This is a genomic window from Collinsella aerofaciens (genome assembly GCF_039062315.1).
GTDB classification, from domain to species: domain Bacteria; phylum Actinomycetota; class Coriobacteriia; order Coriobacteriales; family Coriobacteriaceae; genus Collinsella; species Collinsella aerofaciens_BG.
In genome coordinates, this window is record NZ_JBCJBG010000002.1 from 115344 (window position 1) to 173014 (window position 57671).

The following is a 57671-nucleotide window of genomic DNA, read 5'->3' on the forward strand; positions in this document are numbered from 1 at the left end:
GTTGCATCCGTGTCGGATCAGACAAAGCAACAAGAAACTCGCAGTCTGCCTGCGACGTTTGCTAAGAACGAATTTGAGAAGGACGCGTTTATCCTTCGTCAGCTGGTTACCAAGGATTTTAAGATCAAGTATCGCCGTAGCGTTCTGGGCGTCGCATGGTCGGTGCTCAACCCGCTGCTGATGATGATCGTCATGGCCATCGTGTTCTCGACGATTTTTGGCCAGGGCCGCAATGGCTCAATGACGCCCGAGATGTACCCGCTGTACTTGATCGTGGGTAACATTACCTTTGCCGTCATGTCTGAGTCTACTAACCAGGCCCTGACGTCGATCGTGGGCGCTGCCCCTCTGCTCAAGAAGGTTAAGGTGCACCGCTGGGTTTTCCCGGTGCAGAAGGTGCTCTTCTCGCTGGTCAACTTTGCCTTCTCGCTGGTCGCCGTCGCCATCGTCATGCTGTGGTTCCGCGTTATGCCTTCTTGGCACCTTATTCTGCTGCCGGTTTGCCTGCTGCTGCTTATGTGCTTCTGCATGGGCCTGGGCATGATGCTCTCTGCTCTTACGGTCTTTTTCCGCGACGTTATGCATCTATGGAGCGTCGTCATTACGGCGTGGACTTACATTACGCCCATCTTCTGGACGACTGACTACATTGCGCAAATGCCGCATCTCGTGCGTATCTTGATGTATGCGAACCCCATGTTCAACTACCTGCAGTTTATGCGCGATATCTTTCTGTTCCAGACTACGCCCTCGCTTATGACGTTTGGTATGTGCGTTGCCTGGGCGGTTCTTGCGCTTATTATTGGCTATACCGTGTTCCATAAGTCCGAGCGCAAATTTATCCTCTACATTTAAGGAGTGCTGTGATGACTGAATCTGTTGTTGATTACAGCGAGCAGCCTCTGGCTGTCGAGGTCGACGACGTCACCATGATCTTTAACATGGCGTCCGAGTCGCTGACCAATCTCAAGGAGTACTTCATCAAGCTCGCCAAGCACGAGCTGTTCTTTGAGGAGTTTAGGGCGCTTAAGCACATCTCGTTCGAGATTCATCGCGGCGAGGTCGTGGGTCTGGTCGGCACCAATGGTTCCGGTAAGTCTACGATGCTCAAGATTATCGCTGGCGTGCTTGAGCCTAGCGAGGGCAGCGTTAAGGTGCACGGTAACATCGCGCCGTTGATTGAGCTTGGTGCCGGCTTTGACCCCGAGCTGACTGCCCGCGAGAACATCTATCTGAACGGCGCCCTGCTCGGCTATACCAAGGAGTTCATCGACGCCAACTTTGACGGCATTATTGAGTTTGCCGAGCTGCAGAACTTTGTCGATATGCCGCTTAAGAACTTCTCCTCGGGCATGGTGGCGCGTATCGCCTTTGCAATTGCAACGATTACCGAGCCCGATATTCTGATCGTTGACGAGACGCTGTCCGTCGGTGACGTGTTCTTCCAGCAGAAGTGTGAGGACCGTATCCAGCACTTTATCCAGAGCGGCGACGTGACGGTTCTGTTCGTTTCGCACTCCATGGAGCAGGTTGAGCGCATCTGCCAGCGTGCCGTTTGGATTGAGAAGGGTGACCTTCGCATGGATGGCCCGGTCGATGAGGTTTGTAAGGCGTATCGCGAGCAGTTCAACTAGGTTATAATTACTTGCGCCTGACAGGCTTGCGCTTGCTTGGGCGTGCGGTTATTTGCTCCATTAGCTCAGTTGGATAGAGCAGGGGACTTCTAATCCCAAGGTCGACGGTTCGAATCCGCCATGGAGCACCATCGTTTATTAAGCCCGGACCCCTTGGTGGTCTGGGCTTTTTTCATATGCCGGTGTTTGTTATTCTTGCCGGGTATACGTTCAGGCCAAAGCCGTGGCGTGAGCTGCTGAGCCAGTCTGGCGATCTTTGCGATCCATGCGGTCGATTGGTTTATTATTTGTCAGACCATGCCTCTGCTTATGACACTGCCGGCATCGTGGCTCTTCGCATCGATTGCGCGCTGTGCCTGCGATATTGGATTGGCGTACGTGATTAAGAAGGCGTAACGACAGCGGGGAGGACCAACTTGGTCCTCCCCGCTGTTATTTATTCAGTAGTGTTGCGGTCTTACTTTTCGAGTCGTTCCCTCAGCAGCTCCAGCGCATGCGCATAGCCCTGCAGGCCCTCGCCAGTGATGGTGGCAAAGCACGCTAGGCGTGCGTAGCTTACCTGGCGGAAGTCCTCGCGGGTCTCGACGGCGCTGATGTGGACCTCGACGGCGGGGATGGCGACGGCTTTGAGGGCGTCGAGGATCGCCACGCTGGTGTGCGTGTAGGCAGCCGGGTTGATGACGATGCCGTCGACCTTGCCGTAGGCCTCCTGGATCTTGTCGACGATGCTGCCCTCGTGGTTGGACTGGAAGACCTCGACCTCGTCAAAACCCTGTGCGGCACCCGCCTCCTGGCAGATCTGGACCAGGCGGTCGTAGTTGTCGCTGCCGTAGATGCCCGGCTCGCGAATGCCGAGCATGTTGAGGTTGGGTCCGTTGATGACGAGTGCTTTCATGGTTGCTTCCTTTGTGGTTGGGCGGGCGGTGAGGCGGAATGAAAAACCACCACAAAGGTGCCTGTCCCCTTTGTGGTGGTTTTTGTTAGAGAGCGGGTGGGAGGGTGTCGAGGACGGCGCGGGCGGTGTTGGCGGCGCAGTCGCGCGAGTCGATGATGTGGTCGGCCCAGGCGCGGTAGCGCGGCATGCGCTGTTCGGCGAGCTTATCGATGCCATCGCGGGCGGTGATGGGGCGTCCCTTATGAGCGAGTTCGTCGAGCTTGCGGTTGAGCATCACGATCTGGCTGTTCTGGTGCAGCAGCGGATAGTTCTCATCGCGCGTGACCACGCCGCCGCCGGTGGAGAGCACCAGGCCACTGCGCTTGGAGATGTCGGCTAGCGCCGCCGTCTCCTGCTCGCGGAAGGCCGCCTCGCCGTGCTCGACGATAAAGTTGGCGCAGGGCATGCCCAGGCGCTCCTCGAGGGCGCGATCGAGGTCGATGTGCTCGCGGTCCGTGAGCTGGGCGATCTGCTCGCCCACGCGGGTCTTGCCCGAACCTGGCATGCCAATCAGGGCGATGTTCTGCTCGCGGTGAGACAGGCGCTCCGTTACGTCCAGGATGCGCTCGCGCGGGGTGACCTGGCCGGTATAGCGCTCGACGGCCTGTGCCGCCTGGGCTACAAGCATGAGTAGGCCGCCGATGCAGGGGATGCCGCGGCGCTCGGCCTCGAGCATCAGACCCGTGCGGGCGGGGTTGTAGACAATGTCGATGACGCCCTCGAGCGCATCGAGGCCTTCGAACGTGCAGGGAGCGTCGGGGCAGTGGGGGAACATGCCGGCAGGCGTGCAGTTGACGAGCAGCGCGGCATCGGATTGCTGCGCGATGTTGTCGTAATTGACCTCGCTTGTGCGACCCACGGGTACGACGATGGCGCCCAAGTCGTCGAGCACCATGCTGGCCGTAGTGCCGGCACCGCCGGTGGCGCCGAGCACGAGGGCCTTCTTACCGGCAACCTCTACGCCCAACTCCTCGACCAGACACTGAAAACCAAAGTAGTCGGTGTTGTCGCCGCGCAGGCGGCCATCGGGCAGGCGTGTGATGGTGTTGACGTTGCCCATGCGCTCGGCCAGGGGACTCAACTCGTCCAGGTATTCCATGACGGCGCGCTTGTAGGGGATGGTTACGTTGGTACCTTCCCACTCGTCGCCCGTCATAAAAGCCTCGAGATCCTCGGGCTCGCGCTCAAATCGCACGTACTCGAGCCCCGCGAGCTCCTTGTAGATGGTCGGGGTGTAGCTGTGGCCCAGCACGCGGCCCAGCACGCCGTAGAGGCGGGTTGCGGCGGTGTTGGTCATCTAGAGTACCTCCGTGTAGCTGCCAAAGTAGGTGAAGCTCTCGCACACGTCGTCGATCGAGTCGAGCAGGTCGTCGAGGGCCTTGCTGCCAAAGGGGCAGTCCAGGTCAAAGTAGAACATAAACTCGAAGTCGCGCCCGGGGATGGGGCGGCTCTCGAGCTTGATGAGGTTGATGTTGAGCGCGTAGAAGCGCTCGAGCACGCGGTAGAGCGCGCCCGGCTCGTTGGCCGTGGTGATCATGAGCGAGGTGCGGTTGGCACCGGGATAGACGCGCGGTTCGCGGCTGATGACGACGAAGCGCGTGTAGTTGTTGTCCGAGTCCTGGATGTTGGGCTTCAGTACCTCGAGGCCATACAGCGCGGCACAGCTGCGCGAGGCGATGGCGGCGACGTCGGTGCGCTCGGAGTTGGCGACCATCTCGGCCGACATGGCGGTATTGGGGTACTTGGTGGCATGCAGGCCGTGGCCCTCGATAAAGCCGGCGCACTGGGCAATGGCTTGGCCATGGCTGTAGACCTCGCGCACGTCGGCGAGCTTGGTGCCGGGTTTGACGAGCAGGTTGTGATCGATCTTGAGGCGCAGCGAGCGCACGATATGAAAGTCGAACTGTGCGAGCAGGTCGTAGACGGCGTTGACTGAACCGGCGGTTGAGTTTTCGATGGGCAGCACGCCAAACTCGCAAAAGCCGTCGCGTACGGCGCGCATGACGCCCTCAAAGGTCTCAAAGAACGCGATATCGGGCACGTTGAAGAGTTTGCACGCGGCGATCTGGCTGTAGGCGCCTTCGACGCCCTGGCAGGCGACGGTGGCCGTCTGAGGGAAGGGCGTGTCAAAGGCTGCGGCCGTGGCATGGGCCTTTTGCGACACCGTGATGCCCCTGAGCTCGTTGATGTAGCGCTGCTGCTCGGCCTTGCTCATGCTCATGAGGAGGCGGAACAGAGTGATGGTCTGGGCCTCATAGCGCTCGGGTGCGCGGCTGGCGAGATTGTTGAGCTTGGAGCGTTCGCGGGCGGGGTCAAAGACGGCCTTGCCCATCTCGATCTTGGATTTGGCGACTTCGGTGGCAATGTCCATACGCTCGACAAAGCTGTTGAGGAGCGTGGTGTCGATGCCATCGATGGCCTGGCGAATATCGGCAAGGTCCATGGAGGCCCCTTTCATGTGTCGGTGATTTTTCTGGGACGGCGATTAAAAAATCATTAGGTACACAATGATTTTTTAATCCCCGTCCCAGAAAAATCACTGGGTGGGCGTGGGGCCGGAGTTGGCCCCCGGAGATTTTTAGCGCTGGCCTGCGTCCTCGAGGAGGGCGTCCCAAATCGCGAGGGCGGCGGCCGCCTCGGCTACGGGGACGGCGCGCGGGACGATGCATGGATCGTGGCGGCCGTGGACCGAGAGCTCGGCGTTTTCCATGGCGTCCATGTCCACGGTCTGCTGCTCGCGACCGATGGAGGGCGTAGGCTTCACGGCCATACGCCACATGACTGGTGCACCGGTGGAGATGCCGCCCAGGATGCCGCCGGCGTTGTTGGATTCGACCGCAATCTCGCCGGTCTCGGCATCAACGCGGTACGGATCGTTATTCTCGCTGCCGCGCATGGCGGCTACGGCAAAGCCCATGCCAAACTCCACGCCCTTCACGGCGGGAATGCCAAACGCAATTTGCGCGATGCGGTTCTCGATGCCGTCGAACATGGGGTCGCCGATACCCGCGGGAAGCCCGTAGATGCCGCACTCCACGATGCCGCCGATGCTGTCGAGCTCGTCGCGCGCGGCCAGAATTTCCTCGCGCATGCGACCGGCAGCGGCGGCGTCGATGCAGGGCAGGTCGTTCGTAAGGATCGCCTTGCGGTCGGCCTCGCGATAGACCATATCGTCCATCGGCAGGTCGGAGATGCCGCCGATCTGCGCAACGTGCGCCATGACCTTGATGCCACGGGCCTCGAGCGCCTGCAGCGCGATGCCGCCGGCGATGCATAGGGGGGCCGTCAGGCGTCCGGAGAAATGCCCACCGCCGGCGACGTCGTGCATGTTGTGGTACTTCACGCGCGCCGGAAAGTCTGCGTGCCCGGGGCGGGGCTTGCGGCGCAGCTCGGAATAGTCCTTGGAGCGCGTGTTGGTGTTCTCGATAATTGCTGCGATGGGTGCGCCAGTGGTGTGTCCATCGACTACACCGGCAATGATATGCGCGGCGTCGGCCTCGCGGCGCTTGGTCGCGGTCTCGTCGCGGCCGGGGGCTCGACGGTCCAAAAAGGCCTGCAGCGTCTCCTGGTCCACAGCGATGCCCGCGGGGACACCGTCGAGCGAGCAGCCGATAGCAGGGGAGTGCGACTGGCCGAAAATGCTCAGATGCAAAACGTTGCCAAAGGTCGAGGACATGCTATTCCTCCTCGAGCGTGACCTTGCCGCCCAGCAGGCGGTAGTGGTCGAAGAAATCGGGATAGGACTTGTTGACGGCCTCGGCGCCGTGGATCACGACCTCGCCGGTGGCACGGCTCGCGGCGATGGCGGCCATCATGGCGATGCGGTGGTCGTTGTGCGAATCGACCTCGCCGCCGGTAAAGGCATCGACACCCTTGATGATGAGGTCGTCGCCGGCAATGCGCACCTGCGCGCCCAGTGCGGTGAGCTCATGGGTGGTGGTGGCCAGGCGGTCGGATTCCTTGATGCGCAGGCGGGCGCAATCGCGGATGAACGTGCGGCCCTGAGCCAGCGATGCCACGGCCGAGATAACAGGCACCAAGTCCGGAATGTCGTGGGCGCTCATCTCAAAGCCGGCGAGCTTGTCGGACTGGACGGTGGCGGCGTTCGTGGAGCGCACGATGCGGGCGCCAAAGCGCGAAAGCGCGGCAAGCACGTTGCGGTCGCCCTGTGCAGAGCTCAGCGACACGCCCTCGACGGTGATGGGGTCGGAGCCGATGGCGCCGGCACACAGCCAAAAGGCCGCATTGGACCAATCGCCTTCGACGGCCACGCTGCCGGGCGTGCGGTACGAGCCGCTGCTCACACGGAAGTTAGTGATCTCGGGCTGGCCGTCCTTGGCGGGGATGCGCTCGACGTTGACCTCGATACCGAAGGCCTTCATGGCCTGGATGGTCAGGTTGATATAGGGGCGGCTCTCGATAAGACCGGTCACCTGCACGCAGGAGGGCTGGGCCAGCAGCGGGGCCGCCAGCAGCAAGCCGGAAATGTACTGCGAGCTCACGTTGCCCGGCAGGATAAAGGTGCCCGGGCGCATGCGGCCGCTTGTCTTGAGCGGAAAGCCGCCCAGACCCTGCAGGTCGCAGCCAGCGGCAATGATCTCGTCGGAGAGCGGGGAGAGGGGGCGTGCGCCCAGACGGCCCTGGCCCACAAAGGTTGCCTCTGCCCCCAGCGCGCAGGCGACGGGCAGCATAAAGCGGAGCGTGGAGCCGCTCTCGCCGCAGTCGAGCGTGCCGCCGGCAAGTGCCTTGAGCAGGCCAAACTCAATACTCTTCATAGTGGGATGGACCTGGAAGCCATCCTCGACGGTCTCGATGCGGGCGCCCAGCGCCGTGAGGCAGCGCACCGTGGCCTCGATATCGGCACAGGTCGTGTTGCAGGTCACGTGCGTCTCGCCGTTGGCAAGTGCGGCGCAGATGATGAGGCGGTGCGCCATCGACTTGGACGCGATGGCGGGAACGGTGCCCTTGAGCGGGGAGGGGGTGATGCGGGCTAGCATGCTGATGCGTCTCCCTTCTGGCCGAGGCCCTCGGCAATTAATTCATGGAAGGTTGAAAGCGGCGTGCGGTCGATGCTGCAGCGGCCAATGCCGTGCGGAATCACCAGATCGATGGTGTCGCCGGCGCGTTTTTTGTCGTGCAGTGCCTCGGCAAAGATGGCGTCGGCCGAAAGCTCACAGCGAGTCTTGAGGCCATGACGGGCGCAGAGCTCTTCGATGCGGCCGGGAAGTTCGGCGTTACAAATGCCGTGCAGGGCCGCGGCGCGCGTGATGATGCCCATGCCGATCGACACGCAGTTGCCGTGTCCCAGCTCAAAGTGCTCGCAGGCCTCGACGGCGTGTCCGGCGCTGTGTCCAAAGTTGAGCAGCTTTCGCTGGTTGGTCTCGCGCTCGTCAGCTACGACCACGGCGCGCTTGATGTCGATATTGCGGGCGATGATGAGCGCCACGCGGGCCACGTCGCGGTTCAGCAGCTCAAGCGTGAGCGGGGTCTTCTCCAGCTCGGCGAAGAGCTCGGGGTCGGCGATCACGGCGTGCTTGACGACCTCGCCGCAGCCGTCGGCGAACTGCTCGGGCGTGAGGGTGGCAAGGCATCCTACGTCGGCGATAACCACGTTCGGCTGCCAAAAGGCGCCGGCCAGGTTCTTGCCGGCTGCCAGGTCGATGGCCGTCTTGCCGCCGACCGACGAATCCACCATGGCGAGCAGGCTTGTGGGAATCTGCACAAACTTGCAGCCGCGCATGTAAGTGGCGGCCACAAAGCCGGCCACGTCGCCCACGACGCCGCCGCCGAGCGCTACGATCACGTCGGAGCGCGAAAGCTCGTGCTCGGCCACAAACTCAAGAATGGCAACGTAGGTCTCGGCGCGCTTGTGTACCTCGCCGGCCTCGAAGGTGCAAATGCTTACCTCATAGCCTGACGCCTCCAGGCTCTGCTTAACGGGCATCTGGTAGAGCGGGCCCACGTTGGTGTCCGTCACGATGACGGCGCGGGTGCCTCCGGCGGTGGCGCGAACGAGTGGCCCTGCCTGCTCCAGCAAAAACGTGCCCACGTGTACCTGGTAGGGGCGTGCGGTGTCGATATCGATGGTAATCGCCATAAGCTATGGTCCTTTCGACCTGGCGTGATGGGTGGTCTAGTGGGCGCTCTCGTCGTCGAGTGCGCGCTTGATGCGATCACCCTCGGCTAGGAGATTCTCAAGATAACGCTGATCGCGGTTCTTGAGCGCATGGCTGTAGGCGCCGAGCGAATCGATCAGATGGTCGATCTCGAAGGCGAGAGCGTCGGCGTCGTCAATCATGAGCTCGGACCACATCTGCGGGTTGAGGTGTGCCACGCGCGTGAGGTCGCGGTAGCTGCCGGCCGAAAAGCCGTGGTGGACCTGGGCGGTGGGGCTCTTTACGTAGGCGTTGGACACCACGTGCGCGAGCTGGCTCGTAAAGGCGATCACGCGGTCGTGCTCGGCAGCGGTGGTCACGCTGAACTTGCCAAACCCCAAGGGGCGCACCATCTCGCGCACCTGGCCCAAGAGCTCCAGTTTGAGGGCATCGTCTACCGCGGGCGGAACGAGCACGAGTGGTGCGCCCTGGAACAGGTCGGCGCGGGAGTGCGCGTAGCCCGAGAACTGCGTGCCCGCCATGGGGTGTGCGCCCACAAAGTAAAAGCCGTGCTCTCGTGCGAGCTCAAAGGCACGCTCGCACACAATGCCCTTGACGCCCACGGTGTCGATTACCACGGGGCCCATGATGGCTTCGGTGTCGGTGGCGTCGGCGAGCGCCTGGGCGTGGGCCTCGAGCCACTCGATGCATGCCTCGGGATAGCAGGCAAGGACGATGATGTCGCACTCACCGAGCGTCTCGTCGTTGAGCTCGCCGGCGACGGTGCCCATGCTGGCGGCCGTCATCACGTCATCGTCGGGGTCCCAGGCAAGCACGCGAACGCCCGCCTGCGCATAGCCGCGGGCAAAGCTGCCGCCGATGAGGCCCAGGCCCACGATGCCGGCGCACTTGGGTCCACCCTGGTTGACGCGTGCGTTTCTCACCGTACCCATGGGTTACTCCTGAACGGTCTCTTGGCAGATGACCTCGCGGATGGCGCGGATGCGGCGCATGGTGTCGTCGAACTGGTCGGGCGTGAGGGCCTGAGCGCCGTCGGACCAAGCGTGGCTCGGGTCGTCGTGGACCTCGATCTCCAGACCGTTGGCGCCGCAGGCAGTCGCGGCGAGCGCCATGGGCTCGACATAGCGGGTGTAACCGGTGGCGTGGCTGGGGTCGGCGACGACGGGCAGGTGCGACAGGTGGTGCAGCACCGGCACGGCGTTGAGGTCGAAGGTGTTGCGAGTGCGGGTCTCGAAGGTGCGGATGCCGCGCTCGCACAGGATGACGTTGTCGTTGCCCTCGCTCATGATGTACTCGGCTGCCATAAGCAGCTCGTCGACGGTGCCGGACATGCCGCGCTTGAGCAGGATCGGGGTCTGCGTCTTGCCGACCTCCTTGAGCAGGGGGAAGTTCTGGGCGTTGCGAGCGCCAATCTGCATGACGTCGATCTTCTTGTCGAGGAAGATCTGCACGTCGCGCGGGTCCATGATCTCGGTGACGATCGGCATGTCGAGCTCGGCGGATGCCTCGCACAGCAGGTCCAGGCCGGCGGGGCCCATGCCCTGGTAGGCGTACGGGGAGGTGCGGGGCTTGTAGGCGCCGCCGCGCAGCATCGTGGCGCCGGCGGCCTTTACGCGGCGTGCGATGCGAATGAGGTTCTCGCCCTCGACGGAGCAGGGGCCGGCGATGACCTGGAACTGGTCGCCGCCGATTTTGACGCCGTGCCCGCAGTCGATGACGGAGTCCTCGGGGTGGAACTTGCGGTTGGCACGCTTAAAGGGCTCGGAGACGCGCTGCACGCGCTCGACGACATCCATGGACTCGAGCAGGAACGGGTCGATCTTGGTCGTATCGCCCACCAGGCCGATGATGGTCTCGTTCTCGCCGCGCGAGACGTCGGTCTTGAGACCCTTCTTCTCAATCCAGCTGACGATATGGCCGACGGCCTCGTCGCTGGCGCTCTGCTTTAAAATCGCAATCATGGTGTGCCTCTCACCTCGATGGATAGCTCTTGCAAAAACGGCCCGCATCGCGAGCCGTTATATATGTGCATGAGAGTTTATACTAATTGTTTCACTTTTGCGTTCTAAAGTGAGCCTCTGCGCCGTGTCTCCCACGTAATTGCAAAGCTTTTTCTATTCTTTTGTTAGCCCGTGGCACACTTGGGTATAATGCCAACCGTTCGCCCTATTAGCTCAGGGGATTAGAGCGTCTGCCTCCGGAGCAGAAGGCCGTTGGTTCGAATCCAACATGGGGCACCATCGAACGTAAGACCGTCCGAACCTCGCATGGTCCGGGCGGTTTTCTTATACCGACGCGACGTGATGGGACGTGGTATGGCAGCAACGGATATCGAGCGCGGGCTTTCGACCGCCGAGGTCGAGGAGCGCATCGCCGCCGGTAAGATCAACCGCAACATGGAGCTTAAGACCAAATCGGTCAAAGAGCTCATCATCGAGAACCTCTGCACGCTGTTTAACTTGATCAACGCTGTCTTGGCGATTTTGGTGTTGCTGACCGGATCGTTCAAGAACCTCACGTTCCTGTTCGTGGTGTTTTTGAATACCGCCATCGGCGTCATTCAGTCCATGCGTTCCAAGAAGATGGTCGATAAGCTTACGCTGCTGACCTCTAAGAAGGCCATCGCGGTGCGCGACGGTGCCGAGGTGGAGCTCGATCTGGACCAGATCGTGCTCGACGACATCATCCGCTTGGGGCGCGGTGACCAGATTCCGGCCGACGCCGTGGTGGTTTCGGGTGAGGCACTCGTGAACGAGAGCCTGCTGACGGGCGAGAGCGATCTCATCAAAAAGCAGCCCGGCTCCGAGCTCATGAGCGGCAGCTTTATCGACTCGGGCCTGCTGCGCGCCCGCGTGATCCATGTTGGCGCCGACAACTACGTGGCCAAGATCAACAACGAGGCCAAGTACGTCAAAAAGGTCAATTCCGAGATCATGAATGCGCTCAACGCCATCGTGCGCTTTGCGAGCCTCATTATGATTCCGCTCGGCCTGGCGCTCTTTGCCTCGAGCGTGAGCGAGCTGTGGGATGCCGCCGGTACGCCGGGCGATAGCGCGCTTTCGTGGTGTTTTTCCGAGCTGCTTGCCGGTCGCGTGCCTTCGTCGGCGCTGCTGTCTACGGTGGGCGCTCTTTTGGGCATGATTCCGCAGGGCCTGGTGCTGCTGACTTCGTCGGTGCTTGCCATCGCCACGGTGCGTCTGGCGCGCCGCAAGGTACTCGCGCAGCAGCTCTACTGTATCGAGACGCTCGCGCGCGTCGACGTGCTGTGCCTGGACAAGACGGGCACCATTACCTCGGGCCGTATGGAGGTCGAGGGTACCTACCCGCTGCCTGTTGAGGGCGTTGGCTTTGGCGCGGACTCGGACGAGGCAGCTGTCCCCGTCGAGACCACGGTCCTCGATTTTGCGCTCGCCAACGTGGCGCGTGCCACATCGGCAGACGCCAACGAGACCTGTCAGGCGCTGCTCAACTATTACGCTGACCGCCCGGTCGAGGTTTCCGAGCCGCTGGCGGTCATTCCGTTCTCTTCGTCCAAAAAGTGGAGCGGCGCCTCGTTTGCGCAGGGCTCCTATGTGATGGGCGCAGCGCAATTTGTGCTTTCGGAGCGCGTCTTTGCGCAGGTCGAGAATCGTGTGGCCGAGCTTGCCGACACCTGCCGCGTGCTTGTTGTGGCCCGTGTGGACGGCTTTACGCCCGACGGCGATATGGCGGGCGAGGCCGAGCCCGTGGGCTTTGTGACCATTCGCGACGAGATCCGTACCTCGGCTGCCGAGACCATCGGCTACTTTAACGAGCAGGGTGTGACCCTCAACGTGATCAGCGGCGACGACCCGCGCACGGTGTCATCGATTGCGCGCGTGGTGGGCGTTCCGGGGGCCGATGCCTACGTCGACGCCACGACGCTCGATACGCCGTCCAAGATTGATGCGGCGGTGGACCGCTATCACGTCTTTGGTCGCGTGACGCCGCAGCAAAAGCGCGAACTCGTGCAGGCGCTCAAGCGTCGCGACCATACCGTTGCCATGACGGGCGACGGCGTCAACGACGTGTTGGCGCTCAAGGAGGCAGACTGTTCCGTGGCCATGGCCGCCGGTTCCGACGCCGCGCGCAACGTGGCCGAAATTGTGCTGGCCGACAACGATTTTGCCTCGATGCCCGCTGTTGTGGCCGAGGGCCGTCGCTCCATCAACAACTTGCAGCGCTCTGCGGCGCTGTTTCTGACCAAGACGCTGTTCTCGATGGGCTTGGCGGCGCTGTGCATCGCGTTTCCGCCGTATCCCTTCGAGCCCATTCAGATGACGCTCATCAACTTCTTCTGCATTGGCGCGCCGGGCTTTGTGCTGGGCCTGGAGCCCAACAACGCCCGCGTGAAGGGGTCGTTCTTGACCAACGTGCTTAAGCGTGCGCTGCCGGCGTCGATTGCGGTCATTTTGGCTGCGGCGCTCGATATCTTTGTGGCACGCGTATTTGGCTTTAGCCAGCTTACGCTTTCGACCATGTGCCTGCTCACGTCGTGCGCGGCGAGTGTCAGCCTGATCTGGCGCATCTCGCAGCCGCTCACGCCCTTGCGCGTGGTGCTTTTCGTGTTTGTCGTCGCCGGTATTTTGACGGGCGTTATCGGGTTCCCGGGGCTGCTGTCCATCGCCAACCTGTCGATGGGTCAGATGGTCATCTTGGCGGTTATCGTCGTCATTACCTGCGCGGTGTTCTTTAAGCTTGCCACGATGATGGACTCGCTTAAGCCCCGTCGCCGTCATGCGGCTACCGGCTTTGGCCGTGGCGTGCGCGTGCGTCTGGGGCGCGGCGGCGGCAAGGTGAGCTCAACGGGGTCGACCGCCGAGCGTTTTGCCAAGCGCGTTGCCGCCGATATGGCGCAGCGCCGTGAGGCGCGGACTGTCCGCGAGGCCGAGGCCCGCGCACTCGAGGGCGTGGCCCAGACCCAGCCCAAGAAAAAGAAGAGCGCCGTTGCCAAGCGCTCCCGCGTGACCAAATCGGCCCAGGGCATCAAAGTCTCGATGCCGAGCAAGAAGAAAAAGTAGTTCGCGCCCTTCAGGGATGTCCTGCGATGTTGAATTGGTGCCTTGCGCCTGTGGGGCCGTGTCGATGTTATGCTCTAACCTCAATTGTTTGAATTGCTTCGGAAAGAGGATGCCGTGATCTGCCCGCATTGCCTAAAGACCATCGAGGACGGCGCCTCGTTCTGCCCCTATTGCAACGCATACGTTGGTCCGGGCGATGGCCCCGAGCATACCGAGTTCGTGTTCTGCGACGGCTGCGGCGCCCGTCTGTCCCCGCATGACCGTACCTGTCCCAAGTGTGGACGCCCCGCGCCGGGCATCCTTTCCGAGGACGCGGCCGCATCCGATCTGGCCGCAGGCCGCACGGCTGGCTTTCCGCGTCTGACGCAGGAGCAGATCGATACCGAGGTGCCCCACGCGCCGGCATCTGCCGCGGCGGTGCTCTCCGACGCAGCCGACCCCAACGAGACCTGCGTGCTGCCTGCCTTCGATAAGGACTTTGGCATCCCCAAGGTCGATATTCCCACGCCGGTGTCCCTGCGCGATGATGCCCAGCCCAAAAAGCAAAAGCCCAAGCGCAAGGTCCACCCCGACGAGGATGCCTATCACAAGCACAAGCGCCATATCCCCAAACCGCTCATCGTCATCGCGGTGCTCGCCGCCGTGTGCGGTGGTGCCTATTGGTTTGTGACTGCCGATCCCATGGGCGTCATGCCCGGCTTCTACGACCAGTTTGGCCAGGCCGCCAAGACCACCTTCCCGTCGCGCCAAAAGGGCGAGGCCACCGAGAAAGAGTCCAAGCAAGAGGATGCGTCCGAGGTCGTTCAGGAGGAGACCGTCTTAACCGACGAGCAGCTCTACACCAGGCTCGACGGCCTGTACCAGACCATCGTGTCGTACAGCGACGATGACCAGATCGGCGAGGTCATCGATTCGTTTAATAACGGCTATCTGCGTACGCCGCTCTCCACCCGCCAGGAGCTGTCGCAGGGCGCCTATGCCCTGCGCGATCAGATTAAAAAGACCCAGGATGAGCTCAACAACCTCAAGGTTCAGGACGACACGGTCTATGCGGAGGACATCGATCATCTAAAGCAGCTTGCCCAGTGGATGTACGAGCGTGTCGACGTGATCTGCCAGAGTTGGGATATCTCGCTGTCCATTCCCGACGGTCAGTCGCTGAGCGCCCGTCAGAGCGAGATCCTGGCGCCCATCGCACAAGGCGGCAACAGCGCGCTTAACCAGTACGACGCCAACGTGAGCGCCTGGAGGCCGCAGCAGCGTTCGTAATTTGTTGCCCTCCGGCGGCATAACCTGCGTGCGCAATTGATGGAAGCCCGTGCTTATTGCTACAATTCGTACAAATATGCTTTAAACGCACGAGGAAGGAACCACATGTTTGGTTTTAAGAAAGAGCTCTATACGCCCGAGTACCAGCTCGTCGGTGACGAGTGCGCGGTGATCGAGACGTCGAAGGGCACCATCAAGGTCAAGTTTGACGGTGAGGGCGCCCCCATCCATGTGGCGAACTTCTGCGAGCTTTCCACGATGGGCTTTTATGACGGCCTTAAGTTCCATCGCTATGTGCCCGGCTTTGTGATCCAGGGCGGCGACCCCAATACCCGCGATATGTCCGGCGCCGACGTCGCCGCCGGTCTTGAGGGCCCCGACGGCATGCCCGGTACCGGCGGCCCCGGCTACTGCATCAAGGGCGAGTTTGCCACCAATCCGCGCAACAGCCATGTTGACGGCGCGCTTGCCATGGCCCGCTCCATGGATCCCGATTCCGCGGGCTCGCAGTTCTACTTCTGCCTGGGTGCCCAGCACAACCTTGACTCCGGCTACACCGTCTTTGGCACCACGGTCGAGGGCCTCGACGTCATCTCGCAGCTGCGCGCCGGCGACGAGATCGTTCATGTCGAGATCGTTCACGAGTAAAGGGGACTTCCTTGAATAGCCAGCTGATCCAACAGGGCCGCGCCGCTTATCGCGCGGGTGATTTTTCCGCTGCCGCCCAGATGCTTGGCGCGGCAAAGACTCCCAACGAGATCATGGGTGAGGCCGACCACCTGCGCGGCAACGCCCTGATGCATCTGGGCATGTACGCCGAGGCCGCCGAGGCCTACGCCGCCGCCCTCAACGACGGCGCCTATGGCAAGCGCGGCGCCCTGCTCACCAACCGCGGCAAGGCACTCGCCGCGGTGGGCGACTACACCACAGCTGCCCAGGCGTTCTCTGCAGCTACCCAGGACGCTTCCTACGCCACGCCGTTTAAGGCCTACCTGGGTCTGGGCAACGCGCTGTTCCAGTCGGGCGACTATGCCAACGCCGGTACCGCCTTTCGTCAGGCTGCCATCGACGGCGCCAACCCGGCTCCTGCCGCCGCCCTCGGCGATCTGGGCCGCTGCTTCATCAAGCTCGGCCGCCCCGCGGACGCCGTTGAGACCTACCGCACGGCTATCGACTTTGCCGGCCCGCGCGACGATACGCGTGCCCTCAACGCCGGCATGGGCCAAGCGCTTTCCGCCGTCGGCCGTCCCTCCGATGCGCTCGATGCCTTTAACACCGCTACCGCCGATGGCATCTACCAGCTCACGCCCGAGCAGGCCGACGAGCTTGCCCGCGTGCACGACTCGCTCGCCGCGCTTTCGGCCCAGACGGCCATGTCCACGGCTCCGGCTCCCGCGATGGACGCTCCCGCTGTCGACCCGCTCGATCCCACGGGCGCGACCGGTCAGTTTATGCCCGACCCCTCTGACACCGGCTTCTTTACGCTGTCCGAGTCCGAGATGGTCCAGCAGGACCGCAAGCAGGCCAAGGTTCGTCGTCGCCACCGCCACACGGGTCTCAAGATCTTCCTGGTACTGCTTCTGCTCATCGTGATCGCTGCCGGCGGTCTTGGCTATGCTTATACGCGCGGCATGGGCTACCCCTCGCAGGAGTCCGTCATCACCGACCTGTTCCAGGCTGCCGGCGACGGCGATACCGCCAAGGCCGAGTCCTGCCTGGCCTCGAGCCTGTCCGAGGACGCCAAGGCGATGATCATCTCCTCAATCCCGCAGGGCGCCACCGTCTCCATCGAGGGTATGGATCAGTCCATGACCGAGACCACCGCCAAGGTGAAGGCTTCGCTGTCCAAGGGCGGCGAGCAGGAGTACACCGTTAAATTCGTGCGCTCCGACAACCATATCGGTTGGGCCGTTTCCTCCTTCGACATCGATTTTTCGGCCGCTGACAACCAGTAGTGACCTTATGAGATTTGGCTCTGCCCGGCGCTTCACCGCAAGTGAGGTGCCGGGCTTGCGCTAGTATGATGGGCTAGTAGTTTTCCAGCAATCATCCAACACATCAGGAGTTGCGTTGTTTTCTTTGATGGATATGTTCTTCGGTAGCTATGCGGGCGATCTCGCCATCGACCTCGGCACCGCCAATACGCTCGTCTCCGTGCGCGGCAAGGGCATCGTCATCCGCGAGCCCTCCGTTGTCGCTATCGATAAGAACGACGAGCGCATCCTGGCAGTCGGCATCGAGGCCAAGCGAATGCTCGGCCGTACGCCCGGCAACATCGTGGCCGTTCGTCCCCTTAAGGACGGCGTTATCGCCGACTTCGATGTCACCGAGGCCATGCTTCGCTACTTTATCGACAAGGCTTCCGAGAAGCGCTATCCGTGGACTCCGCGTCCGCGCGTCGTCGTCTGCGTTCCCTCCGGCGTCACGTCGGTCGAGAAGCGCGCCGTCTTTGAGGCCACGATCCAGGCGGGCGCTCGCCAGGCCTATCTGATCGAGGAGCCCATGGCGGCTGCCATTGGCGCCGACCTGCCCGTCGAGGAGCCCACGGGCTCCATGGTCATCGATATCGGCGGCGGCACCACCGAGGTCGCCGTTATCGCTATGGGCGGTATTGTCGTGTCGCAGTCCATCCGCATTGCCGGCGACGAGTTCGACCAGGCTATCCTCACCCATGTTCGCGATGCCTACAACCTGGCTATCGGCGAGCGCACGGCCGAGGACATCAAGATTAAGGTCGGCTCCGCCGTGCCGCTCAAGGATGAGCTCGACGTCGAGGTCAACGGACGCGACGTGATCACGGGCCTGCCCAAAACCGTGCGTATCGAGAGCGAGGAGATTCGTCGCGCGCTCAACAAGCCGCTCGACGAGATGGCCAAGGCCGTTAAGGACGCTCTGGACGCCACGCCGCCCGATCTTGCCTCGGACCTTATGTACTACGGCATTCTGCTGACCGGCGGCGGTGCGCTGCTGCGCGGCCTCGACGTGCGCCTGCGCGACGAGACCGGCGTTTCGGTCAACGTCAGCCCCACGGCGCTCGATAACGTCGTAAACGGCTGCGCCCGCGTGCTCGAGGCCAACGCCTTTGACGGTGGCTTCGTCCAAACCAATGCTTAATTTCCAAAAGGTGGATTCCATTTGGCACGATCTTCGGGTTTCTCTCCAAATCTGAATACCAAGCGACAATCAACGGGTATGCGCCCGTTGATTGTTTTCAGCCTGATTTCGGTGTTGTTGCTCACGTTTTATATCCGTGAGGGCGAGGCCGGGCCGATTCATGCCGTGCGCTCGGGTGTGACGACGATTACCTCGCCGGTGCGCTTTTTGGGCTCGGCCGTGGCGGCTCCCTTCAACGCGATCGGCAACGTGTTCTCCAACCTCACGGCTTCGCAGGAGTCGCTCGACGACCTCAAGAAGCAAAACGAGGTGCTGACCTCTAAGGTCGCCGAGCTTTCCGAGGCTCAAAAGACTGCCGAGCGCCTGGAAGGCCTGGTCGGGCTGCAATCGACCTACAACCTTAAGTCGACCGCTGCTCGTATCGTCGGTGCGTCGGGCGATGCCTGGACCTCGACCGTTACCATCGACAAGGGCTCTGCCGACGGCCTTACCATCAACATGCCCGTGACGAGTTCTGCCGGTGTTATCGGCCAGATTATCGAGGTATCGGCCAAGACCTCTACCGTGCGCCTGATTGGTGACGAGAACTCGGGCGTGTCGGCTATGGTGCAGGACACGCGCGCCCAGGGTATGCTGCAGGGCCAGCCCGATGGCACCCTGCGCCTTGAGTACGTGAGCGTCGACTCCGACGTCAAAGTGGGCGACATCATCGTGACCTCTGGCATTGGCGGCGTATTCCCCAAGGGCCTGCCGCTCGGCACCGTTTCCTCGGTGGAGAAGTCGGCCAACGACGTGTACTACACCATTGTGGTGCGCGCTCAGACCACGGCCGAGAACAACGAGGAAGTGCTGGTCATTACCTCGCTGACCGACGAGCAGTCGGCCTCGGACGAGGACGTGAGCACGGCCAACAGCACGCCGCAGGGAACGTCGCGCGATGCTGCGACCAAGACGAAGGACGAGAGCTCGGATGACAGTTCCGACACGTCCGAGACGACCGATTCCGGCTCGAGCGAATAGGGGGCATGTCCATGGATCTACACGAGCAGGGGGCGAGCTCCCGCACGTTTGCAATCGCCGCCATTGCGTGCGTGCTGCTGCAGGCGGGCCTGGCGCCGCAGATCTCCATTGCGGGCGGTCGCGTCAACTTTATGATTATCCTGGTATGCCTGAGCGTGTTCTCGGGCGATCCCACGCGGGCTGTCGTCTGCGGTTTTTGCAGCGGCCTGTTCTATGATCTTTCCGCCGCCGTTCCGGTGGGCGTTATGTCGCTGCTGTTGACGGTGGGCAGTTTTGCCCTGGTGCACAGCGCTGCCGGTCAGACGAGCGGCTCCCCGAGCGCGCGCGGTATTACCGTGGGCGCCTTCGCGCTTGCCATCAACGTGGTCTACAGCATCATCTTGCTGTTTATGGGTCTGGAGACGAGCTTTGTGGTGGCTGTTTTTGGACACGCCCTGCCGTCTTCGATCCTGACGGGTCTGGTTGCCATTCCGTTTTTGATGTCCGGTGTCGTGCCGCAGTCCGGTTACGGATTCTCCGCACGCGGTGGTCATCAGGCGGGCATGCGCTTCAAGCCCAAGACTCGTAAACTCAAATAGGGGAGGCCCGTAGATGTCTTCCCAGATGACGGTTATCATCGCCGGTATCGTGCTGGTCGTGGCCATTGTGGTCGCGCTGGTCATCATGCGCCGCGGCGATTCCCGTTTTACCTACGACACGCAGCATGGAACGGCCCCGCGCGCCACCGAGGGCGAGGGCAATACCGCCGCAACCGCCTTCAAGGGTCGCTTCTCCATCCTCACCGCCGGCGTGGGCGCGATGTTTGCCGCGCTCGCCGTTAAGCTGTGGGGTATGCAGATGGTCTCGTCGGACTACTACGACAAGCAGGCCAAGAGCAATCAGACCCGTACTGTTACCACGCCGGCTGTGCGCGGGCGAATCCTTGATCGCAATGGCGTGGCACTTGTGCAAAACCGTCCTTCACTTGCCGTCGTTGCCTATCGCGACTTGGCCGATGACACCGTGCTGGTGCATCACCTCGCGAATGTGCTCGGAATGCCCTACGTCGCGGTTCTGCGCAACATTCAGGACAATTCCGAGGGCGCCCAGAGCCTGCATACCATCGCGACGGACGTACGCCGCTCCACGGTTGCCTATATCAAGGAGCATGCCGGCGATTTCCCGGGTGTGAAGATTGCCGAGCGCACCGAGCGCCAGTACCCGTACGGCGAGACGGCCTGTCACATTTTGGGCTATACCGGCACCATTACCTCCGAGCAGCTCGAGGCGCAGAACAAGAAGGCTTCGGGCGATAACGATAGCGCAGCCGGTCAGATTACGTACCAGTCGGGCGATATCGTGGGCCAGGCGGGCGTCGAGAGCTACTACGAGAACTTGCTGCAGGGTATTCGCGGCGAGCAGACGGTGAAGGTCGATGCCTCGGGCAACGTGACCGGTCAGGCCGGCGCCGTGCCCGCCAAGGCCGGCTCCGACATCAAGCTCACGCTTGACCTCAAGATTCAGCAAGCCTGCGAGACGGCGCTTGCAAGTGCCATTGAGCTCGCTAAGACCACAGGCCACAGCGACGCCGGCAACGGTGCCGTGGTGTGCCTCGACCCCAATAACGGCGAGATTCTGGGCATGGCCAGCGAGCCCAAGTTCGATCCTTCGGTGTTTATCGGCGGCGTCTCCAACGATGTTTGGACCGAGCTCAACGATGACGAGGGTTCGCATCCGCTGCTCAACCGCGCCATTAGCGGCCAGTACATGTCGGCTTCGACCATTAAGCCGCTCTCGGCGCTGGCTGGTCTTGAGTTTGGAACGTACACGTCGAGTCAGACAACCAACTGCACCGGCTATTGGACCGGCTTGGGCAAATCTTGGGGAAAATACTGCTGGCTGCACTCCGGCCACGGCACGATGACGCTGCAGTCCGGTATCGCTAACTCCTGCGACCCCGTGTTCTACGATATGGGCAAGGCGTTTTTCTACAACGACCAGCATCCCGAGGGCCTGCAAGAGATCTTTCGTCGCTGGGGCCTGGGCAAGACCTGCGGTATCGATCTGCCGAGTGAGGGCACGGGCCGTATTCCCGACGCCGAGTGGAAAGAGTCGTACTTTACCGACGCATCTGCCGAGGACCGCAAGTGGAATGCCGGCGATATGACGAACATCGCCATCGGCCAGGGCGACATTCTGGTGACACCGCTGCAGATGGCCTGCGCCTATATGGGCATTGCCAACGGCGGCAAACAGTATGTGCCGCATGTGTTTTTGTCGGCGGTATCGCGCGATGGCGACGGTGACGCCTACAAGTACAACGGCAAGGGCAAGAAGAAGCGCCTGGAGGCCAAGATCAACAGCGATTCGGATTTGGCTCTTGTTCGCAACGGCATGCACGATGTGATTTACTCCGCGTCGACTTCGACCGCCGCGCACTTTAACTCCCTGACCCCTACGGTCTACGGCAAGTCCGGTACGGGCGAGAAGAGCGGCGAGGACGATTACGCGTGGTTTTGCGCCTACGCGCCGGCCGATGATCCCAAGTACGTGATTGCCACCATCTTGGAACAGGGCGGTGGCGGCTCCGATACCGCGTTGCACGTCGTGCGCGATGTCCTCGGTGCGATTTATGACGAGCCCGACACGTCGACGGCCACGGGCGATTCCTCGGTTCGATAGGAGGTTGCGATGGACTTTTCGCCGGCGGACCTGTTCCGCTCAACCAAAACCGGCTCCCGCAGCAGCCTGGACCGCGTTAACAAGCAGCTCTCGGCCTCGCGCGGCACGTTCCGCCAGAAGGTACACATCGGTGTGCTGCTGGCTACCGTCGCGCTCGTTGCCTATGGCGTCATCATCATTTGGTCGGCGTCGCAGTTTAAGGCCGATGCCTCGTTCTCGCGCCACCTGCTGGGCATTGGCATTGGCGCGGTGCTGGCGGTGCTCGTCTGGCGCACCGACCTGCGTGGCATTTCCAATTTCTCGACGGCGCTGCTCGTCGTCGATCTCATCGTGATCTTCTCGCCTAAGATTCCGGGCCTGTCCTACACGGGCGGCTTGGGAATGACGGGTTGGATCAAGATTCCCGGTATCGGTTTGACCTTCCAGCCCGTTGAGCTCGCCAAGCTCATCACCATCTTCTTTATGGCCACGCTTGGCTCGCAGTACAACGGGCGTATCGATACCGTTCGCGACTACATTAAGCTCTGCGGCATGCTGTCCATTCCGTTTTTGGCCGTCGTCGCCATGGGCGACCTGGGCTCGGGCCTGGTCGTGCTGGTCTCGGGCGCCATCGTCATCTGCATGAGCGGTGCACGCCGCGAATGGGTGCTGTCGACCTTGGCCCTGCTGGTTGGTTTGATTGCGCTCATCTTGGCGCTCGACTCGGTCTTTGATTCGCTCCTTGGCCACGACGTGCTTATCAAGCAGTATCAGATGAACCGTCTGACAGTCTTCATCGACCCCGACAAAGCCGATTCGGATGATGCCTACAACCTGCAGCAGTCGCTCATTGCCGTCGGCTCGGGTGGCTTCTTTGGTAAGGGCCTGGGCCACGCGACGCAGTCGGCCGGTGGCTTTCTACCCGAGTTCCACACCGACTTCGTCTTCGCCTTCCTGTCCGAGACGTTCGGCTTCTGCGGTTCCTTTTTGCTTCTGTGCCTCTACGTGCTGCTGATCTTTTCGACAATCCGCGTTGCCTTTAAGTGCGAGTCATTGTTCTTGCGCCTATCGTGCGTGGGTATCGTCGGCATGTGGGCGTTCCAGACCTTCGAGAACATCGGCATGTGCATTGGCATGATGCCGATTACCGGTATTCCGCTGCCGTTTATTAGTTTTGGTTCGTCGTCGATGATGATTCAGTTGCTGACGGTGGGTATCGTACAATCCATATGGCGGCATCGTTCGGGCGCCGCGTAACCGCTGGAGGGGTTTGCCATGAAGATTCCCGTAGATAAGTTGACCAGCGCTTTTAAGATGGGCGCGTCTGTTAAGAAGGATTCCGATACACCGGTGCGTGTCTCGGTTTACCTTGATTCGACTGCGTCTCGCTTTTTGGTTGAGACGGTGCGCGATGCTTTTGTGCCGCAGACGACTTCGGGTATTGTGCGTGTTGATCGCCTGGGGGAGGACCGTATCGTTCCCAAGGCCGATACCGACGTGGTGCTGGTCCTCTCGTGTGGATCCGACCGCCTGGAGAGTGCTGTGCAGGAGCTCGTGATTGCCGGCGCGCCCGTGTGCGTGCTTGCCGAGTCCGCCGTCGAGGTGCCGTTCGTTGAGGAATCTACGCCCATGCTCGGCGTGGTGGCGGCGACCGATAAGACCTATCTGCTCGAGACGCTTGCCCGCTGGATCCTCGATCGTACGGATAAGGAGACGGCTTTTGCCGCAAACTTTGCCTTTATGCGCATCGCGGCGGCAAATCGCATCATTACCTCGTGCGCGCTCACCAACATGGCGACGGGCGCCCTGGTGTTTTTGCCGGGTGCCGACTATCCCGTGATGGCGCTGGCTCAGGTGGGCATGCTCTTTGAGCTCGCGGCTATCTTTGGGCGCGGCATTAAGCCCGAGCGTGGCTACGAGGTTGCGGGCGTGCTTGCCGGCGGTCTGGTGATTCGCGCCGTCACCCGCGCATTGGTGAAGCAGACGCCGCACATCGGCTTTGCCGTTAAGGCGCTTACCGCCGCCGCTGGTACCTATGGCATGGGCCGCGCGCTCGTGTCGCTCTACGAGCGCGATGTGGACTACAGCCGTGCCAATGAGGTTGTCAACGCCACGTTCTCGCGCGTTCGCGACCTGGTGACCACGGTCGCCGGTGCCGCCCGTCCCATGAGTCCTTTCGAGGATGCATCCGATCTCGCTGCTTAGGGGTTTCTTTTGCGCGTTCCATACCAAGACTGTTTTCATCTGATCGAGCCGTTGCTCGCCAAGGTCGAAAAGCCTAGCCGCTATATCGACCACGAGTGGGGTACGCTCTCAAAGGCCGATGCCGACTATCGCTGCTGCATGATCTATCCGGACGTGTATGAGGTTGGTCTGCCCAACCAGGGCATCGCCATTCTCTACAACATCCTTAATCAGGCCGAGGGCATTTCCTGCGAGCGCGGCTACGTGCCGTGGCCCGATATGGGCGATGCCATGCGCGAGGCGGGGATTCCGCTGCTGTCGCTCGAGGGTGCAGCGCCCGTGGCCTCGTTCGACATCGTCGGCATGCACGTGCCGCACGAGATGGCCGTGACGAACTTCCTCGAAGCGCTCGATCTCGCCGGCATTCCGCTGTTGGCTGCCGACCGTACCGAGGACGACCCCATCATCGTCGCCGGTGGTCCCTCGGTGTATAACCCCGAGCCGTACGCGGCATTCTTCGATGCCATCCTCATTGGCGAGGGCGAGGAGTCGCTGCTCGAGATCTGCCAGCTGCATCGCCGCTTGCGCGACGAGGGCGTTTCGCGCGCTCAGATTGTCGAGCAGCTCGCGACGGTCGCCGGTACCTATGTGCCGTCCCTGTATGAGGTGCGTCATGACGAGCCCTGCTCGCCGCATGGCTATACCGTGCCGCGCGAGGGCAAGGACGTCCCGCCGGTAGTCTACAAGCGCGTCGTCGAGGACTTTGGTGCCACCAATCCGCTTTCTCAGTCGTGCGTGCCGTATGCGCAGCTCGTCCATGATCGCCTGTCTATCGAGATCCTCCGTGGCTGCGCCCGCGGCTGCCGTTTTTGCCAGGCAGGCATGACGTATCGTCCGGTACGCGAGCGCTCGGCCGACCAGATCGTGTCATCGGTGATCCAGGGCTTGGAAAAGACTGGCTATGACGAGGTGTCGCTTACCTCGCTTTCGACGACCGACCACTCCTGTATCCGCGACGTGCTCGGCAGGCTCAATCGTCGTCTGGAGGACACGGGCATTCGCGTGTCCATTCCGTCGCAGCGCTTGGATTCGTTTGGCGTTGACATGGCCGAGTCGGTTGCCGGCGAAAAGAAGGGCGGCCTGACGTTCGCGCCCGAGGCGGGCAGCCAGCGTATGCGCGACATCATCAACAAGAATGTGACCGAGGAGGACTTGGATCGCGCGGCCAAGGCGGCCTTCGAGGCCGGCTGGAACCGCATGAAGCTCTACTTCATGATGGGCCTTCCCGGCGAGCGCGACGAGGACATCGTGGCTATCGCCAACCTGGCCGATCACGTGCTGGAGCTCGGCCGCTCCGTGGTGCCCAAGGCGCGCCGCGGGTCTATCTCGGTTTCTATCTCTGTTTCGGTGTTCATCCCCAAGGCGGCAACGCCCTTCCAGTGGTGCCCGCAGCTCGATTACGACGACGTCAAGCGCCGCCAGAAGTTGCTCATCACGAGCGTGCGCAATCGCGCCGTTCGCGTACACTACCACGATGCGGAGACCTCGCTTATCGAGGCTGCGCTCTCCCGTGCCGGTCGCGATATGACGCCGGTCATCATCGATGCCTGGCGTGCGGGCTCGCGCTTCGACGCCTGGGTGGAGCACTTCTCGCTCGACAACTGGAAGGAGGCCGCTGCCAAAAACGGCATCGACCTCAACGAGCTGGTACACCTGCCCTACGAGCTGGACTGGCGCCTGCCCTGGGAGCACGTGAGCCCCGGATGCTCGCGCGGCTTCCTCGAGCGCGAATACCGCCGTTCGCTCGAGGGCGTCACGACGCCCGATTGCACCCGCACGTCGTGCACCGGCTGCGGAATCTGTCCCACGCTCCACGCCAAGAACGTATTGATGGGTGATCGCGCATGAGTGAGCGCTTGACCGACAATCCCACGCTCTTTAGGCTGCGCGTTCGCTACGGCAAGCGTGATCGCCTTAAGTACCTGGGCCACCTGGAACTAATCCATACCATTGAGCGTATCGTGCGCCGTGCGGGCCTGCCCTATGCCGTGACGCAGGGTTTCTCGCCGCATATGCGCGTGGGCTTTTCGTCGGCGCTGCCCGTGGGCACGTCGTCGACCTGCGAGTGGTATGACCTTTTTATGACCGAGTTCGTCGCTCTCGACGAGGCCTTTGAGCGCCTAGCCGCTGCATCGCCTGCCGATCTGGCGCCTATCGAGGCTGCCTACATCGACGTGCGCACGCCGGCGCTGACGGCTCAGCTTACGCGTCTGTCGTACCGCATCGACTTGCACCTGGACCCCGAGGCCCCCGTGAGCGCCGACGAGGTGCGCGCTGCGATCGACACGCTGCGCGCGGGTCATGGCATTGACTATGCGCGCGGCAAAAAGAGCAAGCGTCTTGATCTGGACCATACGCTCGTTGGCTATGAGCTCGCGGTGGGGGAGCGTGAGGACCATCTGGTGCTCATGCTCGACACCCATGCCGATAACGAGGGCTCCATGCGTCCGGAAATTTTGCTTTCTGCCGCTGATGTTTTGTTGCAGGGCTTGACCCCGGGCGTCGATGCACCTATTGTTTCCACCGGTATGCAAGACCTCGTGACCATCTGCTCCTACGATGTCGAGCGTCAGAATCAAGCATGCGAGGACGACGAGGGCCGACTCGTCAGCCCCATACCTGTGCGAACTTGTGGATTTGCTCCACATACTCGTTGACGGGGGTATTATCGCCTGCTACTATATTCGGCTGTTGCACTAACTGATGCATGAAGGGCAAGTAAACATGTACGCAATCGTTAACACGGGCGGCAAGCAGTACAAGGTCGCCACCGACGATGTCATCACCGTCGAGAAGATCGAGGGCAATGAGGGCGACAAGGTCACCCTGCCGGTCATCTTCCTCAACGATGGTAAGAAGATCGTCACCGATCCCGACAAGCTGGCCAAGGCCAAGGTTACCGCTCAGATCGTTGAGCAGTTCAAGGGCGAGAAGCAGCTGGTCTTCAAGTTCCACAAGCGTAAGCGCTATCGTCGTCTGAAGGGTCACCGTCAGCAGCTCACCAAGCTGAAGATCGTGAAGGTCCAGGCTACGTCCCGCGCCAAGAAGGCTGTCAAGGCAGAGGCCGAGGCTGTTGCCGAGGCTCCCGTCGCCGAGTAGATTACACTCGTAACGAAAGAGTAGGTATACACAATGGCACACAAAAAAGGACTCGGTTCCTCCCGTAATGGCCGTGACTCCCGCGGTCAGCGCCTTGGCACGAAGCGCTTCGCCGGCCAGACGGTAACCACGGGCACGATTCTCGTCCGTCAGCACGGCACGCACATCCACCCGGGTGAGAACGTTGGCCGTGGCAAGGACGACACGCTGTTCGCGCTGGTCGACGGTACCGTTGAGTACCACAAGGGTATCAAGCACAGGGTCAGCGTACGCCCGCTCGCGAACGCGTAATTCACCCTTCATAGAGCACATATGTGGGAGGCACTTGAGTTTTAGGATTCAAGGGTCTCCCTCTTTTTTGTAGGAGGCGATTCTGTTGTCACAGTTCACCGATATCAGCCGCATTAACGTGTGCGGCGGCGACGGCGGTGCCGGATGCATGTCGTTTAGGCGCGAAGCCTTTGTCCCCAAGGGTGGCCCCGATGGCGGCGACGGCGGTCGTGGCGGCAATGTCGTCATCCAGGCCGATGCTCAGCTGTCTTCGCTGATCGATTACCGCTTTAAGCATCACTTTCGTGCCGAGCGTGGCACGCACGGTCAGGGCGCCCGCCGCAACGGCAAGAGCGGCGAGGACCTGATCCTTAAGGTTCCCATGGGTACCGTGGTGCGCGAGCTCGACCCCGAGACGCAGACCCCGATGTTCGAGATTGCCGACCTGGTGCATGATGGCGAGCGCGTTGTCGTGGCCCCTGGCGGTGCCGGTGGCCTGGGCAATACGCACTTTGTGACGTCGGTGCGCCGCGCGCCCGCGTTCGCCCAGCTGGGTGAGCCGGCCGAGGAACACTGGATTGAGCTCGAGATGAAGCTCATGGCCGATGCCGCGCTCGTGGGCTTCCCCTCGGTGGGTAAATCCTCGCTTATCGCGCGCATGAGTGCCGCCCGACCCAAGATCGCCGACTATCCATTTACCACGCTCGTACCCAACCTGGGTATGGTGCGTGCCGGCGAGTACTCCTATGTCGTTGCCGACGTCCCCGGCCTTATTGAGGGCGCGAGCGAGGGCAAGGGCCTGGGTCACCAGTTCCTGCGCCACATTGAGCGTACGGCACTCATCATGCATGTCGTCGATATGACGGGCGGTTTTGAGGATCGCGATCCGGTCGAGGACTACCGCATCATCAACCGCGAGCTCGAGCAATATGGCGCCGAGCTTTCTGAGCGTCCGCAGATCGTTGTCGCCAACAAGTGCGATGCGCCGGGCACGGCTGACAAGATTGCCGACCTCAAACGCGCCGCGCTCGACGATGGACATATGTTCTTTGCCGTGTCTGCTGTGACTGGCGCCGGCCTCAACACGCTGATGCTTGCCGTGGGCGAGCAGGTGGCTAAGCTGCGCGCCGAGTTGGCCGTCTCCGATGAGCCGGTCGATCTGCGTGACGATGAGTGGGAGCGCCGCCGCCTGCAGCGTGAGAAGCGTTTCCGCATTGTTCAGGAAGAGCCCCATGCCTTCCGCGTGGTCGGTCGCGCCATCGAGCGTATGGTCATCCAGACCGACTGGGAAAACGAGGAAGCCGTCATCTACCTGCAGCATAAGTTTGCGCGCATGGGTGTTGACGACGCGCTCGAGAAGGCCGGCTGCCGTGCGGGCGACGAGGTCCGCATTTGCCAGCGCGCCTTTGACTTTGAGGGCGCTGAGGACTTCTCGGAGTACGAGGAGGATCTCGAGGACGCAGACGTTGAGGTTATTGACGTAGCCGATGCTGCGGACGATGGCGTTGAGATTGTCGATGCGGCAGAAGTCGCGGACGATGTCGAGACCCCGGAGGGCGAGTAAGTCATGTCGCTGCGCGGTGGAATTGGTCTGCCTGAGCTGCCTATCAAGGATGGGCAGGAGTTTCGGCTTGGCATTATGGGTGGCACCTTCGACCCGATTCATTACGGGCACTTGGTTACTGCTGAGCAGGCGCGCGAGTCGCTCGACTTGGACGCCGTGCTCTTTATGCCGGCCGGCTCTCCCGCCTTTAAGCTCGACAAACCGGTGACGCCTGCCGAGGACCGTTATGCCATGACGGTCCTCGCAACCGCTGCGAATCCGGCTTTTTTGGCGAGCCGTTTCGAGATCGACCGTCCTGGCGTGACCTATACGGCCGATACGCTTCATGCCCTTCGCGACTTTTACCCGCCTCAGGTAAAGCTCTACTTTATTACGGGCGCCGACGCGATTATCGATATTGTGACCTGGCACAATGCTGATGAGATTGCCGAACTGGCAACCTTTATTGCTGCGACACGTCCCGGCTTTGACATCGATACTGCTCGTGCACGAATCAAAGAGTCGGGCCTGCCGTTTGACGTGCGTTATATCCAGATTCCGGCGCTGGCGATCAGCTCGACCAACATTCGCAAGCGAGTTGCCCGTGGCATGAGCGTGCGCTATCTTACGAGCGAGTCCGTGCTCGGCTATATTCGCAAACGCGGGCTGTATACCGATCTGGGTCAAGAAGATTTTGAGTGATGGGGGTCTACGTTGTCGGTAGAGGATCAGTTTGAGGGCGACAAGCGCGCATTGTTGACGCGTATCCACGAGTTGCTCGATGTGCGCATGAAGGATAAACGTAAGCGCTACGTTCATTCGCTCGGGGTTGCCGAGACTGCACTGCACCTAGCCGAGGTATACGGTGTCGACCGCTTTGATGCCGCTGCCGCCGGCCTGATCCATGACTGGGACAAGGTGCTCTCCGACGACGAGCTGGTCACGCGCGCTCTGCATTATGGCATTAAGATTGCCGGCTCTCCGTCTGCCGCGACGCCGCTTTTACATGGCCCGGTTGCCGCCTATGAGCTTCCGCAGCTATTTCCCGAGCTATCGCCGGCCGTTTTCCAGGCTGTCGACCGTCACACCGTGGGCGCCTGCGACATGACGCCGCTCGATATGGTGGTCTTTGTGGCCGATGCCATCGAGCCCAACCGCCATGGTGATTATGCCCACGCGCTGCGAAAGATGGTGGGGGAGTCGACGCTTGACGAGTTGTTCTTCTCCTGTTTTGCGCAGGGTCTGGTCTACGTGATCCAGTCCGGGCGCTATCTTTATCCCACGGCTATTACGATTTACAACCATTACGCCCAGCTGCGCTAGCTCGGGTGTGTCTAGAAAGAGGTATTCCATGGCCGACGAGACCATGACCGACGAGCAGATTCTTAAAGGTGTGGAGCACAAGAGCTACGTTGCCACGTCCGACCGCACCGCTGCCTCGCTGTCCGCGAGCGGCGTCGCCGCCGAGGATGTCGCCCGCGCCGCCGCGCAGGCCGCCTACGACAAGAAGGGCGAGGACGTGCAAGTGCTCGATCTGACCGAGCTCTCCGACGTGTGCGACTACTTTGTGCTCGCCACCGGTACCAATAACCGTCAGGTCGATTCTATCGTCGACGAGATCGAGGAGAAGGTCGCCGAGGCTTGCGGTGAGCACCCGTTTTCCATCGAGGGCCGCGAGCAGAAGACCTGGATGCTCATGGACTACGGCTCGGTTGTCGTCCACGTCTTCACCCCCGAGGCACGCGACTTCTACCGTCTCGAGAAGCTCTGGGGCGACGCTCCCCAGCTCCCCCTCAACCTCCTCTAAGACTTTATTTGGGCTGGGGCTTCTCTAAGGCTACCCTCTACCGTTCGCCGGGCAGTTGCGGTTTTCCGCACCTGCCCGGCTTTCTTTTTGCCCAAAGGCGGTTAATCGTTGAAGCGGGATTGGCGGCCGAAGGATAGGGCGGTGTCGCCGAATTTGTCTCTGACGGCGTCGATGGCGACGGAGAGGTCGCGGCGGTCGCTGGATTGGGCTCCGCGGTCATCGATCTCGCAGAACAGGTCGGTTTGGATACCGCCTTGGTGGTTGAAGTCGCTCATGCCGATACCCGCCAGACGCACGTGCATGCCTTCTTGCCAGATATTGTCGAGCAGCTCGAGCGCTACGGCCACAAAGATATTCTCGTCGTCGGTGGGGTGGGGCAAGCGGCGCTGTGCCGTGCGTCCGCTACCGTAAGAGTATTTGAGCTTGAGTGTTACGGTTCCGCCCGTCAGCCCTTGACGACGTAGGCGGCGCCCAACCGACTCGCCCAGCAGCGCAATCGCCGCCTCGATATCCCCACGCTCAGTCAAATCCTTCGCAAAGGTGCGCTCATTGCTCACCGATTTAACTTCACGTTCGTCATCCAGGCTGGTGACCTCGGATACTTCGAGCCCCAAAGCACGCTGGCGCATGCGCTCGCCATTCACGCCAAAAATTGCAGCCAGGGTGGACTCTGGTGCGCGTGAAAGCTCGCCGAGTGTATAGATGCGCATGCGACGCAGTCGCTCCTCGGCCGAACGCCCGATTCCGCTCATAGCAGATACCGGCAGCACAGCCAAAAAGCGCTGCTCGGTTCCGGGGCGCACGATAGTCAGCCCAAACGGCTTGTCGCGCTCGCTTGCGATTTTTGCCACGGTCTTGTTGCACCCAACGCCGATGGAGCACGTCACCCCCAGCGCCGCAACGCGGTCGCTTATACGCCGCGCAACCAGCAGCGGGTCTTCGGGTGCAAAGCGGCCTGGCGTGATATCGATAAAGGCCTCGTCGATGGACACGCGCTCCACGCGCGGTGTCTCATCGGCAAGAATCGCCATGACCTGCGCGCTCACCTCACGGTAGCGATCAAAGTGTCCGTGCGTCCAAATGGCCTGCGGGCACAGGCGCCGCGCCTCGGCCGAGGCCATGGCAGAATGCACGCCAAAGCGACGTGCCTCGTACGAACACGTGGACACGACGCCGCGTGACTCGGCGTCTCCGCCCACGATGAGCGGCTTTCCGCGCCATTCGGGATGATCGAGCATCTCCACGCTCGCAAAAAATGCATCGAGGTCCATCAGGCCCACCGCCGGACCCGTCCAGGGCGGCGGTGTGACGCCTGCAGCTTCCTCATAACCGTATGTATGTTCGCGTCTTTCCATGTCATGAGTATACCGCGCAGCTCATGTGGGGTGCGTGTATGTGCTTGCAAATCCCGAATTCTTGTCTAAGATATGGATTTGCCCTCGACTACACCGAAGAAGTTGGTCTCACGGACTTCACCTGCCCGCGTCGATGGCGTATTATGTTCAACTGTTTGTTTGTAGTTGCAGCCTAAAGCTGCTTGGTTGGAGGAGTTTCCTTTGGCAGTCAAGATTCGCCTTGCTCGTCACGGCGCTAAGAAGCGTCCGTACTACCGTGTCGTCGTCGCCGATTCCCGCGCCCCGCGTGACGGTCGTATCATCGAGGAGGTTGGCCGCTACAACCCGATGACCGCCCCCAAGACCATCAACCTCGACCTCGAGAAGATTGCCGACTGGCAGTCCAAGGGCGCTCAGCTCACCGACGCCGTCGCCGCTCTGGTCAAGGCCGCCAACGAGGGCGAGAAGACCGAGACCGTCGTCAAGAAGTCCAAGAAGCAGCTCGCCAAAGAGGCCGAGGCCGCTAAGGCTGCCGCTGAGGCCGCTGAGGGCGCCGAGGAGTAAATCGTGCCTGAGGTTGACGCTGCACAGCTCGAGGGTGAGGCAATGCTCTCAGATCGCATCGCCGATCTCGTCGAATATCTCGTTGTTCAGATCGTCGACGACCCGGATTCCGTGAGCCTTGAGGTCATCGATGGTGACGACGCCTCCACAATTGAGGTTTCGGTTGCCGAGGATGACGTCGCTAAGGTCATCGGCCGTCGTGGCCGTACCATCAAGGCCATTCGCACGCTCGCCCGTGCACTGGCCGCTCGCCTCGACACTGCTGTCGAGGTAGAGGTTCTGGGCTAGGACCTTGAGGTCCCAGTACAAAAATATCGCCCGTGTGGTCAAGCCGCACGGAAGGAAGGGGGAGGTCCTCGCGCAGCCGCTGCGGGGGCTTCCTTCTGTATTGGAGCCGGGTATGCGCGTCGCCTTGACGCCGCCGGCGCTCAAGCGCGACCGTTTTTGCACGGTCGTATCCGTCACCGATACGGGCGATGGCGATCTGGTCTCGTTTGAGGGCATTGACGACTTGACGGCTGCCGAGGGCATCACCGGATGCTACGTGCTGGCCAATCGTGACGACTTCGAGCTCGATTCGCTCGACGCCGCCTATACCGACCTTATGGGTCGCGAGGTGGTCGACGAACGCTTTGGTTCGCTCGGCACGATTGTCGAGATCATGTCGACGCCCGCCAACGATGTTTGGGTTGTCGAGGGTGGTCGGTACGGCGAGGTGCTGATTCCCGTGATCGAGCAGGTTGTGCTCGATCTTCCCGACACAGGAACAATTTCCGTCCACGTTATGGACGGCTTGATCGATATGGACAAGTAGGGAGGACAGCATGCTGATTGAGACCCTTTCGGTCTTTCCCGAGATGTTTGAGCCCGTCATGTCCACGTCGATTTTGGGCCGCGCCCGCAAGGCCGGCCTTTTTGATTTTAAGGCGTATAACCTGCGCGACTGGACGCACGACCGCCATCGTACCGTCGATGACGAGCCGTATGGCGGCGGGCAGGGCATGCTCATGAAGGTCGAGCCCATTGCCGAGGCAATCGAGGCCATCAGCTCCGAGGGCCCCAAGCCCACTGTGGTGTTTTTCACGCCCTGCGGCGAGCCCTTTACGCAGTATGTGGCCGAGCACCTGCTCAAAAGCGAGCGTCTGCTGTTTGTGTGCAGCCGTTACGAGGGCGTCGATGAGCGTGCATATTCGTATGCCGATGAGCGTCTGTCGATCGGCGACTACGTGCTCACGGGCGGCGAGCTGCCCGCTATGGTCGTAGCCGATGCCGTCGTACGCCTGATTCCCGGCGCCCTTGGTGACGAGATGAGCAACGTCGACGAGTCGTTCTCGACCGCCGAGGACGGAGGCCTGCTCGAGTACGCGCAGTTCACCCGTCCCGCCGAGTTCAACGGCGAGGGCGTGCCGCCGGTGCTTGTGAGCGGCGATCACGCCAAGGTCGATGCCTGGCGTCGCAAGAACGCCATCGAGCGCACCTGCCGCTGGCGTCCCGACCTGATCGAGACGGCGCGCCTTACGCCACAGGAGCGTGCGTACGCGCAGGAGATTTTGGACGCTTCGTATTCGCAGAGCGAGGAGTGAGAATGGTTCCTACGCAACATTCCGCGTTGAGGGGCGCTTTTGAGTGGATCGTGGTCATCGCGATCGCGCTCGTGGCCACCTTCTTGATTCGCTCGTTTGTGGTCGAGCCCTTTGTGGTGCCCACCGGCTCTATGGAGGACACAATCGAGATTGGCGACCAGATCCTGGCGCAAAAGGTGAGCCTCGAGCTCGGTCAGCCCGTCAAGCAGGGCGATATCGTGGTGTTTCACAACCCCGATGGCACCTCCGAGCATGATGTTCTTGTCAAGCGCGTTATTGCCACGGCCGGCCAGACGGTCGACCTGCAGGATGGCAAGGTGGTCGTTGACGGCCAAGCGCTCGACGAGGACTATACGACGGGCATGAGCTGGCCGCTTTCGGTCCAAGCGCCCGGCGCTCAGGTAAGCTATCCCTACACCGTCCCCGACGGGTGTGTGTGGGTGATGGGCGACAACCGAGAGAACTCAGCCGACTCCCGCTATTTTGGGCCGGTCGACCGCTCCGATTTAATGGCCGTGGCACTCGTTCGCTACTGGCCGCTCAACCGCATCGGCGCTATCGACTAAAAACCGCTATAGTACAGTACCTAACCGTGTAATCGTTTCGACGAGGGGATATTAGAGGCATGAACGCTTCATCGCTTTCCTTCCAAGACATCATCCTGCGCCTCCAGCAGTACTGGGGCGAGCAGGGCTGCGTCATTATGCAGCCCTATGACTCCGAGGTCGGTGCCGGTACCTTCCATACCGCGACCACGCTGCGCTCGCTCGGTCCCGCCGAGTGGCGCACCTGCTATGCGCAGCCCTGCCGCCGTCCTGCCGACGGCCGCTACGGCGAAAACCCCAACCGCATGCAGCACTACTATCAGTTCCAGGTGCTCATTAAGCCGTCGCCGGTAAACGCCCAGGAGCTTTACCTGGGGTCTCTTGCCGCTATCGGCCTGGACCCCAACGACCATGACGTCCGCTTTGTCGAGGACGACTGGGAGAGCCCGACCCTTGGCGCCTGGGGCCTTGGCTGGGAGGTCTGGCTCAATGGCATGGAGGTCACGCAGTTTACGTACTTCCAGCAGGTGGGCGGCATCGAGGTCGACCCCGTGCCCGTCGAGATCACCTATGGCCTGGAGCGTATCGCCATGTACGCCCAGGGCGTCAACTCGGTCTACGACCTGGTGTGGAGCTACCTGCCCGACGGCACGCCCATGACCTATGGTGACGTGTTCCTCGAGAACGAGCGCGAGTTCAGCGCCTACAACTTTGAGGTTGCCAACGTCGAGATGATGCGTCAGAAGTTTGACGACTACGAGGCCGAGTGCCACTCCTGTCTGGAGCGCAAGCTGCCGCTGCCGGCGTACGACTGCGTCATGAAGTGCAGCCACGCCTTCAACCTGCTCGATGCCCGTGGCGCGCTGTCCGCGGTCGAGCGTGCCAACTACATCCTGCGCGTCCGCGCCGTCGCCAAGGCGTGCTGCGAGGCCTACATGGCCGAGGTCGCCGGAGTCAACGAGAATGCCGACCAGGAAGGCGAGGTGGCGTAAGCCATGGCAGACGCTAAGGATTTCCTGTTTGAGATCGGTACGGAGGAAATGCCCTCTGCACCGCTGAACAATGCCGTCAAGCAGCTTGGCACCATGATCGCCAAGGGCCTCGACGAGGCCGGTCTGGCCCACGGCGAGGTCCGCGTGATCTCGAGTCCGCGTCGCCTGGCTGCACTCGTTGCCGACGTCGCCACCGCGACCGATGAGGTTCACGAGGTCAAGCGTGGCCCCGCGGCCAACATTGCCTTCGACGCTGACGGTAACGCCACCAAGGCCGCCCAGGGCTTTGCCCGCAAGTGCGGTGTGGCTGCCGAGGACCTGGTCCGTCGCGAGGACACTGACGGTCGCGAGTATGTGTTCGCCGAGAAGAATATTCCCTCCGCACCGGCAACCCCGATTCTGACCGCTCTGTGCGAGAAGACTATTGCCGGCCTGCAGTGGCCCAACTACCGCAGCCAGCGCTGGGGCCACGAGCACGCGACCTTTGTTCGTCCGGTCCGTTGGATCTGCTGCCTTTTGGGCGAGGATGTTGTGCCTGTGTCGTTTGCCGACGTGACGAGCGGCAACACCACGCGTGGTCATCGCGTACTTGGCCCTGGTGACCATGTGGTTGCCAGCCCCGCCGTCTACGAGCAGGTGCTCGAGGACGCCGGCGTGCTTTCTGCCGAGCGTCGTCGTGAGGCCATCCTCGCCGGTATCGCCGAGGTCGAGGCTGCCCGCCCCGGCTGCCATGTCGATACGCCCAAGAAGGTCTTCGAGGAGGTTATCAACCTCTGCGAGTGGCCGACGGTGCTCGTCGGTACCTTCGATGAGGAGTTCCTCAAGGTCCCGCACGAGATCATCTGCGAGTCCATGCTCACCAACCAGCGCTACTTCCCGATCTATGACGGCGAGGGCAAGCTCACGCGTGAGTTCGTGGTCGTCTCCAACAGCAAGCCCGAGAACGCCGAGCGCGTGATCGACGGCAACGAGCGCGTCGTGCGCGCCCGTCTGGACGACGCAAAGTTCTTCTACGAGGAGGACCTGAAGATCTCCCTCGACGAATTCCGTGAGCGTCTGGCCAAGGTTGCCTTCCAGGAGAAGCTCGGTAGCGTGCTCGCCAAGTCCGAGCGCATCGAGCAGCTCGCGCTCGCTATCGCCCGCGAGGCTCATCTGGGCGCCCATCTTGCCGCCGACGCTGCTCGCGCCGCGCACCTGTGCAAGGCAGACCTGGTGTCCAACGCCGTCGTCGAGTTCACGAGCCAGCAGGGCGTGATGGGCGGTTATTACGCGACCGCGATGGGGGAGAACGACGAGGTTGCCCACGCCATTCGCGATCATTATCGTCCCCGCTTTGCCGGTGACGAGCTGCCCGAGGGCACCGCTGGCTGCATCGTGGCCTGCGCCGACAAGCTCGATACCATCGCCGGTATCTTTGCCATCGGCGAGCCCCCGACCGGCTCCTCCGACCCCTACGCGCTGCGTCGTGCCGCTATCGGCATCATCAACATCCTGCGCGACCGTCTGCCGATCGACCCCACGTCGCTCATCGACTTCGCCCTCGAGCTTTACAGTGAGCGGGGCATTGAGTTCGACGCCGCCGAGGTCGCCCAGCAGGTTCGCGACTTCTTCCATGGCCGCCTTGTGAGCATGGCCCGCGACGAAAAGATCCCGGCCGATACCGTTGCCGCCGTCTCCGCGGTGCACATCATCGCCCCGTCCGTCTTCTTCGCCCGCTGCGCCGCGCTCGACGAGGCCCGCAAGAACGATGCCGAGACCTTCGACAACCTGGCTACCGCCTATGCCCGCGCCGCGCACATCTCCAAGCCCGAGCTGGGTGCGGAGTACGACCGCAGCCTGATGGGCGAGGCCGAGCTCGCGCTCGCCGACGCCTCCGAGGCCGCTCAGACCGCTGTTGATGCCGCCCTTGCTGCCGAGGATTACCCGGCCGCATTTGCCGCCCTTGCAGCTCTGCGTGCCCCCATCGACCGCTTCTTCGACGAGGTTATGGTCATGGACAAGGACGAGCAGCTCCGCGATAATCGCCTTAAGCTGCTCAACCGCTTCGAGGCCGTTTTCTCTGGTATCGCCAACATCGGTGAGCTTGCCCGCAAAAAGTAAGCCAGCCTGCGCGTAAGCGCAAAAGGAGCCCCGCATGGATTGCCCGGTCGCCGTTCGTCCCACCGTTATCGTTATCTCCGACTCTCTCGGCGATACCGCTTGTGAGGTGGTGCTTGCGGCGTCCGGGCAATTTGATGAAGGGGCTTTTCGCGTTTTGCGCCTGCCCAAGGTGGCCTCCGTGGAGCAGGTCAAGTCATTTGTGGGGCCGCGCGTCGATGCCGACCATCGCGATATCGCCGTGTTCCACACCATTGTCGATCCGGCCCTTCGTGCTCGTGTGCTCGACTACTTGGGCATGCTGCACATTCGCTCGGTCGACCTGATCGGTCCGACGCTCGCCGTGCTGTCGTCGCTTGTCGGCGTGCCGCCCAAGGGCGTTGCGGGCGTGATTCACAAGACCGATGACCGCTATTTCCATCGTATCGAGGCCATGGAGTATTTCGTTGAGCACGATGACGGGCGCGGTTGCGACGATCTGTCGGGTGCCGATATCGTGCTGTTGGGCGTATCGCGCACGTCCAAGACGCCGCTGTCGATGTATTTGGCCTATCAAGGTTACAAGGTTGCCAATGTTCCTTTGGCCCATGGCATGGAGCCGCCCAAGTCGATTTACGAGGTCGACCCGATGCGGTTATTCGGCCTGATTTCGACCGTCGATGTGATTTCCGAAATTCGCGATAGCCGCTTGGGCGATGATTACGCCCGTGCCGTTGCCGGCTCCTATGCCGAGCCCGAGAGTGTGCGCAGCGAGCTCGAGGAAGCCCGTGCCCTTATGAAGCGCCTTGGTTGCTTTGTGGTGCGTACCGACGGCAAAGCCATCGAGGAGAGCGCTGCCGAGATCATCAGCCACTTGGAGGAAATCCAAGAAGCCCGTGCCCGCCGCGCCGTCCGTCGAGCCCAACAAAGCTAGCTTATTGGGATAGCTAAAAATGCCCCGCCTAAAATAACTAACTAAAAATAATGCATGATAAGGTAAAGCGATTTAGCAAGAAACTGGCATTTGAACTGCAAGTTTCTTGTATTGGTATCTTCATAAGGTAACCACCTTTACCTACCGTTTACCGCTATATTTATCACGTTTACCAAACCGCGTATCCTCTGCTCAAGCCCGTTCAAATCCGGCCGTATAGTTCCCTCACGGCCCGCATCCGGCGGGTCGATTCGTTACCACGGTCGTGCGCGTAAGCGCATGGAAGGGGAAGTATCGTGAGCGATTGCAAGAGGGTTTACCGTTTTGGAACCGACGCCCAGGGCACCTGTGTCACTGAGGGCGACAAGTCCATGAACTTCGTGCTTGGCGGCAAGGGCGCAAACCTTGCCGAGATGAGCCGCATCGGCCTGCCGGTTCCCGGTGGCTTTACCATTACCTGCCAGACCTGTGTCGAGTACTCCGGCGCCGGCAACGTCTGGCCCGAAGGCGCACTCGATGAGATCGTTGCCGCCGAGGCCGACCTCGAGGCCCGCTGTGGCAAGAAGCTCGGTGACGACAATGATCCGCTGCTCGTGTCGGTTCGCTCGGGCGCTCCGTTTTCCATGCCCGGCATGATGGACACGGTCCTCAACTTGGGTCTCAACGACGACTCCGTTCAGGGTCTCATCGCGCAGACGCAGAACCCGCGCTTTGCCTGGGATAGCTACCGTCGCTTTATCCAGATGTTCTCCAACGTTGTCATGGGCGTTGACGCCGACCTATTCGAGAATGCCCTGACCCAGGCCCGCCTGGTCGCTGGAGTCCGCGTCGACTCCGAGCTTTCGGCCGAGGATCTGCAGGAGCTCGTCGAGACCTTCAAGGGCATCTTCTCCGAGAACGTCGAGGCCGCCCTGTATCCCGAGCTCGAGGTCGCCGACGGCAAGCCCGTCTTCCCGCACGATCCTGAGCTTCAGCTGCGTCTTGCCATCCAGGCCGTCTTTGGCAGCTGGATGAACGAGCGCGCCTGCATCTACCGCAAACAGCACGGCATCTCCGACGAGCTCGGTACTGCCGTCAACGTCCAAGCCATGGCCTTTGGCAACAAGGGTGAGACCTCCGCGACCGGCGTCGCCTTTACGCGCAACCCGGCCGACGGCGCCAAGGAGTTCTACGGTGACTTTTTGGTTAACGCCCAGGGCGAGGACGTTGTCGCCGGCATCCGCAACACCGAGCCCATCGCCGACCTCAAGGCCACCCCGGGCCTCGAGTCTGCGGGTGAGGAGCTCGAGCGCGTGTTCCTGACGCTCGAGGATCATTACCGCGATATGTGCGATATCGAGTTCACCATCGAGCAGGGCAAGCTCTGGATGCTCCAGACCCGCGTAGGCAAGCGTACCGCAACCGCCGCTCTGCGCATCGCTATCGAAATGGTCGAGGAGGGCCTGATCACCCGCGAGGAGGCCGTAAACCGCATCGATCCCGCGCAGCTCGACCAGCTCCTGCACCCGCAGTTTGACGCCTCCAAGAAGTACGAGGCCCTGGCCAGCGGTCTGAACGCCAGCCCCGGTGCCGCTGTGGGCGAGGTCGTGTTCTCGAGCGACGACGCCGTCGCGCGCGCCAACGAGGGTCACAAGGTTATCCTGGTTCGTTGGGAGACCAACCCCGACGACCTGAAGGGCATGGTCGCCGCCGAGGGCATCCTGACCAGCCACGGTGGCAAGACGAGCCATGCCGCCGTTATCGCCCGCGGCATGGGTACGCCTTGCGTCTGCGGCGTCGAACGCTTCCATATCGACGCCGCCGAGAAGGTCGTGCGCATCGAGGGCAGCGACCGCGTGCTGCACGAGGGCGATGTCATCTCCATCGACGGCACCCAGGGTATCGTCGTTGACGGCGCCGTTGACCTGGTTTCGGCCGAGCTCACCGGCGACCTGGACACCATCCTGTCCTGGGCCAACGAGATTCGTCTGGACGAGACCGATGGCCACGCCAACCACGTGCGCGTCAACGCCGACAACCCCGAGGATGCCGCGCTCGCCCTCGAGTTTGGTGCCGAGGCCATCGGCCTGTGCCGCACCGAGCACATGTTCCTGGGCGATCGCAAGAATATCATCCAGAGCTTCATCCTGTCCGACGACGAGGCCGTAAAGCAGCAGGCGCTCGCCGATCTGCTGAAGGTTCAGACCGAGGACTTCCTGGCGATGTTCAAGACTATGTCCGGTCGCGACGTGGTCGTCCGCCTGCTCGATCCGCCGCTTCATGAGTTCCTGGATAATCCTCGCGAGCTCGAGGTCGCCATCACCAAGAAGGAAGCCGCTGGCGCCAGCGAGGAAGAGCTTGCCACTCTGCGCGCCCGCCTGCGTCGTATCGACGGCATGGTCGAGTCCAACCCGATGCTCGGCCTACGCGGCGTACGTCTGTCCGTCGTCTTTAGCGATCTGCCGCTCATGCAGGTTCGCGCCGTCGCCACGGCTGCTGCCCGCCTTATCAAGGAAGGCGTCGACCCGCGCCCCGAGATCATGGTTCCGCTCGTTTCCATCACGGCCGAGCATGTCCAGACCCGCGAGGTTATCGAGCGCGTGATCGCTGAGGTTTCCGCTGAGGAGGGCGTCGAGCTCAATATTCCCGTGGGCACGATGCTCGAGCTGCCGCGTGCCTGCATGGTCGCTGACGAGATCGCCCATCATGCCGACTTCTTCTGCTTTGGCACCAACGACCTCACCCAGACCACCTTCGGCTTCTCCCGCGACGATGCCGAGGCCAAGTTCATCCCGCTGTACATGCACAAGAAGATCTTAAAGGACAACCCCTTCGAGACCATCGATACGGCAGTACTCGAGCTGGTGCGCATGGCTGTCGAGAAGGGCCGCGCCACCAACCCCGACATGCACTTTGGCGTGTGCGGTGAGCACGGCGGCGACCCCAAGTCCATCAAGGGCCTGTTTAACGTGGCCGATGTGGACTATGTGTCCTGCTCGCCCTACCGCGTGCCCCTCGCACGCCTGGCTGCCGCTCAGGCCAAGCTCGAGGCTAAGCGTTCCGCCTAACGTTTTGGGTTTAGACGCCTAGCGTAGCCCCCCCTTCATGCCGCCCGTCTCATTCGTGAGACGGGCGGTTGTCATGTGCGGGTTTTGTCTTTTTGTCTGCGTAAAAAATTGTTCTTGCAGCAGAAACCCGCGCGTGTATACTCGAATACGTTTGTTCAACTACGTGCCGGCCAAGGTGGTACGGCACCTCTAGAAGAGTAAGGAATTGCACATGGATTACATCCGCGCAATCGAGCGTCAGCAGATCCGCGAGGACATTCCTCAGGTTCGCGTCGCCGACAACGTCAAGGTTCACTACCGCATTAAGGAAGGCGACCGCGAGCGCATTCAGGTCTTCCAGGGCGACGTCATCCGCATGGCCGGCGCCGGTGCCCGCGAGACCTTCACCGTCCGCAAGATGTCCTTCGGTGTCGGTGTTGAGCGTACCTTCCCGCTTCACAGCCCCAAGATCGCCAAGCTCGAGGTCGTTCGTCATGGTCGCGTCCGTCGCGCCAAGCTGTACTACCTCCGCGACAAGGTGGGCAAGGCTGCTCGCATCCCCGAGAAGCGCTAAGAAGATCGCAGCGTCTGTCCACTCGTTTGGACACAAGGGTCACCTTCGGGTGGCCCTTCTTTTTATCTGATTTGCATGCAAGGAGGGTCTGGTATGGCCAACATGACGAGCTCGGTTTCGGCATCGCAGGTTGCCGGTGAGTTGGCGAGCGCTACGTTTGAGGAGATTCCCGCCCTCGTAGAGCATTATCGCGAGGATCCGCGCCAGCAGGTGATCAAGGCTTGTGAACGCGCCCTCAAACGCCATTCCAAAGAGGTTGCCGAGCGCGAGCGCGTCAATGACATGTACGAGCTTATGCATGAGCTTGGCGGCGATGGGGTGGTCGTTGGTGTCGACGAGGTGGGTCGCGGATCGGTGGCCGGTCCTTTGACGGTATGCGCCGTCTGTCTTCCTATGGAGCCGCGCGTCTGGGGTATCAACGATTCCAAAAAGCTCACGCCCGCGCGCCGCGAGTTGCTCTCTGTGAAGATTTCCGAGGTGGCGACTGCCATCGGCTTTTGCCATATCGCTCCTGCAGATATCGATGAGATGGGTATGGCCCGCGCTATCCGTACCGCCGTTGCGGGTGCCGTGGCCGATACGGGGCTTGAACCCGACTGCGTCCTCATGGACGGTAATCCTTTGGGTGCCGTTCCCAACGAGCGCGATGTGGTGAAGGGCGATGCCAAAATCGCCTGTATCGCCGCGGCGTCCATCATGGCTAAGGTGACGCGTGACGAGATGATGGTCGAGTACGACGCCGAGTATCCCGAGTATCATCTAGCCGAGTCGAAGGGCTACGCAAGCCCCGAGCACATCGAGGCGATTCGCAAACATGGACTTTGTCCTCTGCACCGCGTGAGCTTTTGCGGAAACTTTCTGCAGACTGAGCGCCTTTTCTAGGTCAATTGTGGAGACAGGGACCCCTGGGGTTTTATAAACCTGCTGCTAGCGGGCCGTATGCAACAACATTGCTGCGTACGGCCCGTTTTTTGACGGCATTTGGTCAGCTTTTGGTTAGCTTCCGGTACTTACCCGCATGAAAGGTGCCCTCATCATCGGGGCACTGCAGTGTGCGGGAAAGGAGACCCCATGAGTGCCGCAAGCAAAAAGAGCAAGACACAGCAGCTCAAGGAGCGTTGGGAAAACGGTGAGCTCGACTGCGGGGCGATGACGCCCGAGTTTATCAAGGGGCTCAGCCCCCGCGAGCTGGGTATGCTGGGCGAGTTGATCACCATCGACTACTTTAACGAGCGCGGCTACACCTTGCTGGAACAGGGTTATCGTTGCACCGAGGGCGAGGCCGATCTGGTGCTGCTTGATGAGCTCGACGATGTCGTGGTGATGGCCGAGGTCAAGACCAGACGCGTCGCCCTGGATTGCACCACGCGGGTCTTTCCCGAGGAGGCCGTGGACGCCCAAAAGCAACGCCGCTACCGCCGCATCGCAAGCTGCTATCTTATGGAGCATTATCCGCTCAAGGCGATTCGCTTCGATGCCGTGGGCGTCACCATTCGCGGCGGGCATATCGCCGAGATCGAGCACCAGTACAACGCGTTCGATTGGCAGGTGTCGTGATGGCGTTTGAGACGTTTGCCGTTCACGCGGCCTGCATCCGCGGCGTCGAGGCGATTCCCGTCACGGTCGAGGTCTCGCTTGCCGGCGGCGTTCCGGGCATTCAGATGCTCGGCATTCCGAGTATGGAGGTGATGGAGTCGCGTGGTCGCATTCGCTGCGCGATGCGCTCCGCCGGGTTCGAGATCCCGCGCTCGGGCATTACGGTCAATCTGGCGCCCGGCGATATTCGCAAGACCGGTAGCGGCTTTGATTTGCCCATTGCCATCGCGGTCTTGGCGGCCGATGGTCAGATTCCCCGCGACAACCTCGATCGTTGTCTTATCGCAGGTGAGCTTGGCTTGGACGGTACGGTGCTTCCTGTCAAGGGCGAGGTGGCGTTTCAGCTGCTGGCTCGCGACATGGGGCTGTCTTTTATCGCCGGCAGATCAGACCAGCATGTGCCACTCGCGGGCGTGGATTGCGGATTCATCGATCATTTGTCTCAGCTTGCTCATGGTATGGGCGATGCCGCGCGGCATTATCTGGATTCCGAGGGTGTGGAGGCTACTTTTGAGCCCGAACTCGACTATGCCGACGTGCTGGGGCAGGAGGTTGCCAAACGCGGCATGGCACTGGCGGCAGCGGGTGAGCTCGGTTTGCTTATGATCGGGTCCCCGGGATCGGGCAAGACGATGCTCGCGCGTCGTATGACCGGCATCCTGCCCGAGCTTTCCGTTGAGGATCAGCAGGAGGCACTGTGCATCCATTCGGTCTTGGGCGAGAACATCGATGGCTTATTGGCGGGGCACCGGCCCTTCCGCAGCCCGCATCACAGCATTTCGACCGCGGGCCTCATCGGCGGCGGACGTCCAGTACATCCGGGCGAAATTAGCCTAGCTCATGGCGGCGTGCTCTTTTTGGACGAGCTTGCCGAGTTTCCCACGGGTGTGCTGCAGACGCTGCGTCAGCCCATCGAACGCGGCTATGTGAGGATCGTACGCGTCGACGGGGCCTTTACCTTCCCGTCGCGCTTTCAGCTGCTCGCTGCAAGCAATCCCTGCCCCTGCGGCTTTTTGGGCGACCGTGAGGTGCCATGCCGCTGCTCGGCATCGATGGTGGAGCGCTATCGGGCTAAACTGCGCGGTCCTTTGGCCGACCGTATCGACATGATGATCGATGTGACCCGTCCCGACCCCCAAGTGATTATCGAGGGTGCGGAGGGTATGTCGTCGGCCGAGTTACGTGACTACGTTGTGCGCGGTCGCGCCTTTCGCGCTTGGCGCGAATCCCGTATGGACGATGCGGATGCCGAGGCCGAGGATGACAAGACGCGGTCCATTGACGGCGTCGTTTCGACCTTCGAGCTCGATGATGCGGCGGAGAAGTGTGTGCTCGGCCTGTCGAAGCGCACGCATCTCACGGGCCGCGGTATCGTGCGCCTGGTGCGTATCGCGCGTACGATCGCAGATGTCGCCGAGAGCGAGCAAGTGACGCAGGACCACGTGCTCGAGGCGGCGATGTACCAGGGAAGGAGGGACCAATGATGGCCGAGGGGACCTTCGAGCTGCATCCAGGTGATGCATTGTATCCCGAGACCGTTTTGGAGCTTTCTGATGTACCCCAGACGTTCTATGTGCGCGGCAATCCCGAGGTGCTTTCGACACCCGCGCTCTCCATCATCGGCGCGCGCAAGGCCTCGCCGTATGGTCTTGCCGTGGCAGAGCTTGCGGCAAAGGTTGCGGTCGAGGCGGGAGTGACGGTAGTTTCGGGCGGCGCCGTCGGTTGTGACCAAGCCTCGGGTTGGGCTGCGGTCAACGCCGGCGGCAAACACGTCGTGGTGCTGGGGACGGGCGCCGACGTGGTCTACCCGCGTTCGAGCGCGGGGCTTATTACACGCACGCTCGATACGGGTGGCGCGGTCGTGTCGATCTTTCCGTGGGGCATGGGGCCGCGCAAGTTTGCCTTTCCGCGCCGCAATCGCGTGATCGCGGCCCTGTCGCAAGCCCTCTTTGTATCCGAGGCGGGTATGCCTTCCGGGACGTTTTCTACAGCCGAGGCTGCTATGGATTTGGGGCGCGAACTTCTTGCCGTGCCGGGGTCGATCCTATCGCCCGAGTCGCGTGGCACGAATTACCTCATTGCGAACGGTGCCTGCTGCATCATCGACGAGGAATCTATCGAGATGGCTATCTCACGCATCTACGGCACCCTGCGCTACTCTCGCCCCGATGCTCCCGGCATTGCCGACCTGAATCCAACACAGCAGACCGTGATGCATGCGCTCATCGCCTCTCCGCTCAAGGTCGACGACATCGCGGCGCTCGTCTCGCTCGATGCTGTCGGCGTACTCAAACTCCTGGGTTCGCTTGAACTCGAGGGCCTTATCGAGCGCATGATGGATGGAAGGTATGCGCCCTCCAAGTTTGCCCTTCACGCCCAGACGCCCTTCGGTCACAATGGAAAACGTGTCAATTAGAAAGGTGTTTGCAGATGCAGTTCGATCAGGTGACGGTTATCGGTGGCGGTCTGGCGGGTTCGGAATGCGCGATCCAGCTAGCAGACCGCGGGTTCGCCGTAAAGCTGTGCGAGATGCGCCCCCAGGTGAGCTCCCCGGCCCACCATACCGATCACCTGGCAGAGCTCGTCTGCTCCAATTCGTTTAAGTCGACCCGTCCAGATTCCGCGGCTGGTTTGCTGAAGGCCGAGCTTGAGCGCATGGGTTCAGTCCTGCTCGATTGCGCCCATCGCGCGGCTGTTCCCGCCGGTGGTGCCTTGGCGGTCGACCGCGTCAAGTTTTCCGAGCTTGTCGAGGCCGAGGTTGCCGCCCGTCCCAATATCGAGGTCGTGCACGGCGAGGTCACGCAGATTCCCGAGGGCCACGTGGTCATTGCCGCGGGCCCGCTGTGTTCACCGGCGCTGAGCGAAGAGGTCATGAAGCTCGTCGGTGGCGACGCCCTTGCGTTCTTCGATGCCGCGGCGCCGATCGTCGATGCCTCCACGCTCGATATGGACGTGCTGTTCTCGCAGTCGCGCTACGAGGAGCAGGGGAGCGGCGACTATCTCAACGCTCCGCTCAATAAGGAGGAGTACGAGGCCTTTATCGAGGCGCTTACCACGGCCGACCGCGTGGTGCTCAAGGATTTTGAGGGCGGCGATCTGTTCCAGGCCTGCCAGCCTGCCGAGGAGGTTGCACGCACCGGCAAGGACGCCATTCGCTTTGGCGCCATGAAGCCCGTCGGTCTCACCGACCCGCGTACTGGACGTCGCCCCTGGGCGGCGATTCAGCTGCGTGCCGAGAACAAGGAGAAGACCGCCTATAACCTGGTGGGCTTCCAGACCAACCTGACCTTTGGCGAGCAGAAGCGCGTCTTCCATATGGTGCCGGGCCTGGAGAACGCTGAGTTCTTCCGCTACGGTGTCATGCACCGCAATACCTTTGTCGACGCCCCGCACGTGCTTGACGGCACCTTTGCCGTGCCCGGTACCGGCGTGCGCCTGGCCGGTCAGATCACCGGCACCGAGGGGTACATGGAAGCCGTGGCGACAGGTCTGCTCGCGGCGCTCAACACCTATGCCGAGGCTATCGGTGCCGCGGGCGTCGAGTTGCCGCGCGTGGGCGCCCTGGGTGCGCTCGTGGGCTATGCGACCGATCCTGCCACCGTGGGCTATCAGCCCATGCATGTCAACTTTGGCCTCGTTCCGCCACTCGAGGACGGTAAGCGTCGCAGCAAGCGCGACCGCTACCAGGCCTACGCGGACCGCGCCCTCGAGGCCCTGGATGCCTATCTGGCAACTCGCCCCGATCTGTTTGGAGGCGACCGGTCATAGCCTTTGACTTGTACGACACCGTCGACTCGTTTATCGCCTATATCGCACGCGTCGAGGGACTTTCTCCCAACACGGTGACGGCCTATGGCTCGAGGCTGGAGCGCTTCGCTGCCTGGTGCGAGCGCGAGGATATCGATGCCTTCGCTGCCGACGTGCGCACCATTCGTCGCTATCTTGCCGAGCTTTCGCGTGAGCGGGTGGCTCCCCGAACGCTTGCGGCGCACCTGTCGGCTATCCGATCTCTCTATCGCTGGATGGCTGCCGAGGGGATTGTCGAGGGCGATGCGGTCTCGGCGATCGCATCGCCCAAGCTGCCGCGTGACCTGCCGGGCGTCCTTACAACCCAGCAGGTCGAGGCGCTGCTCAAGACGCCTGATACCTCGACGCCCGCGGGACTGCGCGATGCGGCGATGCTCGAGCTGCTCTATGCCTCGGGTGCTCGTATCTCTGAGCTCGCTGCACTCAATGTGGAGTCCATCGCTTGGTCCGAACGCACGCTGCGCCTTTGGGGCAAGGGGAGCAAAGAACGTATCGTCCCTCTGTATCGTCGTGCGCTTGAGGCGACGCGTCTCTATATTGAGGAGGGGAGGCCGGAGTTGCTCGCTCAGGCAAAGCGCCGTGACCCCGCTACTGGGCCGCATCCGCTGCTTATATCGGCGCGCGGCAATCGCATGAGCGCCGCCATGCTCAGGCGGCGGTTCCATACGCTGGCGACGCTCGCCGGCATTCCGGCCGACATCGCGCCGCATGCGATGCGCCATACCTTTGCGACCGACTTGCTTGAGGGCGGTGCGGACCTGCGCTCGGTTCAAGAGCTGCTGGGTCATGCGAGTCTGTCCACGACGCAGATCTACACGCATCTCACGCCCGATCGGCTTAAGCGGGCCGTGGCTCAAGCCCATCCCCGCGGCGAATAATTGCTGGGACGTCCCGCGCTGCACTCAGGTGTGTGGTTTTGATTGCGGGTTGGCAGGAAGAAGCATTCCTGCTATCATTCATCGGGTTGCTTCACGGCAACATGTTTTTATCACGCACGCGCGGCTACTTCATACCGTGGTGCCCGGGCTTTGGTAGCACATGTCCGGGTTGGTTTTGGAGGATGACCCCGCGCGGAGGCAAACCACAGGAGGTTTAACATGGCTACCAAGATTAATATCCGCACCCTGCTCGAGGCCGGCTGCCACTTCGGTCACCAGACCCGTCGCTGGAACCCCAAGATGAAGCCGTTCATCTTCGGTGAGCGCAACGGCATCTACATCCTCGACCTCAAGCAGACCATCCTCGACGCCGACCAGGCTTACACCTTCGTCAAGAACGTCGCCAAGGGCGGCAACGTGCTGTTCGTCGGCACCAAGAAGCAGGCTCAGGAGGCCGTCAAGAACGCTGCTGAGCGCGCCAACATGCCTTACATCAACCAGCGTTGGCTCGGCGGTATGCTGACCAACTTCGTTACCATCCGCTCCCGCATCAACCGCATGGAGGAGCTCGAGGCCATGGTCGAGGACGGCCGCATGGCAGTGCTCCCCAAGAAGGAGCAGGCTGTGCTCGGCAAGGAGCTTACCAAGCTCCAGACCAACCTCGGTGGCGCCCGCGACATGAAGGGTCTGCCCCAGGCTCTCTTCGTCATCGACACCAAGCGCGAGGAGAACGCCATCAAGGAGGCTCAGCGCCTGAACATCCCCGTCGTCGCCCTGATCGACACCAACTCCGATCCCGACGAGGTCGAGTACGGCATCCCCTGCAACGATGACGCTATCTCCGCTGTAACCCTTATGTGCGAGCTCATGGCTGACGCCTGCCTCGCTGGCTCCGGCAAGGAGCAGGTCTCCGAGGCCGAGATGGCCGCTGAGCCCAAGGCCGAGTAAATCAGTCTTAGTTAATTCTTTTTCATCTCTTTGAAAGGAACCACAATGGCCCAGATTACCGCCGCTATGGTCAAGCAGCTCCGCGAGATGACCGACTCCCCGATGATGGAGTGCAAGAAGGCTCTCGTCGAGGCTGACGGCGACATGGACGCCGCTGTCGACGTTCTGCGTAAGAACGGCCTTGCCAAGGCTGCCAAGAAGGCTGGCCGTGAGACCAACGAGGGCGCTGTTGCCGCGTTCGTCTCCGAGGATGGCAAGACCGGCGCTCTGCTCGAGCTCTCCTGCGAGACCGACTTCGTTGGCTCCAACGCCAAGTTCACCGGCTTTGCTTCCAAGGTCGCTGAGGTTGTCGCTACCACCGAGCCTGCTGACGTCGACGCTCTGCTCGAGAAGCCGATGGGCGAGGAGACCGTTTCCTCCGAGCTCACCGAGATGATTCACATCATGGGCGAGAACATGAAGATTTCCCGCTTCGCTGCCCGCAAGGCTGAGAACGGCGCGCTCGCTTCTTACATCCACATGGGTGGTAAGATCGGCGTCCTCGTCGAGTTCGCCTTCGAGAAGGCTGAGACCGCTCAGGCTGAATCCTTCAAGACCTTCGCTCACGACGTTGCCCTTCAGGTTGCCGCCGTCGCCCCGATCTGCGCTACCCGCGATCAGGTTCCGGCCGAGACCGTCGAGCACGAGAAGCAGATCTACATGGCCCAGGCTGCCGAGTCCGGCAAGCCCGAGGCTATCCAGGAGAAGATGGCTGTCGGCCGTCTGGAGAAGTTCTACAAGCAGTCCGTGCTCACCGAGCAGGAGTTCATCAAGGACAGCTCCCTCACCATCAAGAAGTACGCTGAGCAGGTCTCCAAGGAACTCGGCGACACCATTACCGTCGTTGCCTTTGACCGTCTGGTCCGTGGCGAGTAAATAAGCTCTTGTAGCTGGTAATGAGCAGGCTGTGGGTTTTACTCACAGCCTGCTTTTTCATGGCTCTTCTTAGAGCCTTTGATAGAATGTTGAGAGTTCAATCTAAAGGAGGATCGCTTTGTCCGACATCCGATATAAACGCGTGCTTTTGAAGCTTTCCGGCGAAGCACTGATGGGCGACGGCCAATATGGCATCGACCCCAAGGTTACCGACCATCTTGCCAAGCAGGTCAAGGAGCTGCTCGCCGTTGGCCATGAGGTCGGCGTCGTTGTCGGCGGCGGCAATATTTTCCGCGGCATGGCCGGCGCTGCCGGTGGCATGGAGCGTGCTCAGGCCGACTACATGGGCATGCTGGCAACCGTTATGAACGCGCTCGCCCTGCAGGATGCCTTCGAGCATAACGATGTTCCCTGCCGCGTGATGAGCGCTATTCAGATGAATGAGATCTGCGAGCCCTATATTCGCCGTCGCGCCATCAACCACCTTTCCAAGGGCAATGTCGTTATTTTTGCCGCCGGTTCGGGCAATCCGTACTTTACGACCGACACCGCCGCGGCTCTTCGTGCGTGCGAGATCGGCGCCGAGATTCTGATCAAGGCCACCAAGGTCGACGGCATCTATGACAAGGATCCCGTCAAGTGCGCCGATGCCGTCCGCTTTGACAAGATCACCTACCATGAGGTGCTCGTCCGCGGTCTGCAGGTTATGGATTCCACGGCTACGGCACTGTGCCAAGATAACCGTATGCCGATTTTGGTCCTCAACATCGATGGCGAGGACACTGTCAAGCGCGCGCTCGCGGGTGAGCCCGTCGGCACGCTCGTCTATCAGGAGGATTAAGCATGGCAGAGAACATCACCGCCCATATGGACAAGTCGCTCGAGTCCCTCAAGCATAACTTCTCCAAGGTCCGTACCGGCCGCGCCAATGCCAACATTCTGTCCGACATCACCGTCGATTATTACGGTGTTCCCACGCCGGTCACGCAGGTTGCCGCCGTCAAGACCCCCGAGGCCCACATGCTGCTCATCGAGCCGTGGGACAAGGCACTCATCAACGCTATCGTCAAGGCCATCGGCGCTTCCGATCTGGGTATTACCCCCAACTCCGATGGCACCGTCGTTCGTCTGCCGTTCCCGGCTCCCACCGAGGAGCGCCGTCGCGAGCTTGTCAAGGAGTGCCGCGAGTACGCCGAGCAGGCCAAGGTGTCTATCCGTAACATCCGTCGCGACTTCAACAACAAGCTCGAGCGCGATGAGGAGCTCACCGAGGACGATGTCCGTCGCGAGCAGGCCAAGGTCCAGAAGCACACCGATGAGTATGTCGCCAAGGTCGAGGAGCTTCTGAAGGAAAAAGAAGCCGAGGTCATGGAGATCTAAGGTGCAATACGACGAGCATAAACTGGTCGAGTACTTTGCCGACGCCCCTGCGGGCGTCGGTTTTTCCGACCTTGACCTCAATAACATTCCGCACCATATCTCGTGCATCATGGACGGCAACGGTCGTTGGGCCACGTCGCGCGGTCTTGCACGCACCGAGGGCCACAAGGCGGGTATCGTCTCCCTTCGCGAGATTATTACCGCCTGCGTGCGTCTGGGCGTCGACGTGCTTTCGGCCTATGCTTTTTCTACCGAAAACTGGAACCGCCCGCAGCACGAGGTCAACGTCTTGATGCACCTATTTGCCAAGACGTTTATCGACGAGCTGCCGCTTCTGAAGCGCGAAAACGTGCGCGTTGTCTTTTTGGGTGACATTTCCGCGCTGCCCAAGAAGACCCGCGACGTTTTTGAACGCGGTCTTGCCGAGTGCGCCAATCACACCGGCATGACGCTGGCGCTTGCCGTCAACTACGGCGCGCGTGCCGAGATTACCCGCGCTGTCCGTCAGATCGCACTCGACGCTGCCGCCGGTAAGATCGATCCTGGCGCAATTGATGACGACATGGTGGCTTCCCACCTCTATACCGCCGGCCTTCCCGATCCTGAGCTTGTGATTCGCACTTCTGGTGAGCTGCGCCTTTCGAACTATCTGCTGTGGCAGGTGGCTTATTCCGAATTCTACGTCACCGATACCTATTGGCCCGACTTTGATCGTTGGGGCCTTGTCGACGCCATTTTGGCCTATCAGGGCCGTGACCGTAGGTTTGGTGGTCTGAGCAAGACCGAGGAGGCTTAATCGTGTCCGATCGTCCCAAGGCAACTGCTCCCAAGACATCTGAGCGCAAGGCTGTCGCTGCGGGAGCGCCCGCAGCGAAGAATGGCACCGGTTCGTGGCTTGCGGGCTTTATTACCCGTGCCGCCGCCGGTATCGTTTATGCCGTTGTCTTTATCCTGTGCCTGGTTTTGGGTATCGTGCCCACGGCCATCTTTGTTTCTGTCATGAGCGGTCTGTGCTGCTATGAGTTTTTCCGTATGACAAGGCTCGATGGCAAGATGGCTAACGAGCGTATGGGTATCGCTGCCGCCGTACTCTTTCCGCTGTCGGCGTTGGGCGATTCGATGTTGCTGAATGCCCTGCTTTTTGCCCTGATGCTCGCTGTGGGCATTTGGTATGTCTGGTCGCCGCGTACCCGCATCTCTGATGTGGCCGTGACGCTCATGGGTCCCATCTACACTGGCTTTATGCTGTCGGCTATCGTGCTGCTGCGCGATGCCGTGCCCGGTTTTGCCGGCGCCCTGCTTTCGGTGGGCGTTTGCGCGTCCCTTTGGGTCTCCGACTCGTTTGCCTACATCGTGGGTAGCCGTATCGGCAAGCACAAGATGGTTCCCAAGATTTCTCCCAAAAAGAGCTGGGAGGGTTTTGCCGGCGGCATCCTGGGCTCGGTTTTGATTTGGTTCATCCTGTGGGCGACGCATTTCTACAAGCTCAGCCTGCCCTATGCGCTGCTGTGCGGCGTGGTCGTGTCCATTCTGGGCGTTATCGGCGACCTTATCGAGTCGCGCATCAAGCGCGGCGTGGGCGTCAAGGATTCCGGCAACCTTATCCCGGGCCACGGCGGCATGCTCGATCGTAGCGATTCGCTTATCTTCGGCTGCATCACCGCGCAGCTGATGCTGATGATCGGAGGCGTGCTGTAATGTCATTCCAGACGACGTATGGCCCCGATGGACGCCTCCGTGTTGCCATCCTGGGTTGTACGGGCTCCATCGGCACCCAGGCGCTCGATGTGTGCCGCCAGCATGCCGATCGACTGCAGGTGACGGCGCTGTCCGTTAACTCCAGTACCTCCGAGCTTGTTGCCGCTGCCCGCGAGTTCTCGGTTTCGGCGGTTGCCGTGGCCGATGTCGCTCATGGCGATGACGCCGTGCTGCAGGAGTTGCCCGAGGGAACGAAGCTCGGCGTTGGCGCGCAGGCGGTTTGTGAGCTCGCGCGTCGCGACGATGTCGACTGCGTGCTTGTCGCTATTGTGGGCGCCGCCGGTCTCGAGGCGAGCCATGCGGCCTTGACCTCGAATAAGCGTCTTGCCCTTGCCAACAAGGAGTCCCTCGTCGTCGGTGGCGACTTGCTTATGCCGTTGGCGCAACCGGGCCAGCTTATTCCAGTCGACTCTGAGCACTCCGCCATCTACCAGTGCTATCTGGGGGAGAATCCGCGCGAGGCTCATTGTATTTGGCTCACCTGCTCGGGCGGTCCTTTCTTTGGCCGCACGCGCGACGAGCTCGATCGCGTGACGCGTGCCGATGCCCTCGCACATCCCACGTGGGCCATGGGTGCCAAGATCACCATCGACTCCGCCACCCTCATGAACAAGGGCCTGGAGCGCATTGAGGCCATGCATCTGTTCAACTGCGACCTCGATTTCATTAACGTGGTCGTGCAGCGTCAGTCCAAGATTCACTCTATGGTCGAGTTCGCCGACGGCTCTGTGATGGCCCATCTCGGTGCTTCTGACATGCGTATTCCCATCCAGTTCGCGTTCTCGTATCCCGAGCGTTGGGATACCCCGGCGCCTCGTATCGATTTTCGCGAGCTGGGACAGCTCACGTTTGATGCTGCCGACATGGATACCTTCCGCTGTCTGGCACTGGCCGAGCGTGCCGGTAAGACGGGTGGCACCATGCCGTGCGTGCTCAATGCCGCCAACGAGGTCGCCGTCGATGCCTTCCTGCACGATGGCTGCAGCTTTACCGATATCGATCGCATTGTGGAATCCTGCATGGATGCCCACGATATGCAGGCGGTCGATTCGTTTGAGCAGCTTCGCGACATCGATACGTGGGCGCGTGAAAAAGCTGCGCAGGTGCTCGCCGCAACCCGTTCCTAACCCATAAGGATTGCTTTTTCGTTTTATGGATACTGTTCTGAGCGTTCTTTCATCGGTCTTTTGGGGCCTGCTGATGCTTTCCGTCCTCGTGTTTTTGCACGAGGGCGGCCACTTTTTGGCGGCGCGTGCCTGCGGCGTCCGTGTGACCGAGTTCTTTTTGGGCCTGCCGTGCCGCTTTGACATTCATTACACGTCGCGTCGCATTGGAACCAAGTTTGGCGTGACCCCGCTGCTGCTGGGTGGCTACGCTGCCATCTGCGGTATGGATCCGACCGATGTCTCGTGCGCCGATCGCGTGCTCGCGGCTATCTACCGTCATGGTCGCGTGACCGTGGCCGACCTTGCTGTCGAGCTCGAGCTTTCCGAGGAGGATGTGCTCGAGGCTTGTGCTCTGTTGCTGGGCTGGGGCTCCATCGCACCTTGGTATGAGGAAGGGGAGAAGCCCTCACCGAGCTACTATCCCACCAAGTATCAGACACTGCCTCGAGACGCTGCGGGTTACACCACCTTTGACGGCCGCCGGTTCGATCGAGAGCATGCGACTGCCGAGGGCGATGTGTGGGAGCTGCCGTGCGGCGAGGCCGAGTTCCTTGCGCAAGAGCGCTCGCATACCTATCTGGGCCAGGGCTTTCTCAAGCGCGCCTTTATGCTGCTCGCGGGCATTCTCGTCAATATCCTGACGGGTTTTTTGCTCCTTATGAGCATCTATTCCATTGCGGGTGTCACCGTGCCGATGGATACCAACGTGATCGGTCAGGTTGACGAGGGGTCTATTGCCGCCAAGGCGGGTATCGAGGCCGGTGATGCGATCCTTTCGGTCGACGGTGTCTCATGTTCCACTTGGATGGACGTTTACGATGCCATCGGCAAGGCCGCCGGTAAGGACGATATCGCCATTGAGTATGAGCGCGACGGCAAGCAGCATTCGACCTCGGTTGCGCTCAAAGAGGGCGAGCGGTTAGGTGTGTATGCTTCTACGGAGGTAGTCCGTTTGGACCCCATCACCTCGGCGCGTCTGTCATTCTCCTATGTTGTGCAGACCGCGGAGGGCGTGATGTGCCTGCTCCAGCCGCAGCATACGATGGAGATTCTCGATCAGTCTTCTTCGATCGTGGGTATTAGCGTTATGTCCTCACAGGCTGCTGCTGCCGGCCCTGCCACGTTCCTTTCGTTTGCCGCCCTCATTTCGTTCTCGCTTGGCTTTATGAACCTGCTGCCCATCCCACCACTCGATGGCGGCAAGCTGGTCATCGAGATCATTCAAAAGATTGCGGGTCGTGAGCTGCCTCTCAAGGCTCAGACGATTGTGAGCTATGTGGGCATCGCGCTCTTCGCACTGCTGTTTGTCTATATGCTTCGTTCCGACATCCTTCGATTTATTCTGTAGGGGAGTGTTTGGATTGTCTCTATCCCATTCTTTGCCGCGCGAGCTGACGCGTCCCGTGCATGTGGGCGGCGTGCAGATCGGCGGCGGCGCGCCGGTGGTGGTTCAGTCCATGACCTGCACTGATACCGCCGATGCCCAGGCAACGCTTGGACAGGTTCGCGCGTTGGCGCAGGCGGGCTGCGATATCGTGCGCGTGAGTGTACCCACCGAGGCCGCGCTCGAGGGCTTTCGTACCATCTGTGCTGAGTCCCCGGTGCCGATCGTCGCCGATATTCACTTTAACCATAAGCTCGCCATTGGTGCCGTTGAGGCCGGTGCTGCCAAGCTGCGCATCAATCCCGGCAATATCGGCGATTGGGCCAAGGTTGACGCGGTGATCGATGCTGCTGGTGCCGCGGACTGTGCGATTCGTATCGGCGTCAATGCCGGTTCACTCGAGCAGGATATCGCCGAGCGCGAAGACCTCACGCAGCCCGAAAAGCTCGTGATGTCGAGCGAGCGCTTCGTCAAGCACTTTGAGGACCGCGGCTTTACGAACATTGTGCTTTCGGCCAAGGCCCATAGCGTGCAAACGACGCTCGATACCTATCGAGCCCTGTCGCGTGAGATTCCCCACGTTCCGCTTCACCTGGGCGTAACCGAGGCGGGTACCAAGCTTCAGGGCACCATTAAGAGCTCGGTGGGCCTTGGTATTCTGCTGTCTGAGGGTATCGGTGACACCATGCGTGTTTCGCTCACAGCTGATCCGGTTGAGGAGCCGCCTGTTGCCTGGGGTATTCTGCAGTCGCTGAGCCTGCGTCGCCGTGGCCCCGAGATTGTCTCGTGCCCCACGTGCGCCCGCTGCCAGGTTAACCTCATTCCCATCGCCGAGGAGGTCACCGAGCGGCTTAAGAACTACTCCGCGCCGCTTTCGATCGCCGTGATGGGATGTGCCGTTAATGGCCCCGGTGAGGCTTCTGATGCCGACCTGGGCGTTGCTTGCGGACGTGGTCAGGCCTTGCTCTTTTCGCATGGCCAGATCATTGGTAAAGTAGCTGAGGACCAAATTGTCGACGCGCTTATGGCAGAGGTCGACAAACTTATTGAGGAGAAATAAATGACCCGAGCAATGTATATGTCTAAGCTGTATGCTCCGACGCTTAAAGAGGATCCGGCGGACGCTGAGCTCGCCAGCCACCGCCTGCTGCTCCGTGCCGGCATGATCCGCAAGGAGGCCGCCGGTCTGTATTCCTATCTGCCGCTTGCTTGGCGCTCGATCCGCAAGATCGAGAACATCGTGCGCGACGAGATGGATGCTGCCGGCGCTCAGGAGCTCATGATGCCCATCATGGTCGATGCCGAGCTGTGGCGTGAGTCCGGCCGTATCGATGCTTATGGCAAGGAGCTTGTGCGCTTTGATGACCGCCACGGCCGCGAGTTTGTGCTCGGACCCACGCACGAGGAGACCGTGACTGCCCTGGTGCGCAATGAGCTGCGTTCCTACAAGCAGCTGCCGGTGAACCTCTATCACATCCAGGA

The 57671-nt window shown here is 61.4% G+C and carries 55 protein-coding genes and 2 tRNA genes (1 of these 57 only partly in view); 48 read left to right on the forward strand and 9 right to left on the reverse strand.

What is annotated here, in order from left to right:
* The first annotated feature begins 9 nt into the window (after window positions 1-9).
* The 3 genes from ABCP74_RS01655 (at window position 10) to ABCP74_RS01665 (ending at window position 1765) form a co-directional block, all read left to right on the forward strand.
* Entirely contained in the window at window positions 10-855 is an 846-nt protein-coding gene (locus ABCP74_RS01655) for an ABC transporter permease (RefSeq protein ID WP_022094778.1), read from the forward strand.
* An 11-nt stretch (window positions 856-866) separates the two neighbouring features.
* Entirely contained in the window at window positions 867-1634 is a 768-nt protein-coding gene (locus tag ABCP74_RS01660) for an ABC transporter ATP-binding protein (RefSeq protein WP_271738026.1), read from the forward strand.
* A 54-nt stretch (window positions 1635-1688) separates the two neighbouring features.
* Window positions 1689-1765: transfer RNA gene (locus ABCP74_RS01665), tRNA-Arg, on the forward strand.
* Between the two features lie 326 nt (window positions 1766-2091).
* Here the strand turns inward: ABCP74_RS01665 and aroQ are convergent.
* The 8 genes from aroQ to aroF form a co-directional block, all read right to left on the reverse strand.
* Complete coding sequence (gene aroQ / locus ABCP74_RS01670; RefSeq protein ID WP_055309849.1) at window positions 2092-2529, reverse strand: type II 3-dehydroquinate dehydratase; 438 nt, start codon at window positions 2527-2529, stop codon at window positions 2092-2094.
* A gap of 85 nt (window positions 2530-2614) precedes the next feature.
* Window positions 2615-3865 carry a shikimate kinase gene (locus ABCP74_RS01675; RefSeq protein WP_343000560.1) on the reverse strand — a complete coding sequence of 417 codons (1251 nt, stop codon included), beginning with the start codon at window positions 3863-3865 and terminating at the stop codon, window positions 2615-2617.
* On the reverse strand, window positions 3866-5011 hold the full coding sequence (gene pheA, locus ABCP74_RS01680; RefSeq protein WP_343000559.1) for a prephenate dehydratase: 1146 nt from the start codon (window positions 5009-5011) through the stop codon (window positions 3866-3868).
* 135 nt (window positions 5012-5146) lie between these two features.
* Window positions 5147-6244 carry a chorismate synthase gene (aroC, locus tag ABCP74_RS01685; RefSeq protein WP_343000558.1) on the reverse strand — a complete coding sequence of 366 codons (1098 nt, stop codon included), beginning with the start codon at window positions 6242-6244 and terminating at the stop codon, window positions 5147-5149.
* Between the two features lies 1 nt (window position 6245).
* Window positions 6246-7565, reverse strand: a complete 1320-nt coding sequence (gene aroA, locus ABCP74_RS01690; protein WP_343000557.1) for a 3-phosphoshikimate 1-carboxyvinyltransferase — start codon at window positions 7563-7565, stop codon at window positions 6246-6248.
* The gene (gene aroB, locus ABCP74_RS01695; RefSeq protein WP_343000556.1) at window positions 7559-8665 is read right to left on the reverse strand and encodes a 3-dehydroquinate synthase; all 1107 of its coding nucleotides are present in this window, start codon (window positions 8663-8665) and stop codon (window positions 7559-7561) included. Before aroB ends, aroA begins: the two co-directional genes overlap by 7 nt.
* A 36-nt stretch (window positions 8666-8701) precedes the next feature.
* Window positions 8702-9616, reverse strand: coding sequence for a prephenate dehydrogenase (locus tag ABCP74_RS01700; protein WP_343000555.1), 915 nt, complete (start codon window positions 9614-9616; stop codon window positions 8702-8704).
* Between the two features lie 3 nt (window positions 9617-9619).
* Window positions 9620-10645 (reverse strand): 3-deoxy-7-phosphoheptulonate synthase, encoded by a 1026-nt coding sequence (gene aroF, locus ABCP74_RS01705; protein ID WP_343000554.1) that lies wholly within the window; start codon window positions 10643-10645, stop codon window positions 9620-9622.
* A gap of 202 nt (window positions 10646-10847) precedes the next feature.
* On the opposite strand from aroF, the gene ABCP74_RS01710 reads away from it, so the two are divergent.
* The 19 genes from ABCP74_RS01710 (at window position 10848) to rsfS (ending at window position 30729) form a co-directional block, all read left to right on the forward strand.
* A tRNA-Arg gene (locus ABCP74_RS01710) sits at window positions 10848-10924 on the forward strand.
* A gap of 75 nt (window positions 10925-10999) precedes the next feature.
* Window positions 11000-13723 carry an HAD-IC family P-type ATPase gene (locus ABCP74_RS01715; protein ID WP_343000553.1) on the forward strand — a complete coding sequence of 908 codons (2724 nt, stop codon included), beginning with the start codon at window positions 11000-11002 and terminating at the stop codon, window positions 13721-13723.
* A gap of 114 nt (window positions 13724-13837) precedes the next feature.
* On the forward strand, window positions 13838-14992 hold the full coding sequence (locus ABCP74_RS01720; RefSeq protein ID WP_343000552.1) for a zinc ribbon domain-containing protein: 1155 nt from the start codon (window positions 13838-13840) through the stop codon (window positions 14990-14992).
* A gap of 105 nt (window positions 14993-15097) precedes the next feature.
* Window positions 15098-15640 (forward strand): peptidylprolyl isomerase, encoded by a 543-nt coding sequence (locus ABCP74_RS01725; protein WP_055249980.1) that lies wholly within the window; start codon window positions 15098-15100, stop codon window positions 15638-15640.
* Window positions 15641-15651: 11 nt separating this feature from the next.
* Complete coding sequence (locus ABCP74_RS01730; RefSeq protein WP_343000551.1) at window positions 15652-16947, forward strand: tetratricopeptide repeat protein; 1296 nt, start codon at window positions 15652-15654, stop codon at window positions 16945-16947.
* A 127-nt stretch (window positions 16948-17074) separates the two neighbouring features.
* Window positions 17075-18106: a rod shape-determining protein gene (gene mreB / locus ABCP74_RS01735; protein WP_006236061.1), complete on the forward strand. Its 1032-nt coding sequence runs from the start codon at window positions 17075-17077 to the stop codon at window positions 18104-18106.
* A gap of 78 nt (window positions 18107-18184) precedes the next feature.
* Window positions 18185-19126, forward strand: a complete 942-nt coding sequence (gene mreC, locus ABCP74_RS01740; RefSeq protein WP_343000550.1) for a rod shape-determining protein MreC — start codon at window positions 18185-18187, stop codon at window positions 19124-19126.
* Between the two features lie 11 nt (window positions 19127-19137).
* Window positions 19138-19704, forward strand: coding sequence for a rod shape-determining protein MreD (locus ABCP74_RS01745; protein WP_343000549.1), 567 nt, complete (start codon window positions 19138-19140; stop codon window positions 19702-19704).
* Between the two features lie 13 nt (window positions 19705-19717).
* Complete coding sequence (mrdA, locus tag ABCP74_RS01750) at window positions 19718-21787, forward strand: penicillin-binding protein 2 (protein WP_343000548.1); 2070 nt, start codon at window positions 19718-19720, stop codon at window positions 21785-21787.
* A gap of 9 nt (window positions 21788-21796) precedes the next feature.
* A complete protein-coding gene (locus ABCP74_RS01755) occupies window positions 21797-23023 on the forward strand; it encodes an FtsW/RodA/SpoVE family cell cycle protein (RefSeq protein WP_343000547.1) in 1227 nt (408 codons plus the stop codon).
* Between the two features lie 18 nt (window positions 23024-23041).
* Window positions 23042-23971: a YcjF family protein gene (locus ABCP74_RS01760; protein ID WP_343000546.1), complete on the forward strand. Its 930-nt coding sequence runs from the start codon at window positions 23042-23044 to the stop codon at window positions 23969-23971.
* Between the two features lie 9 nt (window positions 23972-23980).
* Complete coding sequence (locus tag ABCP74_RS01765) at window positions 23981-25858, forward strand: TIGR03960 family B12-binding radical SAM protein (RefSeq protein ID WP_343000545.1); 1878 nt, start codon at window positions 23981-23983, stop codon at window positions 25856-25858.
* Complete coding sequence (locus ABCP74_RS01770) at window positions 25855-26667, forward strand: TIGR03936 family radical SAM-associated protein (RefSeq protein ID WP_343000544.1); 813 nt, start codon at window positions 25855-25857, stop codon at window positions 26665-26667. The genes ABCP74_RS01765 and ABCP74_RS01770 overlap by 4 nt, the downstream gene beginning before the upstream one ends.
* 67 nt (window positions 26668-26734) lie before the next feature.
* The gene (rplU, locus tag ABCP74_RS01775) at window positions 26735-27109 is read left to right on the forward strand and encodes a 50S ribosomal protein L21 (RefSeq protein ID WP_035138585.1); all 375 of its coding nucleotides are present in this window, start codon (window positions 26735-26737) and stop codon (window positions 27107-27109) included.
* 33 nt (window positions 27110-27142) lie between these two features.
* Window positions 27143-27400 (forward strand): 50S ribosomal protein L27, encoded by a 258-nt coding sequence (gene rpmA, locus ABCP74_RS01780; RefSeq protein ID WP_343000543.1) that lies wholly within the window; start codon window positions 27143-27145, stop codon window positions 27398-27400.
* A gap of 85 nt (window positions 27401-27485) precedes the next feature.
* The gene (gene obgE / locus ABCP74_RS01785) at window positions 27486-28943 is read left to right on the forward strand and encodes a GTPase ObgE (RefSeq protein ID WP_343000542.1); all 1458 of its coding nucleotides are present in this window, start codon (window positions 27486-27488) and stop codon (window positions 28941-28943) included.
* Between the two features lie 3 nt (window positions 28944-28946).
* Window positions 28947-29624: a nicotinate-nucleotide adenylyltransferase gene (nadD, locus tag ABCP74_RS01790; RefSeq protein ID WP_343000541.1), complete on the forward strand. Its 678-nt coding sequence runs from the start codon at window positions 28947-28949 to the stop codon at window positions 29622-29624.
* 87 nt (window positions 29625-29711) lie between these two features.
* The gene (gene yqeK, locus ABCP74_RS01795) at window positions 29712-30245 is read left to right on the forward strand and encodes a bis(5'-nucleosyl)-tetraphosphatase (symmetrical) YqeK (RefSeq protein WP_193221482.1); all 534 of its coding nucleotides are present in this window, start codon (window positions 29712-29714) and stop codon (window positions 30243-30245) included.
* A gap of 28 nt (window positions 30246-30273) precedes the next feature.
* Complete coding sequence (gene rsfS, locus ABCP74_RS01800; protein ID WP_343000540.1) at window positions 30274-30729, forward strand: ribosome silencing factor; 456 nt, start codon at window positions 30274-30276, stop codon at window positions 30727-30729.
* 101 nt (window positions 30730-30830) lie between these two features.
* On the opposite strand, the gene dinB is transcribed toward rsfS, so the two are convergent.
* Window positions 30831-32084 (reverse strand): DNA polymerase IV, encoded by a 1254-nt coding sequence (dinB, locus tag ABCP74_RS01805; protein ID WP_343000539.1) that lies wholly within the window; start codon window positions 32082-32084, stop codon window positions 30831-30833.
* A gap of 201 nt (window positions 32085-32285) precedes the next feature.
* Here dinB and rpsP point away from each other — a divergent pair, with 201 nt between their 5' ends.
* From rpsP to ABCP74_RS01935, 26 genes are all read left to right on the forward strand, one after another.
* Window positions 32286-32627 (forward strand): 30S ribosomal protein S16, encoded by a 342-nt coding sequence (gene rpsP / locus ABCP74_RS01810; RefSeq protein WP_022094749.1) that lies wholly within the window; start codon window positions 32286-32288, stop codon window positions 32625-32627.
* Between the two features lie 42 nt (window positions 32628-32669).
* The gene (locus ABCP74_RS01815) at window positions 32670-32915 is read left to right on the forward strand and encodes a KH domain-containing protein (protein WP_171021534.1); all 246 of its coding nucleotides are present in this window, start codon (window positions 32670-32672) and stop codon (window positions 32913-32915) included.
* A gap of 34 nt (window positions 32916-32949) precedes the next feature.
* Entirely contained in the window at window positions 32950-33441 is a 492-nt protein-coding gene (rimM, locus tag ABCP74_RS01820) for a ribosome maturation factor RimM (RefSeq protein ID WP_343000615.1), read from the forward strand.
* A gap of 10 nt (window positions 33442-33451) precedes the next feature.
* Window positions 33452-34210: a tRNA (guanosine(37)-N1)-methyltransferase TrmD gene (trmD, locus tag ABCP74_RS01825; RefSeq protein ID WP_343000538.1), complete on the forward strand. Its 759-nt coding sequence runs from the start codon at window positions 33452-33454 to the stop codon at window positions 34208-34210.
* A gap of 2 nt (window positions 34211-34212) precedes the next feature.
* Window positions 34213-34776: a signal peptidase I gene (gene lepB / locus ABCP74_RS01830; protein WP_271737969.1), complete on the forward strand. Its 564-nt coding sequence runs from the start codon at window positions 34213-34215 to the stop codon at window positions 34774-34776.
* Between the two features lie 59 nt (window positions 34777-34835).
* A complete protein-coding gene (locus tag ABCP74_RS01835; protein WP_006236091.1) occupies window positions 34836-35747 on the forward strand; it encodes a glycine--tRNA ligase subunit alpha in 912 nt (303 codons plus the stop codon).
* Window positions 35748-35750: 3 nt separating this feature from the next.
* Window positions 35751-37847: a glycine--tRNA ligase subunit beta gene (glyS, locus tag ABCP74_RS01840; protein ID WP_343000537.1), complete on the forward strand. Its 2097-nt coding sequence runs from the start codon at window positions 35751-35753 to the stop codon at window positions 37845-37847.
* A gap of 34 nt (window positions 37848-37881) precedes the next feature.
* Window positions 37882-38757, forward strand: a complete 876-nt coding sequence (locus tag ABCP74_RS01845) for a pyruvate, water dikinase regulatory protein (protein ID WP_343000536.1) — start codon at window positions 37882-37884, stop codon at window positions 38755-38757.
* Window positions 38758-39053: 296 nt separating this feature from the next.
* Window positions 39054-41804 (forward strand): pyruvate, phosphate dikinase, encoded by a 2751-nt coding sequence (ppdK, locus tag ABCP74_RS01850; RefSeq protein WP_343000535.1) that lies wholly within the window; start codon window positions 39054-39056, stop codon window positions 41802-41804.
* A gap of 211 nt (window positions 41805-42015) precedes the next feature.
* On the forward strand, window positions 42016-42357 hold the full coding sequence (rplS, locus tag ABCP74_RS01855) for a 50S ribosomal protein L19 (RefSeq protein ID WP_006236098.1): 342 nt from the start codon (window positions 42016-42018) through the stop codon (window positions 42355-42357).
* A gap of 93 nt (window positions 42358-42450) precedes the next feature.
* Window positions 42451-43239: a ribonuclease HII gene (locus tag ABCP74_RS01860; protein ID WP_343000534.1), complete on the forward strand. Its 789-nt coding sequence runs from the start codon at window positions 42451-42453 to the stop codon at window positions 43237-43239.
* Window positions 43240-43428: 189 nt separating this feature from the next.
* Window positions 43429-43914 carry a YraN family protein gene (locus ABCP74_RS01865; protein ID WP_055285132.1) on the forward strand — a complete coding sequence of 162 codons (486 nt, stop codon included), beginning with the start codon at window positions 43429-43431 and terminating at the stop codon, window positions 43912-43914.
* Entirely contained in the window at window positions 43914-45437 is a 1524-nt protein-coding gene (locus ABCP74_RS01870; RefSeq protein ID WP_343102189.1) for a YifB family Mg chelatase-like AAA ATPase, read from the forward strand. Before ABCP74_RS01865 ends, ABCP74_RS01870 begins: the two co-directional genes overlap by 1 nt.
* A complete protein-coding gene (locus tag ABCP74_RS01875; RefSeq protein WP_343000533.1) occupies window positions 45437-46369 on the forward strand; it encodes a DNA-processing protein DprA in 933 nt (310 codons plus the stop codon). The genes ABCP74_RS01870 and ABCP74_RS01875 overlap by 1 nt, the downstream gene beginning before the upstream one ends.
* Before the next feature lie 14 nt (window positions 46370-46383).
* A complete protein-coding gene (gene trmFO / locus ABCP74_RS01880) occupies window positions 46384-47721 on the forward strand; it encodes a methylenetetrahydrofolate--tRNA-(uracil(54)-C(5))-methyltransferase (FADH(2)-oxidizing) TrmFO (RefSeq protein WP_161144691.1) in 1338 nt (445 codons plus the stop codon).
* 8 nt (window positions 47722-47729) lie between these two features.
* Window positions 47730-48638, forward strand: coding sequence for a tyrosine recombinase (locus ABCP74_RS01885; RefSeq protein WP_343000532.1), 909 nt, complete (start codon window positions 47730-47732; stop codon window positions 48636-48638).
* 219 nt (window positions 48639-48857) lie between these two features.
* The gene (rpsB, locus tag ABCP74_RS01890; RefSeq protein ID WP_006236109.1) at window positions 48858-49586 is read left to right on the forward strand and encodes a 30S ribosomal protein S2; all 729 of its coding nucleotides are present in this window, start codon (window positions 48858-48860) and stop codon (window positions 49584-49586) included.
* Window positions 49587-49631: 45 nt separating this feature from the next.
* Window positions 49632-50501, forward strand: a complete 870-nt coding sequence (gene tsf, locus ABCP74_RS01895) for a translation elongation factor Ts (protein WP_022094736.1) — start codon at window positions 49632-49634, stop codon at window positions 50499-50501.
* A gap of 118 nt (window positions 50502-50619) precedes the next feature.
* Window positions 50620-51342: a UMP kinase gene (gene pyrH / locus ABCP74_RS01900; RefSeq protein WP_040359955.1), complete on the forward strand. Its 723-nt coding sequence runs from the start codon at window positions 50620-50622 to the stop codon at window positions 51340-51342.
* A 2-nt stretch (window positions 51343-51344) separates the two neighbouring features.
* Window positions 51345-51881, forward strand: a complete 537-nt coding sequence (gene frr, locus ABCP74_RS01905; RefSeq protein ID WP_006236112.1) for a ribosome recycling factor — start codon at window positions 51345-51347, stop codon at window positions 51879-51881.
* A 1-nt stretch (window position 51882) separates the two neighbouring features.
* On the forward strand, window positions 51883-52677 hold the full coding sequence (locus ABCP74_RS01910; protein WP_055309876.1) for an undecaprenyl pyrophosphate synthase: 795 nt from the start codon (window positions 51883-51885) through the stop codon (window positions 52675-52677).
* A 2-nt stretch (window positions 52678-52679) separates the two neighbouring features.
* Window positions 52680-53579, forward strand: coding sequence for a phosphatidate cytidylyltransferase (locus ABCP74_RS01915; RefSeq protein ID WP_343000531.1), 900 nt, complete (start codon window positions 52680-52682; stop codon window positions 53577-53579).
* Complete coding sequence (dxr, locus tag ABCP74_RS01920) at window positions 53579-54766, forward strand: 1-deoxy-D-xylulose-5-phosphate reductoisomerase (protein ID WP_343000530.1); 1188 nt, start codon at window positions 53579-53581, stop codon at window positions 54764-54766. The genes ABCP74_RS01915 and dxr overlap by 1 nt, the downstream gene beginning before the upstream one ends.
* 25 nt (window positions 54767-54791) lie before the next feature.
* Window positions 54792-56153, forward strand: a complete 1362-nt coding sequence (locus tag ABCP74_RS01925) for a M50 family metallopeptidase (RefSeq protein ID WP_343000529.1) — start codon at window positions 54792-54794, stop codon at window positions 56151-56153.
* 13 nt (window positions 56154-56166) lie between these two features.
* Complete coding sequence (gene ispG / locus ABCP74_RS01930; protein WP_343000528.1) at window positions 56167-57249, forward strand: flavodoxin-dependent (E)-4-hydroxy-3-methylbut-2-enyl-diphosphate synthase; 1083 nt, start codon at window positions 56167-56169, stop codon at window positions 57247-57249.
* Window positions 57250-57671, forward strand: partial view of a proline--tRNA ligase gene (locus tag ABCP74_RS01935; protein ID WP_343000527.1) — the beginning only. The gene runs 1300 nt beyond the window's last position; the window shows 422 of its 1722 coding nt (coding positions 1-422); it begins with the start codon at window positions 57250-57252; its stop codon lies beyond the right edge, outside the window. It abuts the gene before it with no gap.

Bases quoted from the DNA above. Each gene is read 5' to 3' on its own strand.
- aroC (WP_343000558.1), bottom strand. From the start codon at position 6,244: ATGTCCTCGACCTTTGGCAACGTTTTGCATCTGAGCATTTTCGGCCAG.
- rplU (WP_035138585.1), top strand. From the start codon at position 26,735: ATGTACGCAATCGTTAACACGGGCGGCAAGCAGTACAAGGTCGCCACC.
- glyS (WP_343000537.1), top strand. From the start codon at position 35,751: ATGGCAGACGCTAAGGATTTCCTGTTTGAGATCGGTACGGAGGAAATG.
- ABCP74_RS01660 (WP_271738026.1), top strand. From the start codon at position 867: ATGACTGAATCTGTTGTTGATTACAGCGAGCAGCCTCTGGCTGTCGAG.
- aroQ (WP_055309849.1), bottom strand. From the start codon at position 2,529: ATGAAAGCACTCGTCATCAACGGACCCAACCTCAACATGCTCGGCATT.
- tsf (WP_022094736.1), top strand. From the start codon at position 49,632: ATGGCCCAGATTACCGCCGCTATGGTCAAGCAGCTCCGCGAGATGACC.
- ABCP74_RS01845 (WP_343000536.1), top strand. From the start codon at position 37,882: ATGGATTGCCCGGTCGCCGTTCGTCCCACCGTTATCGTTATCTCCGAC.
- ABCP74_RS01675 (WP_343000560.1), bottom strand. From the start codon at position 3,865: ATGACCAACACCGCCGCAACCCGCCTCTACGGCGTGCTGGGCCGCGTG.
- trmFO (WP_161144691.1), top strand. From the start codon at position 46,384: ATGCAGTTCGATCAGGTGACGGTTATCGGTGGCGGTCTGGCGGGTTCG.
- lepB (WP_271737969.1), top strand. From the start codon at position 34,213: ATGGTTCCTACGCAACATTCCGCGTTGAGGGGCGCTTTTGAGTGGATC.
- mreB (WP_006236061.1), top strand. From the start codon at position 17,075: ATGGATATGTTCTTCGGTAGCTATGCGGGCGATCTCGCCATCGACCTC.
- ABCP74_RS01835 (WP_006236091.1), top strand. From the start codon at position 34,836: ATGAACGCTTCATCGCTTTCCTTCCAAGACATCATCCTGCGCCTCCAG.
- ABCP74_RS01770 (WP_343000544.1), top strand. From the start codon at position 25,855: ATGAGTGAGCGCTTGACCGACAATCCCACGCTCTTTAGGCTGCGCGTT.
- ABCP74_RS01860 (WP_343000534.1), top strand. From the start codon at position 42,451: ATGGCCAACATGACGAGCTCGGTTTCGGCATCGCAGGTTGCCGGTGAG.
- nadD (WP_343000541.1), top strand. From the start codon at position 28,947: ATGTCGCTGCGCGGTGGAATTGGTCTGCCTGAGCTGCCTATCAAGGAT.
- frr (WP_006236112.1), top strand. From the start codon at position 51,345: ATGGCAGAGAACATCACCGCCCATATGGACAAGTCGCTCGAGTCCCTC.
- aroB (WP_343000556.1), bottom strand. From the start codon at position 8,665: ATGGCGATTACCATCGATATCGACACCGCACGCCCCTACCAGGTACAC.
- mrdA (WP_343000548.1), top strand. From the start codon at position 19,718: ATGTCTTCCCAGATGACGGTTATCATCGCCGGTATCGTGCTGGTCGTG.
- dxr (WP_343000530.1), top strand. From the start codon at position 53,579: ATGTCATTCCAGACGACGTATGGCCCCGATGGACGCCTCCGTGTTGCC.
- ABCP74_RS01760 (WP_343000546.1), top strand. From the start codon at position 23,042: ATGAAGATTCCCGTAGATAAGTTGACCAGCGCTTTTAAGATGGGCGCG.
- ABCP74_RS01875 (WP_343000533.1), top strand. From the start codon at position 45,437: ATGGCCGAGGGGACCTTCGAGCTGCATCCAGGTGATGCATTGTATCCC.
- aroA (WP_343000557.1), bottom strand. From the start codon at position 7,565: ATGCTAGCCCGCATCACCCCCTCCCCGCTCAAGGGCACCGTTCCCGCC.
- rpsB (WP_006236109.1), top strand. From the start codon at position 48,858: ATGGCTACCAAGATTAATATCCGCACCCTGCTCGAGGCCGGCTGCCAC.
- dinB (WP_343000539.1), bottom strand. From the start codon at position 32,084: ATGGAAAGACGCGAACATACATACGGTTATGAGGAAGCTGCAGGCGTC.
- rplS (WP_006236098.1), top strand. From the start codon at position 42,016: ATGGATTACATCCGCGCAATCGAGCGTCAGCAGATCCGCGAGGACATT.
- ABCP74_RS01715 (WP_343000553.1), top strand. From the start codon at position 11,000: ATGGCAGCAACGGATATCGAGCGCGGGCTTTCGACCGCCGAGGTCGAG.
- ABCP74_RS01815 (WP_171021534.1), top strand. From the start codon at position 32,670: ATGCTCTCAGATCGCATCGCCGATCTCGTCGAATATCTCGTTGTTCAG.
- ABCP74_RS01700 (WP_343000555.1), bottom strand. From the start codon at position 9,616: ATGGGTACGGTGAGAAACGCACGCGTCAACCAGGGTGGACCCAAGTGC.
- mreC (WP_343000550.1), top strand. From the start codon at position 18,185: ATGCGCCCGTTGATTGTTTTCAGCCTGATTTCGGTGTTGTTGCTCACG.
- trmD (WP_343000538.1), top strand. From the start codon at position 33,452: ATGCTGATTGAGACCCTTTCGGTCTTTCCCGAGATGTTTGAGCCCGTC.
- aroF (WP_343000554.1), bottom strand. From the start codon at position 10,645: ATGATTGCGATTTTAAAGCAGAGCGCCAGCGACGAGGCCGTCGGCCAT.
- rsfS (WP_343000540.1), top strand. From the start codon at position 30,274: ATGGCCGACGAGACCATGACCGACGAGCAGATTCTTAAAGGTGTGGAG.
- ABCP74_RS01870 (WP_343102189.1), top strand. From the start codon at position 43,914: ATGGCGTTTGAGACGTTTGCCGTTCACGCGGCCTGCATCCGCGGCGTC.
- pheA (WP_343000559.1), bottom strand. From the start codon at position 5,011: ATGGACCTTGCCGATATTCGCCAGGCCATCGATGGCATCGACACCACG.
- ABCP74_RS01865 (WP_055285132.1), top strand. From the start codon at position 43,429: ATGAGTGCCGCAAGCAAAAAGAGCAAGACACAGCAGCTCAAGGAGCGT.
- ABCP74_RS01725 (WP_055249980.1), top strand. From the start codon at position 15,098: ATGTTTGGTTTTAAGAAAGAGCTCTATACGCCCGAGTACCAGCTCGTC.
- ABCP74_RS01925 (WP_343000529.1), top strand. From the start codon at position 54,792: ATGGATACTGTTCTGAGCGTTCTTTCATCGGTCTTTTGGGGCCTGCTG.
- ABCP74_RS01755 (WP_343000547.1), top strand. From the start codon at position 21,797: ATGGACTTTTCGCCGGCGGACCTGTTCCGCTCAACCAAAACCGGCTCC.
- rpmA (WP_343000543.1), top strand. From the start codon at position 27,143: ATGGCACACAAAAAAGGACTCGGTTCCTCCCGTAATGGCCGTGACTCC.
- ABCP74_RS01745 (WP_343000549.1), top strand. From the start codon at position 19,138: ATGGATCTACACGAGCAGGGGGCGAGCTCCCGCACGTTTGCAATCGCC.
- yqeK (WP_193221482.1), top strand. From the start codon at position 29,712: ATGAAGGATAAACGTAAGCGCTACGTTCATTCGCTCGGGGTTGCCGAG.